This window comes from Spirosoma harenae (genome assembly GCF_054776975.1).
Map to the genome: position 1 here is coordinate 3,625 of NZ_BAAHBD010000030.1, position 54,305 is coordinate 57,929.

General features: G+C 48.0%; 69 protein-coding genes, 1 tRNA gene and 1 pseudogene (1 of these 71 running past the window's edge). 12 read left to right on the forward strand and 59 right to left on the reverse strand.

What is annotated here, in order from left to right:
• From ACYVE4_RS26645 to ACYVE4_RS26710, 14 genes are all read right to left on the reverse strand, one after another.
• The coding region (locus tag ACYVE4_RS26645) for an N-acetylmuramidase domain-containing protein (protein ID WP_461043353.1) at positions 1 to 262 on the reverse strand (262 nt) is incomplete at its 3' end.
• Positions 234 to 767 (reverse strand): hypothetical protein, encoded by a 534-nt coding sequence (locus ACYVE4_RS26650; protein ID WP_461043355.1) that lies wholly within the window; start codon positions 765 to 767, stop codon positions 234 to 236. The genes ACYVE4_RS26650 and ACYVE4_RS26645, both read right to left, overlap by 29 nt.
• 19 nt (positions 768 to 786) lie before the next feature.
• Entirely contained in the window at positions 787 to 1,734 is a 948-nt protein-coding gene (locus ACYVE4_RS26655) for a DUF6712 family protein (RefSeq protein WP_461043356.1), read from the reverse strand.
• A complete protein-coding gene (locus ACYVE4_RS26660) occupies positions 1,734 to 3,167 on the reverse strand; it encodes a hypothetical protein (RefSeq protein ID WP_461043358.1) in 1,434 nt (477 codons plus the stop codon). The genes ACYVE4_RS26655 and ACYVE4_RS26660 overlap by 1 nt, the downstream gene beginning before the upstream one ends.
• A complete protein-coding gene (locus ACYVE4_RS26665) occupies positions 3,167 to 3,397 on the reverse strand; it encodes a hypothetical protein (protein WP_461043360.1) in 231 nt (76 codons plus the stop codon). Before ACYVE4_RS26665 ends, ACYVE4_RS26660 begins: the two co-directional genes overlap by 1 nt.
• Positions 3,398 to 3,518: 121 nt before the next feature.
• Positions 3,519 to 3,728 carry a hypothetical protein gene (locus ACYVE4_RS26670; RefSeq protein WP_461043362.1) on the reverse strand — a complete coding sequence of 70 codons (210 nt, stop codon included), beginning with the start codon at positions 3,726 to 3,728 and terminating at the stop codon, positions 3,519 to 3,521.
• A gap of 323 nt (positions 3,729 to 4,051) precedes the next feature.
• Positions 4,052 to 5,806, reverse strand: a complete 1,755-nt coding sequence (locus ACYVE4_RS26675; RefSeq protein ID WP_461043363.1) for a hypothetical protein — start codon at positions 5,804 to 5,806, stop codon at positions 4,052 to 4,054.
• Complete coding sequence (locus ACYVE4_RS26680) at positions 5,790 to 6,419, reverse strand: hypothetical protein (RefSeq protein WP_461043364.1); 630 nt, start codon at positions 6,417 to 6,419, stop codon at positions 5,790 to 5,792. Before ACYVE4_RS26680 ends, ACYVE4_RS26675 begins: the two co-directional genes overlap by 17 nt.
• A complete protein-coding gene (locus ACYVE4_RS26685; protein ID WP_461043365.1) occupies positions 6,416 to 7,042 on the reverse strand; it encodes a hypothetical protein in 627 nt (208 codons plus the stop codon). The genes ACYVE4_RS26680 and ACYVE4_RS26685 overlap by 4 nt, the downstream gene beginning before the upstream one ends.
• A gap of 84 nt (positions 7,043 to 7,126) precedes the next feature.
• Complete coding sequence (locus ACYVE4_RS26690; protein WP_461043367.1) at positions 7,127 to 7,348, reverse strand: hypothetical protein; 222 nt, start codon at positions 7,346 to 7,348, stop codon at positions 7,127 to 7,129.
• Position 7,349: 1 nt separating this feature from the next.
• The gene (locus ACYVE4_RS26695) at positions 7,350 to 7,886 is read right to left on the reverse strand and encodes a hypothetical protein (RefSeq protein ID WP_461043368.1); all 537 of its coding nucleotides are present in this window, start codon (positions 7,884 to 7,886) and stop codon (positions 7,350 to 7,352) included.
• A gap of 95 nt (positions 7,887 to 7,981) precedes the next feature.
• Positions 7,982 to 8,503 (reverse strand): hypothetical protein, encoded by a 522-nt coding sequence (locus ACYVE4_RS26700; RefSeq protein WP_461043370.1) that lies wholly within the window; start codon positions 8,501 to 8,503, stop codon positions 7,982 to 7,984.
• 8 nt (positions 8,504 to 8,511) lie between these two features.
• Entirely contained in the window at positions 8,512 to 9,630 is a 1,119-nt protein-coding gene (locus tag ACYVE4_RS26705; RefSeq protein ID WP_461043372.1) for a carbohydrate-binding protein, read from the reverse strand.
• Between the two features lie 84 nt (positions 9,631 to 9,714).
• Complete coding sequence (locus tag ACYVE4_RS26710; RefSeq protein WP_461043374.1) at positions 9,715 to 11,328, reverse strand: S49 family peptidase; 1,614 nt, start codon at positions 11,326 to 11,328, stop codon at positions 9,715 to 9,717.
• A gap of 217 nt (positions 11,329 to 11,545) precedes the next feature.
• Between ACYVE4_RS26710 and ACYVE4_RS26715 the strand changes: the two genes are divergently transcribed.
• Positions 11,546 to 13,105 carry a hypothetical protein gene (locus ACYVE4_RS26715; RefSeq protein WP_461043376.1) on the forward strand — a complete coding sequence of 520 codons (1,560 nt, stop codon included), beginning with the start codon at positions 11,546 to 11,548 and terminating at the stop codon, positions 13,103 to 13,105.
• A 13-nt stretch (positions 13,106 to 13,118) separates the two neighbouring features.
• Here ACYVE4_RS26715 and ACYVE4_RS26720 read toward each other — a convergent pair whose 3' ends face one another.
• The gene (locus tag ACYVE4_RS26720; protein ID WP_461043377.1) at positions 13,119 to 13,601 is read right to left on the reverse strand and encodes a hypothetical protein; all 483 of its coding nucleotides are present in this window, start codon (positions 13,599 to 13,601) and stop codon (positions 13,119 to 13,121) included.
• Between ACYVE4_RS26720 and ACYVE4_RS26725 the strand changes: the two genes are divergently transcribed.
• The 3 genes from ACYVE4_RS26725 to ACYVE4_RS26735 all read left to right on the forward strand — a co-directional run bounded on the left by ACYVE4_RS26725 (position 13,600) and on the right by ACYVE4_RS26735 (position 15,422).
• The gene (locus tag ACYVE4_RS26725) at positions 13,600 to 13,752 is read left to right on the forward strand and encodes a hypothetical protein (RefSeq protein ID WP_461043379.1); all 153 of its coding nucleotides are present in this window, start codon (positions 13,600 to 13,602) and stop codon (positions 13,750 to 13,752) included. The genes ACYVE4_RS26720 and ACYVE4_RS26725 overlap by 2 nt on opposite strands.
• A 270-nt stretch (positions 13,753 to 14,022) precedes the next feature.
• Positions 14,023 to 14,820, forward strand: a complete 798-nt coding sequence (locus tag ACYVE4_RS26730; RefSeq protein WP_461043381.1) for a hypothetical protein — start codon at positions 14,023 to 14,025, stop codon at positions 14,818 to 14,820.
• A 92-nt stretch (positions 14,821 to 14,912) separates the two neighbouring features.
• Entirely contained in the window at positions 14,913 to 15,422 is a 510-nt protein-coding gene (locus ACYVE4_RS26735) for a T9SS type B sorting domain-containing protein (RefSeq protein WP_461043383.1), read from the forward strand.
• A 78-nt stretch (positions 15,423 to 15,500) separates the two neighbouring features.
• Here ACYVE4_RS26735 and ACYVE4_RS26740 read toward each other — a convergent pair whose 3' ends face one another.
• The 11 genes from ACYVE4_RS26740 to ACYVE4_RS26790 all read right to left on the reverse strand — a co-directional run bounded on the left by ACYVE4_RS26740 (position 15,501) and on the right by ACYVE4_RS26790 (position 22,643).
• Positions 15,501 to 16,163 carry a hypothetical protein gene (locus ACYVE4_RS26740; protein WP_461043384.1) on the reverse strand — a complete coding sequence of 221 codons (663 nt, stop codon included), beginning with the start codon at positions 16,161 to 16,163 and terminating at the stop codon, positions 15,501 to 15,503.
• 135 nt (positions 16,164 to 16,298) lie between these two features.
• Positions 16,299 to 17,267 (reverse strand): tetratricopeptide repeat protein, encoded by a 969-nt coding sequence (locus tag ACYVE4_RS26745; RefSeq protein WP_461043386.1) that lies wholly within the window; start codon positions 17,265 to 17,267, stop codon positions 16,299 to 16,301.
• On the reverse strand, positions 17,215 to 17,946 hold the full coding sequence (locus ACYVE4_RS26750; RefSeq protein WP_461043388.1) for a caspase family protein: 732 nt from the start codon (positions 17,944 to 17,946) through the stop codon (positions 17,215 to 17,217). The genes ACYVE4_RS26745 and ACYVE4_RS26750 overlap by 53 nt, the downstream gene beginning before the upstream one ends.
• A gap of 144 nt (positions 17,947 to 18,090) precedes the next feature.
• The gene (locus tag ACYVE4_RS26755; RefSeq protein WP_461043390.1) at positions 18,091 to 18,444 is read right to left on the reverse strand and encodes a LytTR family transcriptional regulator DNA-binding domain-containing protein; all 354 of its coding nucleotides are present in this window, start codon (positions 18,442 to 18,444) and stop codon (positions 18,091 to 18,093) included.
• A gap of 48 nt (positions 18,445 to 18,492) precedes the next feature.
• Complete coding sequence (locus ACYVE4_RS26760; protein WP_461043392.1) at positions 18,493 to 18,669, reverse strand: hypothetical protein; 177 nt, start codon at positions 18,667 to 18,669, stop codon at positions 18,493 to 18,495.
• 488 nt (positions 18,670 to 19,157) lie between these two features.
• Positions 19,158 to 19,874 (reverse strand): hypothetical protein, encoded by a 717-nt coding sequence (locus ACYVE4_RS26765; RefSeq protein ID WP_461043394.1) that lies wholly within the window; start codon positions 19,872 to 19,874, stop codon positions 19,158 to 19,160.
• A 2-nt stretch (positions 19,875 to 19,876) separates the two neighbouring features.
• On the reverse strand, positions 19,877 to 20,071 hold the full coding sequence (locus ACYVE4_RS26770; RefSeq protein WP_461043395.1) for a hypothetical protein: 195 nt from the start codon (positions 20,069 to 20,071) through the stop codon (positions 19,877 to 19,879).
• A 13-nt stretch (positions 20,072 to 20,084) separates the two neighbouring features.
• On the reverse strand, positions 20,085 to 20,447 hold the full coding sequence (locus ACYVE4_RS26775) for a hypothetical protein (protein WP_461043397.1): 363 nt from the start codon (positions 20,445 to 20,447) through the stop codon (positions 20,085 to 20,087).
• 2 nt (positions 20,448 to 20,449) lie between these two features.
• Positions 20,450 to 21,169, reverse strand: a complete 720-nt coding sequence (locus tag ACYVE4_RS26780; RefSeq protein ID WP_461043399.1) for a hypothetical protein — start codon at positions 21,167 to 21,169, stop codon at positions 20,450 to 20,452.
• A 986-nt stretch (positions 21,170 to 22,155) separates the two neighbouring features.
• Positions 22,156 to 22,476: a hypothetical protein gene (locus ACYVE4_RS26785; protein WP_461043401.1), complete on the reverse strand. Its 321-nt coding sequence runs from the start codon at positions 22,474 to 22,476 to the stop codon at positions 22,156 to 22,158.
• A 94-nt stretch (positions 22,477 to 22,570) separates the two neighbouring features.
• Positions 22,571 to 22,643 (reverse strand) — tRNA-OTHER (locus tag ACYVE4_RS26790).
• A 351-nt stretch (positions 22,644 to 22,994) separates the two neighbouring features.
• Here ACYVE4_RS26790 and ACYVE4_RS26795 point away from each other — a divergent pair.
• Both ACYVE4_RS26795 and ACYVE4_RS26800 read left to right on the forward strand, forming a co-directional pair.
• Positions 22,995 to 23,234: a hypothetical protein gene (locus ACYVE4_RS26795; protein ID WP_461043403.1), complete on the forward strand. Its 240-nt coding sequence runs from the start codon at positions 22,995 to 22,997 to the stop codon at positions 23,232 to 23,234.
• Positions 23,235 to 23,280: 46 nt separating this feature from the next.
• Positions 23,281 to 23,502 carry a hypothetical protein gene (locus ACYVE4_RS26800; RefSeq protein WP_461043405.1) on the forward strand — a complete coding sequence of 74 codons (222 nt, stop codon included), beginning with the start codon at positions 23,281 to 23,283 and terminating at the stop codon, positions 23,500 to 23,502.
• A 96-nt stretch (positions 23,503 to 23,598) separates the two neighbouring features.
• Here ACYVE4_RS26800 and ACYVE4_RS26805 read toward each other — a convergent pair whose 3' ends face one another.
• The 9 genes from ACYVE4_RS26805 to ACYVE4_RS26845 are packed head-to-tail and all read right to left on the reverse strand — an operon-like array spanning position 23,599 to position 26,708.
• On the reverse strand, positions 23,599 to 23,787 hold the full coding sequence (locus ACYVE4_RS26805) for a hypothetical protein (RefSeq protein WP_461043406.1): 189 nt from the start codon (positions 23,785 to 23,787) through the stop codon (positions 23,599 to 23,601).
• Between the two features lie 4 nt (positions 23,788 to 23,791).
• Positions 23,792 to 24,280, reverse strand: a complete 489-nt coding sequence (locus ACYVE4_RS26810) for a hypothetical protein (RefSeq protein WP_461043408.1) — start codon at positions 24,278 to 24,280, stop codon at positions 23,792 to 23,794.
• Between the two features lie 12 nt (positions 24,281 to 24,292).
• Positions 24,293 to 24,547 (reverse strand): hypothetical protein, encoded by a 255-nt coding sequence (locus ACYVE4_RS26815; RefSeq protein WP_461043410.1) that lies wholly within the window; start codon positions 24,545 to 24,547, stop codon positions 24,293 to 24,295.
• Between the two features lie 4 nt (positions 24,548 to 24,551).
• The gene (locus ACYVE4_RS26820) at positions 24,552 to 24,776 is read right to left on the reverse strand and encodes a hypothetical protein (RefSeq protein WP_461043412.1); all 225 of its coding nucleotides are present in this window, start codon (positions 24,774 to 24,776) and stop codon (positions 24,552 to 24,554) included.
• A 2-nt stretch (positions 24,777 to 24,778) separates the two neighbouring features.
• Positions 24,779 to 24,916: a hypothetical protein gene (locus ACYVE4_RS26825; protein ID WP_461043414.1), complete on the reverse strand. Its 138-nt coding sequence runs from the start codon at positions 24,914 to 24,916 to the stop codon at positions 24,779 to 24,781.
• Positions 24,913 to 25,410, reverse strand: coding sequence for a hypothetical protein (locus ACYVE4_RS26830; RefSeq protein WP_461043416.1), 498 nt, complete (start codon positions 25,408 to 25,410; stop codon positions 24,913 to 24,915). The genes ACYVE4_RS26825 and ACYVE4_RS26830 overlap by 4 nt, the downstream gene beginning before the upstream one ends.
• Entirely contained in the window at positions 25,410 to 25,766 is a 357-nt protein-coding gene (locus ACYVE4_RS26835; protein ID WP_461043418.1) for a hypothetical protein, read from the reverse strand. Before ACYVE4_RS26835 ends, ACYVE4_RS26830 begins: the two co-directional genes overlap by 1 nt.
• A 41-nt stretch (positions 25,767 to 25,807) precedes the next feature.
• Positions 25,808 to 26,221 (reverse strand): YodC family protein, encoded by a 414-nt coding sequence (locus ACYVE4_RS26840; RefSeq protein ID WP_461043420.1) that lies wholly within the window; start codon positions 26,219 to 26,221, stop codon positions 25,808 to 25,810.
• 4 nt (positions 26,222 to 26,225) lie between these two features.
• Positions 26,226 to 26,708, reverse strand: a complete 483-nt coding sequence (locus tag ACYVE4_RS26845) for a DUF4494 domain-containing protein (protein WP_461043422.1) — start codon at positions 26,706 to 26,708, stop codon at positions 26,226 to 26,228.
• Between the two features lie 492 nt (positions 26,709 to 27,200).
• Between ACYVE4_RS26845 and ACYVE4_RS26850 the strand changes: the two genes are divergently transcribed.
• A complete protein-coding gene (locus ACYVE4_RS26850) occupies positions 27,201 to 27,521 on the forward strand; it encodes a hypothetical protein (RefSeq protein WP_461043424.1) in 321 nt (106 codons plus the stop codon).
• A 173-nt stretch (positions 27,522 to 27,694) separates the two neighbouring features.
• Here ACYVE4_RS26850 and ACYVE4_RS26855 read toward each other — a convergent pair whose 3' ends face one another.
• Complete coding sequence (locus ACYVE4_RS26855) at positions 27,695 to 27,907, reverse strand: hypothetical protein (RefSeq protein ID WP_461043426.1); 213 nt, start codon at positions 27,905 to 27,907, stop codon at positions 27,695 to 27,697.
• 101 nt (positions 27,908 to 28,008) lie between these two features.
• Between ACYVE4_RS26855 and ACYVE4_RS26860 the strand changes: the two genes are divergently transcribed.
• Complete coding sequence (locus ACYVE4_RS26860; RefSeq protein WP_461043428.1) at positions 28,009 to 28,332, forward strand: hypothetical protein; 324 nt, start codon at positions 28,009 to 28,011, stop codon at positions 28,330 to 28,332.
• Here the strand turns inward: ACYVE4_RS26860 and ACYVE4_RS26865 are convergent.
• The gene (locus ACYVE4_RS26865) at positions 28,329 to 28,967 is read right to left on the reverse strand and encodes a hypothetical protein (protein ID WP_461043430.1); all 639 of its coding nucleotides are present in this window, start codon (positions 28,965 to 28,967) and stop codon (positions 28,329 to 28,331) included. The two genes, ACYVE4_RS26860 and ACYVE4_RS26865, sit on opposite strands and share 4 nt — an antisense overlap.
• Positions 28,968 to 29,381: 414 nt before the next feature.
• Here ACYVE4_RS26865 and ACYVE4_RS26870 point away from each other — a divergent pair, with 414 nt between their 5' ends.
• The 4 genes from ACYVE4_RS26870 to ACYVE4_RS26885 all read left to right on the forward strand — a co-directional run bounded on the left by ACYVE4_RS26870 (position 29,382) and on the right by ACYVE4_RS26885 (position 35,037).
• Entirely contained in the window at positions 29,382 to 29,846 is a 465-nt protein-coding gene (locus ACYVE4_RS26870; RefSeq protein WP_461043432.1) for a helix-turn-helix domain-containing protein, read from the forward strand.
• A 382-nt stretch (positions 29,847 to 30,228) separates the two neighbouring features.
• On the forward strand, positions 30,229 to 30,372 hold the full coding sequence (locus ACYVE4_RS26875; protein WP_461043638.1) for a hypothetical protein: 144 nt from the start codon (positions 30,229 to 30,231) through the stop codon (positions 30,370 to 30,372).
• 191 nt (positions 30,373 to 30,563) lie between these two features.
• Complete coding sequence (locus ACYVE4_RS26880; RefSeq protein ID WP_461043434.1) at positions 30,564 to 32,036, forward strand: capsule assembly Wzi family protein; 1,473 nt, start codon at positions 30,564 to 30,566, stop codon at positions 32,034 to 32,036.
• 91 nt (positions 32,037 to 32,127) lie between these two features.
• Complete coding sequence (locus ACYVE4_RS26885) at positions 32,128 to 35,037, forward strand: glycoside hydrolase family 9 protein (RefSeq protein WP_461043436.1); 2,910 nt, start codon at positions 32,128 to 32,130, stop codon at positions 35,035 to 35,037.
• 140 nt (positions 35,038 to 35,177) lie between these two features.
• Here the strand turns inward: ACYVE4_RS26885 and ACYVE4_RS26890 are convergent, their stop codons facing one another.
• From ACYVE4_RS26890 to ACYVE4_RS26995, 22 genes and pseudogenes are all read right to left on the reverse strand, one after another.
• The gene (locus ACYVE4_RS26890; protein ID WP_461043438.1) at positions 35,178 to 35,342 is read right to left on the reverse strand and encodes a hypothetical protein; all 165 of its coding nucleotides are present in this window, start codon (positions 35,340 to 35,342) and stop codon (positions 35,178 to 35,180) included.
• Positions 35,343 to 35,989: 647 nt separating this feature from the next.
• Entirely contained in the window at positions 35,990 to 36,205 is a 216-nt protein-coding gene (locus ACYVE4_RS26895; RefSeq protein WP_461043440.1) for a hypothetical protein, read from the reverse strand.
• A gap of 40 nt (positions 36,206 to 36,245) precedes the next feature.
• Positions 36,246 to 36,494 carry a hypothetical protein gene (locus ACYVE4_RS26900; protein ID WP_461043442.1) on the reverse strand — a complete coding sequence of 83 codons (249 nt, stop codon included), beginning with the start codon at positions 36,492 to 36,494 and terminating at the stop codon, positions 36,246 to 36,248.
• 818 nt (positions 36,495 to 37,312) lie between these two features.
• On the reverse strand, positions 37,313 to 37,567 hold the full coding sequence (locus tag ACYVE4_RS26905) for a hypothetical protein (protein ID WP_461043444.1): 255 nt from the start codon (positions 37,565 to 37,567) through the stop codon (positions 37,313 to 37,315).
• Positions 37,568 to 37,604: 37 nt separating this feature from the next.
• A complete protein-coding gene (locus tag ACYVE4_RS26910) occupies positions 37,605 to 37,952 on the reverse strand; it encodes a hypothetical protein (protein ID WP_461043446.1) in 348 nt (115 codons plus the stop codon).
• 143 nt (positions 37,953 to 38,095) lie between these two features.
• Entirely contained in the window at positions 38,096 to 38,563 is a 468-nt protein-coding gene (locus tag ACYVE4_RS26915) for a transposase (RefSeq protein ID WP_461043639.1), read from the reverse strand.
• Positions 38,564 to 39,199: 636 nt separating this feature from the next.
• Positions 39,200 to 39,379: a helix-turn-helix domain-containing protein gene (locus ACYVE4_RS26920; protein WP_461043448.1), complete on the reverse strand. Its 180-nt coding sequence runs from the start codon at positions 39,377 to 39,379 to the stop codon at positions 39,200 to 39,202.
• A gap of 244 nt (positions 39,380 to 39,623) precedes the next feature.
• Entirely contained in the window at positions 39,624 to 42,875 is a 3,252-nt protein-coding gene (locus tag ACYVE4_RS26925; protein ID WP_461043450.1) for a histidine kinase dimerization/phosphoacceptor domain -containing protein, read from the reverse strand.
• Positions 42,876 to 42,946: 71 nt separating this feature from the next.
• A complete protein-coding gene (locus ACYVE4_RS26930) occupies positions 42,947 to 43,426 on the reverse strand; it encodes a YybH family protein (protein WP_461043452.1) in 480 nt (159 codons plus the stop codon).
• A 48-nt stretch (positions 43,427 to 43,474) separates the two neighbouring features.
• Positions 43,475 to 43,879: a hypothetical protein gene (locus ACYVE4_RS26935; protein ID WP_461043454.1), complete on the reverse strand. Its 405-nt coding sequence runs from the start codon at positions 43,877 to 43,879 to the stop codon at positions 43,475 to 43,477.
• A 39-nt stretch (positions 43,880 to 43,918) separates the two neighbouring features.
• Positions 43,919 to 44,257: pseudogene (locus ACYVE4_RS26940) on the reverse strand (cupin domain-containing protein); the annotation flags it as partial.
• A 253-nt stretch (positions 44,258 to 44,510) separates the two neighbouring features.
• Positions 44,511 to 45,041 carry a GNAT family N-acetyltransferase gene (locus tag ACYVE4_RS26945; RefSeq protein ID WP_461043456.1) on the reverse strand — a complete coding sequence of 177 codons (531 nt, stop codon included), beginning with the start codon at positions 45,039 to 45,041 and terminating at the stop codon, positions 44,511 to 44,513.
• A gap of 182 nt (positions 45,042 to 45,223) precedes the next feature.
• Positions 45,224 to 45,973 carry a sterol desaturase family protein gene (locus tag ACYVE4_RS26950; RefSeq protein ID WP_461043458.1) on the reverse strand — a complete coding sequence of 250 codons (750 nt, stop codon included), beginning with the start codon at positions 45,971 to 45,973 and terminating at the stop codon, positions 45,224 to 45,226.
• A 274-nt stretch (positions 45,974 to 46,247) separates the two neighbouring features.
• A complete protein-coding gene (locus ACYVE4_RS26955; RefSeq protein ID WP_461043460.1) occupies positions 46,248 to 47,540 on the reverse strand; it encodes an agmatine deiminase family protein in 1,293 nt (430 codons plus the stop codon).
• A gap of 131 nt (positions 47,541 to 47,671) precedes the next feature.
• Positions 47,672 to 48,580, reverse strand: coding sequence for an amidohydrolase family protein (locus tag ACYVE4_RS26960; protein WP_461043462.1), 909 nt, complete (start codon positions 48,578 to 48,580; stop codon positions 47,672 to 47,674).
• Between the two features lie 222 nt (positions 48,581 to 48,802).
• Positions 48,803 to 49,246, reverse strand: a complete 444-nt coding sequence (locus ACYVE4_RS26965) for a YybH family protein (protein ID WP_461043464.1) — start codon at positions 49,244 to 49,246, stop codon at positions 48,803 to 48,805.
• A gap of 71 nt (positions 49,247 to 49,317) precedes the next feature.
• Complete coding sequence (locus ACYVE4_RS26970) at positions 49,318 to 50,562, reverse strand: DUF1624 domain-containing protein (RefSeq protein ID WP_461043465.1); 1,245 nt, start codon at positions 50,560 to 50,562, stop codon at positions 49,318 to 49,320.
• A 106-nt stretch (positions 50,563 to 50,668) separates the two neighbouring features.
• Positions 50,669 to 51,172, reverse strand: a complete 504-nt coding sequence (locus tag ACYVE4_RS26975; protein WP_461043467.1) for a RidA family protein — start codon at positions 51,170 to 51,172, stop codon at positions 50,669 to 50,671.
• Between the two features lie 28 nt (positions 51,173 to 51,200).
• On the reverse strand, positions 51,201 to 52,259 hold the full coding sequence (locus ACYVE4_RS26980; RefSeq protein WP_461043469.1) for a proline iminopeptidase-family hydrolase: 1,059 nt from the start codon (positions 52,257 to 52,259) through the stop codon (positions 51,201 to 51,203).
• 60 nt (positions 52,260 to 52,319) lie between these two features.
• Complete coding sequence (locus ACYVE4_RS26985; protein WP_461043471.1) at positions 52,320 to 52,859, reverse strand: nuclear transport factor 2 family protein; 540 nt, start codon at positions 52,857 to 52,859, stop codon at positions 52,320 to 52,322.
• Positions 52,860 to 52,928: 69 nt separating this feature from the next.
• Positions 52,929 to 53,870 carry an NAD-dependent epimerase/dehydratase family protein gene (locus ACYVE4_RS26990; protein ID WP_461043473.1) on the reverse strand — a complete coding sequence of 314 codons (942 nt, stop codon included), beginning with the start codon at positions 53,868 to 53,870 and terminating at the stop codon, positions 52,929 to 52,931.
• A 363-nt stretch (positions 53,871 to 54,233) separates the two neighbouring features.
• Positions 54,234 to 54,305 carry the 3' portion of a LytR/AlgR family response regulator transcription factor gene (locus ACYVE4_RS26995; RefSeq protein ID WP_461043475.1) on the reverse strand. 666 nt of this gene lie beyond the right edge of the window, so only the last 72 of its 738 coding nucleotides appear in the window; its start codon lies beyond the right edge, outside the window; it ends in the stop codon at positions 54,234 to 54,236.

The window sequence follows — 54,305 nt, forward strand, 5'->3', positions numbered from 1 at the left end:
TGGCATAATCAGAAACCGGCCCTTTATTGTACGGGCAATTCCGCATGTATTTATGCGAAATGGTTGGATGACTCTTGTCGAATCGTCCTTTGGTGTATTGCCGGAACCGGTGGCCTTCGAAGCGGATCGTAATTCGACCATCGGGGAGGTAGCCAAAGCCATTACTCTCCACGTCGCGCACGGCTTTGACGTAGGCAACGGGTATGCGCAGCAGGGCGGCCGCTGCTTCGTAATCAGCCTGGGTTAACCGGAGATGGTCCATTGTCTTTGCGTACGAGAGAAAAGGATTTTGAGAGTTTGTAGGCCACAAAGCCGCCGGCGATTAAAAACAGAAAGAGAAGAAAGAGGCCAGCCGCCACCGCGATCGCAATCCAATAGCGACGCTGGTATTTAGGATCGACGCCCCAGGTTTGGTTTTTAATTTGGGTGGCAATTCGTTGGCTGACGCTGGCCGAATCACATTCGGCGATAACCGTGGTATTGGTTGGCTCCCGAACGATGGTGACCGTGGCCCGGCCTTGCTTCACTCGCTCGATATAATGGGTGGTATCCGTGCGAAAGACGTGCGTAACGGTTTCTGCCGGCACGGTGGCGGTCACTGTTGAATAGGTCGTATCCGTATCTTCTTTCGCGTAGCGGGCTTTGGCCCGATCGTACAGGCTGGTACAGCTGGAGAATAGCAGGCTGCCGATAAACAACAGCATTAAGAAGCTGACCCCGGTCAGCCAGCTAAGCGTTTTTCGATCTTTATGGGCGAGTTCGTTCATGTGGGGTAAGTCGTTACGGTTAAAGCATGACAATAGGCCCATCGCAATCAATCAGGCCCGACCAGTCATCCTGAGCGGTGGTTAACGGTGGATTCAGTGTATCCAGCTGCTGATCAACCGTGGACCAGAACGTGGTTACCTGGTTGAGCAGGTTTTGCTTCACCCAGTCGAGCATCTCCGGAGTTGGTGGCGTGAAATACTTCACATTGCCGCCATACTGAGCGCCGTAATTGAGTTGCACATTCACGCCCTTGATTTCAATTGACAGGTTCGGAAGGGCAGCGATCACGGCTTCGTAGGCCAGACAGCGCATCAGATTGCGCAGCAGGGGCTTTTTCTGAACGGCCGTTACGCTACCAGGCAATGCATTGATTTTCCCCAGGTACGTTTGACCAAAATTGTCTTCCACGGCGCTGATGTAGGGCCGTAGTGCCCAGAACGTCAGCCAGCGATCCTGAATCTGATAGGAAGCTGAAAACTGAGCCGCACTCTTGAAAATGGCCTCACTGAGTTCCAGGTTATAAGGAGCCTCTGCCCAACCTGGAAACGTGGCTGAATTGGCCGCAATAAGTTTGATCAACTCATCGAGTTTCTGCCAGGCGGTTTCCCGAAGCGATTCGTCGAGTTTCTGGGTTTGGTAATCAAACGCGGCTCGGCGCGTTTCCGCGGCCGTGACGGTAATTCCATCATCGCCAATTTGTACCTCTGCAAAGGGCAGATACTCGGCAAACCCCAGCTTAGCCACGACGATCTGAGTCAGTCCGAACGCTTTTTTTAATGCCGCATCGTCGCTACTGCCAGCGCCGACTAGTTGATCAGTAATCGGCTGACTTAAAAAGCGGGGTAGTAGCGTCTGGGCCGTTTCGTCGAGAAGGCTCTTGAGCGCCTTAGTGATCGTGAAATTGGCCACCATGCCCGGAATAAACTGGCGAAATTCCTCGGTTGTACCGTCAAATAAAGTGGCCATTAGCTTAAGATTTTATCCGTGCCGGCACCAGTGTCCAGCGTGGTGAGAATCGTATCGTCGAAGACAAAGTCGAGTAGGGGAATGGCTGCTTTCCAGCCATTGTAGCGGGCCGCAAACTTGAGGGGCTCCAGCACCATGTTGCGGAACGGACGAACTTTCTGTTTCTTGATCAGGTCAGCTTCCCGCTTATCGGAGCCTCCTGATTTGGCTCCCAATTTGGAACCACCCGCAAAACCCGATGAGGTTGGGTCGACGTTGAAGGCGTACAGGATGTTGACGGCCGCTTCCATGTTGTCCTGGATGTACTTGCCATCGGCCAGGGGATCTGGAATGGGCGTAACGGTGATGTGGTCCTTCCAGACTTTGTTCACTTGGTCCCAGCTGACGTCAGTTACAATCGAATTGCCTGAGCGGGTGACGTCCGTCAGACTTTTGTTCATCTGCTCGAGCCAGCGCTTTTTAATCGAGCGTCGTTCTTCGGGTGTTCCCTTCGTGTATTTATCGCCGTACATATCTTTCCAGTAGTCTTTATCGACTTTCCAGTGATATTTCAGCGTCATCTGATTTTGCATCAGAAACTTTTTGAAGCGGGGTATTGCCCGGTGAACGTCCAGCCAGCCCGACTCCACAATGGAATAATGGTGTGGTAGTGAATAGTAGCGTTTCCCGGGTGTGGGGTAGCGAATGGGGTAAACAACTTTATAAAAATCAGCCTCCCTGATCCATTCGATGGCATCCGGCCGGTAGGGATCAAGCGTATTCAGTTGCAGGGTTAAATCGGGCCGGTAGCGGGGCCAGTTGGCATTGAGGTAGATGTAGGGCTGGTCGCCATTGGTCCGCATTTTACACCAGCGACATTCTTCCGCGCTCAGCGGCTCCAGGCTGGTAATGATCGATCGGTCTTTACTGATGATCAGTTCGGCCCAGCCGTTGAAGAATTCCGTCACATCGGCCGCCATTTCCTGCAGGTACAGGCCGAATTTGGGATTGGACAGAAAATCATTGATCTCGGCAATGATAGCCGGATCACCGGTTAAGGGTTTATAGATTTTGTTTCCCTTCTCGTTGATGTGCTGTTCAACCGCGATGACACCACCACCCACAACGGTATTGGCCAGATCGCCAAGTGTCGCTGGGATTAACGAATCCTGGTTGTAAAGTTCAGAAAGGCGCTGCGGAAAGTCATTCCCTTCACCCCAGGGCATAATATCCTCAATCGTAGGGCCATACTCAGTGCTATCCGGAATGGCGACGCTCGGCGTTGCGCCAGGCTGTTTACCCGAACGGGGAGCCATATCGGCGGAGGCCTGAGAAGCCCGACGGCTGGCCGGCCGGTCGTTCTCCAGGGTTACGGTGATACCCGCCTGGGCTAGAATGGCTACGGTGCTGGCATCGCCCTCGAAAATGGCCAGGTTTCCTTTGTTTTTGCGCATTAGACCACCTCCAGATTGTTGAAATACAGGATGAGGTCAAGGTGCAGGCGAATGACGTCCTTTGTGCCCAGGGGTTGAACCTTGACAAACCGTTCATTCTGCCACTTCATGGGCAGCAAAATAACCTTGCGTAAGTCGAGAATTTTGCCACCGGTGCCACGCTGACGATCCGCTGTGCAGACAATCAGGTCAAACCACTGCGGTTTACCCACTGAATTGGTTCTGCGCATTTGTTTCAGCATTTCCGGCACCTTGATCATAGGCGCGAAAGTGCAGGCCTGTCTGGCCTAGGGCCGCGACACCCTATTAGACACGGAGGAGCGGAAGCAGGCTGAAGCTGCGCTGAGGAACTTACTTATTGAACCGACGAACCGGCCCTAGTTTGGTCTTGTACCGGGTGCCGATGATATCGGCCGGGATGGCTTTCCAGTAATCGTCGGCGGGGCAGTACACTGCATCTTTTGCCTGGAGCAGATCGCCCCGACGGAGGAGCCGATAAATGGCTTTTTTGGCCGGTACCATGGACAGCATAGGCCGATTTCGCACAAAAACGGGGGTCATTTTAGGAAATACGTTTATGGGTTACGGTATCAGAATTGCAAAATTTACGTTTAATGCGCTGACTACCAAACCCACTGAATAAATGGGGTAGACGAGGACCTTTTTTGTTTTTCGCCATTTTTGACATTCAGTTTTTAGTCATTCGGCTTAGAATCAGAATTTTATTCCCGAAAAAACGCCAAAATCTTGTGCACGGGTCCAGATCGCCCCCCAAGTCACGCACTGAGCAGTTTTGCAATTGCAAAAAGAGGGACTCCGCCATATATGAAACGGCCTGCCCGATCGATCGGGCAGGCCGTTGGTAGGGTTAGTAAGTGGGGTTGTTAGCTGCCTGAGAACACCGCATCAAACGCTTCCGCGCTTTCAAATTGGTAGAACAGATGCGCTCCAACGATGAGCGTATCGACGCCATCACTCAGGTGAGTGGTCGTTCGTTGATCAATCTCACCGATCTTTTTCTCATCGGCTTTATCTTTCTCAAACCCACGTCCCCGCTTCTTGATATCGGCTCCCTGCATCGATTGGCGCAGGTAATCCGTATTCTGCCTATTGAAGCTGACGTCGAAAAACTTCTCATCACCACCCGTTAGGCAATAGCTCCATAACTCATAGCGCATCATAGGCGAAAGGGTTGGACCTAAGTAGATCATATCAACATCCCAACCGTTCTTACGAAGCACGTCAGCGAACTCATCGGCATAGCTCATCTCCATCGATGCGTTGGTCCAGATGGTGGTATGGTCATAGTAGTAACGCACCTGCTTACAGCCGTGATATTTATAGTAATCACAGAAGGCCTGGGCCGCATGGCGCACCTTCTTAGGGTACATCGTACAGAACTCTTTGAGTACGCGGTACTGTCGGCCACTGGGTTGCCCCACCAGAATACTGGTAATACTGGAGTTGTAGTCACCACCGATATCCAGGGGCTTCCAGGGATCGACGTCCGCATCTTTGCGGGAGTCTTCGAATTTAGTGCCAATGTCAAACTTATCGACATGCCCATAATCGATCGCATCGGTAAAATGGCGATCGTCGAGATCGGAATAAAACGCTTTTTCGGAGAGATAGGGCTTTTCATTCAGGATGGCTGTTCGGAAGATAAACGGCGGTAATTGCCGGCGCAGTTTGGCTATGTTTTTTAGCCCAAACCCATGCACGTTATCCAGCGTCGACGCGGCCGAATAGTAGATGGTATTCGCCCGAATTTGATCCCAAACGGCTTTCTTTTTCTCAATTTCGGCTAAAATGGCCGCGCGTTTGGCTGGTTTTTTTATCAGCAGGTCGTACAGTTGATAAATCTCAGCGCGTATGCTAATCAGCACCCGAATCCGGTCGATGCCCAGCGATTTGGTCTGATCGAGCATCAATTTCTCCTTCTCCACGATCCACATCGCCGATTTGGTGGTCGGCATGTCGGTACAGAAGAGGAGCGAGTGGAATTCGGGAATTCCCCCAAAATAGCGCTCATCACCCCGGTTGGTGGGCAAAAGCTCCGTTTCGAGCATTTTTAGGTCTAAAAACTTCGCTTCGTCCCCAATCGTCCAGTGGATCGTTTTCCCATTGGCGCTACCCGGCCGGTCCTGGGAGACCATGCTGGCCACCGTCCCATTCTTGAAATAGATGCAGTGTTCAGCCGTGGTGGGGCCGACAATGGGCTGAGGGATGTGTTTGGGCGGCTTTTCTCTAATCCAGAAGTCGCGACCGCGCTGCCAACCTAAATTCTGCTCCCAACCTTTGATGACCGGTGGCAGGGTCCGCTCCAATAATTGCAAATACGTAGCGCCTACAAAACAGCCATGGCTTTGGGGCATGATCTCAACATTGCGAGCAGACCTGGGCGAAATCAATCCTTCGGATTTACCGGTGCCACGGCCCCAGACCGCGTACTCTTCGTTGGCGCCCACCAGCATCGAGCGGATTTGGGGTTTGTTGTAATGGCGGTGAAAGACCCGGATATCATCCGATAGCCGGGTGGCATCCAGATCCACGTGAGCCAATTTGACCGCTGTATGCAGGTCCTGACTCACCAGACTCTCCAAATCCAGGTGGTCGGGTAGGTTAGGGCGTTGTGACATCGGTAAAATCGGTGAAGGGTTGTTCGGCCGCTTTTTTGTCAGCGGCTAATACCTGGTCAATCATCGCCTGCAGTTGATCTTCTGGCAGGGGCTGCACGCCAAGCTGCTCAGGATGAAACCCGATAATGTTGATGATGGTGGTGTTTTCAATGGCCTGCTGCTGTTTATCGGCACCCATGACAGCAATCAGGTTTTTGTCGGCCGCATTTTTGGCCTTCAGATCCCCTTTCTCGACGGCTTCGCGCTGGGTCTGTTTGATGCTGGCGATGAGCATGACTTTTTCGAACGCCAGTTCTGGCTGGGAAACCACGCCAAAAAACCGGCGCATGTCCTGGAGCGTGCGTCGGGCCGTTCGTTCAGACAACTCAGGATATTGCTTTTTGACCAGCTTGATCAGCTGAATGTCGGTTTTGTACTGATTTTTGGGCAGACAAATCTTGTTATAGAGCCAATCCCAACGCTTCAGCTGCTCTTCCAGGTCGGCGTGCAGCTTGATCTTTTTGGGATCATCATCTTCGCGTTCATCGTTGTACCACTTAATGATACGATCAAACTTATCGTCCCATTTCGATGGGTCGTTCTCGGAGGTTGTGGTGGCAAGGGCTTTGCTCATGGGGAGAGGTGCTGGAGCTGGTTGTCCAACTTGTGGAGTTCACTGGTGAAGCGTTGGAGCCTTTTTCCAATCTTTTTGCGACGACCCGGGGAGATGGGTTCGTCCAATTCTTTGGTGTACTTGCTGACGTAGGTACGCAGGTTATTGCGTTTACGAAGTAAATCCGTAGGATCATCGGCCTCGGGAAGGCTGGCTGCTTCGGGCAGGAAGCCGTGCTGCTCATAAAAATCCCGACGACCATAGGTCTGATCGAGACCATCTTTGATTTCTAAAATCCGGTAGGCATACGTTTTTAGTTCTTCGCTCTCGGTAATGCCGGCGTTATAGAGGTCGCGCATCCGCACTTTGATAATGGTGCGTTCGTCCTGCAATAGTCCCCCATCAGCGAGTTGTTCAACCAGGCTTTCTAGGTAAGCAGCAACACGCTCCCGTTCGGCCTGTTGTAGTTCGATTAGCTTTTTCTGAAGGGAAGTCGTCAGTAAATCCCGGTTGTAGTCATCGTCCCCGGTTTTAAACATCTTCAGATAGAAATCGCTGCCAATGAGCTGCTCATACAGCAGCACGCCGTCCCTGTAGACAGGCCGCTCCAACCAGGCAGAAAGGGCTTCGATGGGGTTGTTCATGGGAAAGGGCTAAAACAAAAGGAGCCCGGCAAAACCAGGCTCCTTTGCCAATTATTCACTTGTACATCACCAGTTGCCTGGATCTTATTTTTCAATTGGCGTGGAAGAATCAACGAGTAGCAGGTAAGGCACCTGGTCTGGAAACGTTAGCAGATACTGGGCTTCTTCATCCGTTAGCCTGGCCAGATCATACGTGCGACCTTCAAATTGGATGGGCATCGATTCAGCCGGTTCTAAGCCCACGACTTTCCAACTGGGAGCCGCTCCCAGCTGGGAAGCGGTCTCCGTGGTTTTGGGTTTAGTCATGTTAGGCAGCAGCGGTTAGCGGAACAGCAGCTGTGTACTGCATCAGATCAGGCTGGAAGGCCATCACCTCAAACTCCCAGCCTTTACCACGACCGGATGTCGTTGCGCTGTTAAAGTTTGGTGTGATGTAGGCGCAGAAGAACGCACCACCTAACTGAATCTGGGTACCATCCGAAAGCGGTACAATGACAACGAACTTGTCATTTTTACAGAGGTTAGCGAAGGCGAGGGCATCTTTCTTGGAGCCTGGATAGAAGAATTTGAACACCGGCTTGAAGCTCTTACCATCGATTTCACCGTTCGAACCGGATTCAAGCGAACTCGTATCGATGGTGCAATACATGGTCAGGAATTTCTTGCCCGACTTCATGATGTGCGCAACGGTCAGGTTGTACAGATCGTCCGAATCCGCTGGGTTGGCAGCGGGCGTAGCGAAGGTGAGGATATCGCCCCAGGGTGCGAAATAGAAAAACTGGCGGGTACCACCCATATTGGATTCGGTACCATCGGGGCCCAGTAGGTTTTTGTAAGTAGGCATTGTCCTAAAAAGGCGTTAAATGCGTGGGTTGGAATAGAAGCCTGGCCGCAATTGATTGCGGCCAGGCTTTAGCGATCGTGCTGTGATGCCTACAGTTAGGCTTTGGTTGTTACCAGGCGAAGGTTACTAATGCCCTGTTTCACAACTTCTTTGGCTAATTCCGTGTCATTCTTCAGTACATCCAGGGTAATTTCCTGGTCACGGTAGAAGAATTCACTCAGGAATTCGTAGGTCTGGGCCCCAACTTTGATCGTTGGGATCTTTTTCGAGCCAGAAGCCAGTTCCGTCAGTTGCTCTTTCAGGTCTTTATTGACCGTCAGCGCCTGTTCAACATCTTTTTCAGCGGCTTCTTTCGCTACTTTCAGTGCCGTATTCTCCGACACTAATTCTTTGTTTTTCTCCAGAGCCGTAGCCAATTGCTGGCTTACACCCGTGCTATCGGACTTGGCTTTGGTCAGTTGCTCCTTTAGCGTATCGCGCTCTTTAGTGACAACGGCCAGGCTATCCTCGAGCGACTTGATTTTTTGTTGGTCTTCGGTTAAGTCCGCCATGATGGTCGGTGATGGGGTTTGGCCTTTTGCGTGAAATCCTGTCACTTCTGTCAGGATTTCACGCAAAAGGCGGGTTAGGAATAATCAGGGAAGTGCGAGTGGGTTACGCCTGGTCGTTGACGAACAGGGCTTACCAAATCAGCGATCTGGTAAGCCAGAATCAGCTGCATTTTGGCGTAGTAGCCGTGGATGAATTTGACCAGTTCGGTCACCGACGTAAAGTCAGCCGTCAGGTCAGTACCCATTTTGAGGTTCTTGTCGATATCGACAATCAGGCGCTTGGAGCCACTCATCCAGGAAGAAGGTTGCAGCACAAACTTGCCATCGGAATTCATCACCGATTTACCGACGATGGTACCACCGGCGTTGCGGACGTCGAGGAATGAAGTGCCGGCCGTGAATTTGCTCAGGGCGTGCTGATTGTAGTTATCATACACCCCTTGTGAACAGCGGATGATACCGCCTTTCTTGCGGATGGCTTCGGGCAGACCTAAGTAGAACGCGCTTACTTTGTCGAAAGCGTTGGTGCTGTCGATCGTACCGGTAGCGATTTTGTTACGCGTTGGCAGGCCAGCATACTCTTCAGCGATGATCACACCCAAGCCTTTGGTGATGCTGGAGTTGTTCACTTTGAGCCATTTGGCTGGGTGCGAATCCGGTGTCTGGGCCGCCGTCGTCGCCACGATACACGAGTAATACGACCGGTTGGTGTAGAACATACGGTCGCCTACGTTGTAGGCTGTACCCGCGTTGTACGCCGGTACATCTTCCGAGTTTACGCCCAGGTACGCATTGTCGTTAATCTCGGCTTTCTGCTTTTTGATCTGCTCTTCCCAGAAATACTGAGCGAAACCACCGGGATAGTCTTTGGCATTCGCGCGCAGCTGCTCCGAATGATACGTTTTACGAAGTTCCTCGGGAACAACCTTCAGGATCTTCATCGCCGTGTGCGGAACGATCGTCCGCTGGGTGGCGGTACCGGCCTGGCCATCGGGTTCGGTGACGTCGACGTCGAACGGCCGCAGACCATCGTTTGCTTTGTATTTCGGCAGCTTACGAGGGGCCGTCAGGTTAGTGATTAAATCCAGATCATTGGCGATGTCCAGATCATTGAAAATCGACGTGATGATTTGCGTCGAATACTCACCCGCATAGTTATTAATCGCGGTGAGATCTTGTTGAGGGGTTGCCACGGTAGGTAAGCAGGGTTAAAGGTTGTAGTTACAGCGGGTGGCCAGCCTTTCGGCTGGCCGTGAAAGCGGTTGGGAAATCCGGGATTAGGCTTTTGGGCCTAGCTTCATTTTGGCTTTTTGGTCAGCCAATTGCTGGTCGGTTTCGCTCCAGAAGGGGTTTTTGGCCTCCGATTCCGAAGTGGCCACAGGCTCTTCTATTTTTTCGACCTTCGATGGAGTCGCACCGGGTTGTTTGCCCAGGCGAGCGATTTCTTTGTCTTTGGCAGCGATAGCGTTATTCGATGTAGTGAGCTGACCTTCAAGAGTCTGGATCTCAGCAAACTGAGACGCGCTGATCACATGGACGTTGTAGTTTTGCTCCTGGAATTCAGCGTTGATGGCGTCGAGCTGCTCTTCCGTGATGGCATCAGCAGCAACACCCGCTATGGCAGACAAAGCCGCCAGGCGGGCAAATCCAAAAATGGACTTCATGGATTGGTTAGGGTTTGGAGTTGGAGATACAGATGGTGCCTCGCTCTCCGCTAGGGCGCTGTCAGGCTGGATATCGCTCAATTCGGGAGCGGCCGTTGACGCGTCAGGCACGTCGGTTATCGTTGGCTCCTGAGTTGTGGGAGCTTGTTCTTCGGTGGAAATAAGGGGGGCAATCAGGTTCTCAGATTTGCCGGAGGTTGATGGAAAATTGACCGTTTCAACAGTCGTTACCTGCTCGACGGCATAACTTCCACCCGATGATCGGGGCGCAGCGGATTGTTTACTGGATTTTCGAGCGTTGTGGAGTTCAACCACCCGGGCCACAGCTGTCGACAGATTGCCAAATCCATCAATCAGACCTAATTCAATCGCCTGACTGGCGTAGAATAGGCTGCCTTTGAATACATCAGCGCCACCTTTTTTAACGGGTTTTAGGCGGTCACCACGACCTTGTTCAACGGCTTCCCGGAATAGGTCTGCAGCCTGGTTGAGGTCGGCTCGAAGCAGGGCTGGATTGCCGGCCAGGGCTTCCCGGAAGGGTAGGTTCTTTTCGGAGCTGCGATCGGAGTAAATAGAATGGGTCGTAATCCCCATTTGCTTTTTCCGCTCGGTGTAATCATCGAATTGGACATATACACCGATGGAGCCGACCTGGTCCGATTTCTGGGTCGCGTAGATATCATCCGAGCCACACGCTAACCAGTAGGCCGCACTGGCCATCATGCCTTCGTTAATGATCGAAACCGTTGGTTTGACTGGATTGCGAAGGGCATCGTACAGAGAAGGGGTACCCGATAGTTGGCCACCCGGGGAATCGACCAGGCAGACAATACCGATGATTTTCTCATGGGCATAGGCCTGATCTAACAGCTTGCAGTAATCCTCGGTACCAATCGAGCAGCAGTCACTTTCTTTGAAAATGGCTCCCCGGATATCGAGCACGAAAATGGAATCGTCGGGAAGTTCTGGATCGTCTAAAGCGTAGCGCCGGTCCGCCGTTGCGGTTTGGTTGGCTGAGGGGCCGTTGTCGCTGGCAGCTGCAGTAACTGCGTAGCCAACGCGGCTAAGCCGATCAGGGCTGTCGTCTTCATCGTCTTGCAGAAGTTTAGGATTGAATTCACCGGCCAGGAAGGATTGAATAAGGGGTAGGTGCGCTTCCGCGAACGTTGGCTCGATAAGCCAGACGCCCCGTTTAAAGGCCGAAATTTTCCGAAATTGCCGATTCATGGGGCGAATCAGCCCCCATTTTGGCCCATCAGCCGCGACACCCTATTAGACACGGAAGGGACAGACTAAACGCTATTTGAAATAACTTCTAATTCCTTATCTCACAGACAGATTATCGTACGCTATTTATTAGCAACTTTAAAATTCCACTTTCTTAAGAGATTCTCCCATGGCAGTTCGACGCATACTTGTCTACTTAGTTCTCATTTTTTTAACCGTGCAGTGTAAAAAATCTGAAGAACAAACGACTGTACCCCAACCTGTTGAGAGGGCTCAGGGCAACCCGGCCGATATGACGCCACCGGAGATCAATGAACTATTGGATAAATTTCCAACTGTAAATACACCCTTAGATCAGTTTCTTTTACCTAATGGGCAATCAATAACGGCATTTGAAACCGAGTACAAAAAAAAATGGAAAACGGCCGGTGGAGGCCGGTTGCAGGCCCCGGTCTTTACCCCAACTGAGGAGAAATACTACCTTATTGCCGCTATTTCCCGCGTGGCGTTTAAACTTTGCGATAAAGCTAATTTTCAGATCAAGAAAGGAGAAAAAGACAATGAACCGGCTCAAGATGGATTAGCCTACGTGTTCGGGGGGAAACGGTATGATGTCAGAAGTGCCGCTTCTCCTCCTATAGATGGCCTTCCTCCGAACGATTGTAAATCAAAAGCCTGCTCTAATTTATTGCAAGGGCTTGACTGCTCCGGCTTTATTGATAATCTGTTGAAGGAAGCGAAAGAAGTATCCGATAAAGAGATTCCGGATAAAAACTACTTTTCGTCAATTACAGGCGTAGATGCCAATACCTACGGCACGACAGAACACTGGATGACCAAAGTGCTCAATCAGAATACTAAGCTGACTAAAATTAAAATGGTTAATAAGAAGCAGTTGTCGGCAGATAAACTACAGTCTGGGGATATCTTGTCGTATAAGGGCCATATTGCTATCGTACTGGTTAACCCTCTTACTAAACGAGTCAATATATTAGGTGCCAATGGGGTTACCAATGATGATAATTGTGGGAAATTAAAAAACGGGAAGCCAGTTAGTGACCAATGCCGGACAAATTACACCGAACCTGGTCAAAAAGTCCCCTCTACCCGGGGCGTTAGGCAAGCAGAAGCCATCTCTACTGAACTTGATAATTATGGGGATAAGACCTATAAAGTCCTGCGGCTCGTAGCCGAAGGTGAAACCGAAGAGCCAGAGCAAACGATTTCCGAAGTTATTCCGAGGGGTACGCTCAATTTTGAACACTATTGTACGGCGTACTATAACCCGGTTACCAGCCCGATTCCAGGTAATTTTCAAACGGAATACCGCTTTACGGCTCATTTTGGGGATGAGTATAAATCATTTCCCTACCGGTATTTGTATTTGATTACGCCTGACGAGCAGAAGTTTTTCGTTATTCCGTTTTCCCCATCTGGTGATAATGATTTGGCAAAAATCATAACCTACGAAACCGTTAAGGCATTTAGTGCGGCCTCAATCGATGATTTTACCAGTAAAAATTTAGCATCAACCGATTTTAAGCCGCGTGAAAACCCAGGTGTTTATAAATTCAGAATCATCCTTTCTAATAAAGACATCAATCAGGGGTCTGCTCTAACGGTTAGTAAATCGCCTAAAACTATTTCGTTTCCACAGCCCATTTTTCAGTTTAAAGAGACTTTTCCCTGTACCCTTGAAACATCCACTATTCCGGTAAATGGTGGATACATTAAGGGAAAAGGGGAAACGGGGTCGTTTTCCGTGAAATTTGAATAAAAAACACGCGGCATCAACTGACCACGTAGGGAGGTGGGTTGGTCATCTGCCCCGAAAAGGCGACCACATACCCCCTACGACCACCAGCAGCTGCATTGATAGCAAACTGATAGGAAAGCTCCAGATTCTGCTCAGGTGTACCGATGCGTCGCCAGATACCCACATTGTCCTGGACTTCGATGACGAACCGATGGTGAACCATTTCTGACAAAGAGCCGCGAAGAGCCGCTGAATCGCCAGGCAAAAACAAACTGAATTTTACAGCCCACACTGGACCGTTTTCCGTATTCTGCTGCTCTTCCTGGTAATCCTTGGTGCCTTCGGTACCATAAATTGTATACCAAGCGAAACCCTCAGAAAACGTAGGGTTGCTATTAATTTGAATCGGACCGGAGGGGGCCGGTAGGGGAAAGGTGGAGAAGCCCACTACCGGCGCGCAGCGGACTTGAAACAGTCCGGCGGTGTTGTTGCCCCCAGCGAAGAGTAGGTCCGTCATGGGTACAAACAAATCGCCAGAGCGCTTTTTTAGCCGCGACACCCTATTAGACACGCAGGCTATCAACAAACTGCTCAACTACTGCATGAAGGTCGAGAAGCAGGAACCAACGCCAACGCTTGATGAGTTGATGGAAAACAAAAAAAAATAAATTGCCGACTTACCTGTTACAAATCGCCAGTTTATGAATAATACTAGTAAGAGATGCAGTTGAAACATGGTTTAACCTTCACTTGCCTGAAAGCTACGCCAAGAAATTTAGTCAGAAAGTGGAAGAAACGCAGGTTATCCCTTAACGATCAATAAAAAATCAATGAGCAAGGCGCTATATGGGTAATTTTTGATTTTCCGGTCCACGATTATGCAGATTCAATTTCCGATTGCTATCTTACTTTGTCTCACACCCTTTTGTTGAAAAGCTATGATCTACATTGCCACACCCAAATCTTTCATGCCTACCCAACCGCGCTTATCCTGGGTTTACCGGGGCCTTCTGCTCTTATTTATGTTCGGTAGTCTACTAGCCTGTAGCACAAAAAAAAGCGCCGACACGGAATCCATGGCCGCCGAAGGCCGGGAGCTTCTCAAAAAAATGGCCGATCCCACCTTAAGTAAAGACGCACGGGATGAGTTGCGAACGGACGAACTAAACCTATCGATAAAATACCCACCAGACGCTGGTGTTCCCAAGGATTCAATGGATAAAACCATAATTGTGCCCTTGCCAGACGAAGTAGGCCCTTTGCATCGAAGTAATGCGCCCTATACGACTGACAAGGGGGGAGACTATTATTATTCGAACGTTAACTATTCTTTCACTAATCCGGCTGACAATAGTTACGAAGAGCTGTATTTCGTGTTAGTGGATACTGGCAATGAATCCAAATGGAAGCGTGCCGCCAAGTGGGATACACTGGTGAGCTATGCGTCAACAAACCCACAGATGACAAAAGTTGTTGACGCCAATGGAACGACCTGGATCAAATATCTCTACAATCAAACGGGCGGAAAACACTATTCTGAATTTACCGAAGAGTTGTTTAGTACTTTGATTGATAACCGATTTGAAGCCATCATCTGTTTCAAAAGTTTTGATGTCTCAAATGACAGGCGAAAGCGCATTTACGAAGCAGGGCTAACGCCAGACATGTTCTACAAGATATTCGATAAAGAGGCTATTAAGCGCTTATCAACTTTGACTATCAAGGAAGAGCAGTAACGGCAATCACCGTCCTGTTATTTGCTAAACCCCATCCATGCTGCCCTGAAGAGCAATAAAAGGCATTATTCACATCTTGTTACAAACCATTTATGAAACGTATTCTAGCGATACTATCCCTAGTGACCCTGCTGATTCACTGCAAGCAGGATGATACTCCAGCCACACCAGCCGTTGATCCTGTCAATTGTACCAATTCAGGTGGGAGTCAAACCAATTCAGACGGGAGTGGCGTTTTTGTTCCCGGCCTGTTTACGCCGAATAAAGACGGCATCAATGATGTGTATGGCCCGATCGGCACCTCGATCAGCAGCCTGTCCACAACCATCTACCAGGGGGATGTAATTGTTTTTCAATCCAACGCTTTGGATGCAAAATGGGATGGCTCAGTTAATGGGAAAGAGGCCCAGGAAGGCAGATACCGAGTTTTGTTATCAGGTAGCTTCGCCCAGAATCGCCCCCTTTCGTATCAAACGTATGTGAATTTGATCCGCGAATGTAAGGGCAAAACGCTACTGGACTGCACGACAGGTGATCAGTTTACCAGTAGGGGATTTATCACAGGCAGTGTTTCCAGCGATCCCTCAGTACGTTGCCCATAAAGTTGATTAAGAAGGGCAAAATAGTACATTAGTCCTGATCGGGAGTGCTCGGTTGGGGCTTTTTCATTAGGTTTATTGTTAAGCCGCAATGGGGCAGGGGACAAACTGAAACTGGGATACAACGACTCTAGAATAGTTTGACCCTGATTTCCCCCTTCGGTGCCTGAGATACATTTGCTTCAGGGAATCTTCGGAGAGTTCACCTGGTGCGAAATCGTACTGATCGCAGAAGGCTTTAATGCGCACCATGGGGGCCACGTCGGGCCTGGCTTCACAGAAGTCGACAACGTCGCTGAAAATGAGGTAATCGATCAGCCGGGAAAATTGCTCGAGTTCGTTGTAGTTGAGCAGGTATTGGTGGCGGGAGTGATGAAATTCGGCGATGCCAACCCCGATTTGCGCGGTGAATTTAGGGTCGTAATACACCCGTTTGCTGACGGGCCGATCGGCTTGCTGATTATGCTTTCCAGGCCGGTAGGCATAATTGGAGAAGAGTTGCTTTTTTTCCGTCTGGGCCATCGTCCAAATGATTAGACCAGGACCGAAGGCGGTCGGATGGGCGTACATAGGATGCGCCTGACCGGACGAATCAGTTAATTTGTGCCGGATGAACTTCTGTACCCGGGGGAGTACAGGGAGCTCAAAGAGCACGGGTTCCAGGAAGATCATACAAATTACGGTAGTAGCTTTGAGCAAAAGCTGTAGCGAAAATACGCGAAACGTTTGCGTATTTTTATCCATGATTCCTCACTTTGCGCAAATACTTGACCGTAAAAAAAGGATACCAAAACAAAAACGGTAGGCCGTTTAGGTGACCTACCGTTTACGAAAGATTTACGTCTATTGGAGAGAAGACGCAGTTGCTGATTTAAATTTCTACTTATTCGTTTCTCCTAATAAGAGCATGGAAAAAATTGAGAGGTTGGCCGGGTTTGAAAACCCGGCATAGGGTTTTACTTTATCTAATAGACGGAGCGTTTCCGCTAATTTATCAGCTTTTAAAAAGGACCAGGTTGGACTTAGGTGCCGAGCCTGGGTAAAATCCTTAGTTGACTCCTGGCGTCGTTTCAAAATCCAATTCGCTTTTCCCCGCTCATAAAAAAAGAATGCCTTGGTTGAATCAAGAGCAATCGCATTGTCTAATGCACCAACGGCTTCAAGAGGACTCCCCAAAAAGGATAATGTTAATCCAAGGAGAAAGTATTGCAACGCATACGTTTCCTTATATTCCATGTGACTTTCTGGTAAACGTGCTTTGGCTTTTAGTAGTATGGCTAGGGCTAACAGGTAATTTGTCGTTAGTTGGGTTGTATCAACTTTCGCCGAATTTAGGGTTAGATCCTCTTTGAGATACCGAAGTAAAATGGGCTGTAGTTTGCCCATTTGCGTATAATACTCATCCTCAATTTCTAACAATTGGTTAAGGCCCAACGTATCAGTTTTCGCCTTATTGAGTAAGGTATCGGGTTGTTCAGCTGGCTTCTCCAACTTAACTGAAATTGACTTGGGAGTGTCCAGTGGTTTACTCCTATTCGATCCCCGTCTCAACGGGTTTAAGGATTGTTTAGGTGCTTCAGAGTTAGCCTTTGGCTGAGCATTACCTTTACCCTGATCTGAATTTTGGGTAGTAACTGACTTAATAGGTGGTTTTAAAAAACTAACAATGGTCTGCTGATTGGAGCCGTCGATCCTTGGAGTTTGGCTGGCTGGACGGACTGCCATTGGGACGTTCAATTTTAAATACGCATCCAGCTCATACGCCCGAATCGTATCGTCATGGATGGCCAGTAACTTATCCGCATCGCCTTTCAGCCCTTTGAGTAGGTAATAGGAAAAAACCCCCATGACCTCCATCCAATCTACTATCTTCCAAAGAAAGCTCTTTGGCATCGCAGGAAAGAAACGTAATTTCTGTAATGTTTTTAGGCCAGCCTTCCCATACCCGGTAACGCCCCTGAATCTCGTCCCCTGCCAAAACATACTCACCGGATCGGCATGCGTCAGCGATCAGCCAAACTTCTATCTCTCTTTTTTCACTCAATATTGTTGAAATAACCTTGCTTAACCAGTCGATACTGACAGCCGTCTGGGGATAATTATTAGTTTGTGCATCGTGGGTTAACAAAAAGCCCGTCCTAGATTCGATTTCCTTGTCGCCATGGCCCGCAAAAAAAACGATGAAACGATCCCCATTCTGAGCTTTAGTACTAAATTTTTTAATGTACCTCTCAATCGTAAATTTTGTCGCCAGTGTATCTTGAAAAATTGTGTCAACAAGCTCTCCACCTTTATACAGGGGGGATTTAAGGAATTGCCTAAATCCCTCCGCGTCCCGGTGAGCAAACTGTAAGGATGGTATAGTATCATACCGGGAGATGCCAATACTGATAGCATAAGTAAACTTGGGAGAATGCACTACTTGAGATACGTGACCGCCCCGGCTTCCAGCTTCAGCGGACTGCGCAACTCCGTTAAAAACAAGACAATTCGCCCAAAGAAAAGCCAATAAAAAATAATGGTTCATTGAATGTGGAAGAAGAACTAACAAGCAGATTGATTATCTGACGGACTACAGGTCAGCCTGTTAGTGTAAAGATAAACTGGGCCTCGGCAGAAATCCTAAGCATTACGGGCTTTTATTGGACTGTACCGGGCGAGCGTGACAAGGCTAATCAAGGGTTCGTTTGGTTCGGTGATCCAGAAATCCCCATTGGACTTGTAACCACCGCCTTCGGGCTACTGGCAACGATACTCCCGTTGAGAGTACCATTGCATTAGGCAGGCGCTCTAGGTGCTTCACGTGAACCAGGTTAACCAGTTGTCCCCGGTGCGTTCGTACTAGCTCCGGGAGCCGGCTGGCCATGCCGGCGATGGGAATGGCCACTTTCAGGCTGGTGCCATTCTGGAAATGAATAAGACTGTAAGGCCCCTGGCCTTCCACCCAGACAATGTCCGCCAGTGGGACGAGTCTACGAGGTCGGTGGCAAATGATGCGCAACAACTGAGAAATGGATTTGACCATGGTTCAAGAAAAGTGTTGAGAGAGTGGGATAAAAAAAAACAATGACAGTTAGTCTTGGAGCGACTCCAGCGAAAGCAGCAGCGCCGACGTTTCGTAACTGATACTCCGCAGTCGGTCCTGCTCGGCGGAATCAGACGATTCGTAGATTGTTTTCACTAAATAATTCGCAAACAGATCCAATTGATCGATCAGGTCCGGGATATCGGTTTTGTTGAATTCAGGCATACTTGTAGTTTTTTTTAGTAACGTAAAAAAGGAGCACAGAAAGCGGTTGGAATTCCCAGTAAAAACCAAACAGGTAATCATGCGTGGGAAGCATGTCCCGGAACACGGCTGGACGAATTTGAAAATACGGCATACACGGTGTGGTATTGACTATCACTATGGAGTTTTTGCGGACAGGACGCGAAAGCGTTCTTGTTCTGAAATCATGTCTTCAAACTTGTTATAACATTCAAAACAGACTCGCAAAACCTCCCCCTTGTAGTTTATTTCGTCGAGTTCCTTGAAGCAGTGACAGGTAGGACATTGTTCGATAACAATGTCATCCCAATCATCATTCGCGTAGGGGTCCTGATCCGGATCATAGTTAGGCGAGTCCTCTTCGCACCCGCAGCCCCGGCAATTATCGGGTGTTTCTGAATCTACTGAGTCGTCGATATCGCCTGAGCAGAAACAGTCGCCACCGCAGGAAATGCATTCGTGGGCCATGGTTATTCCGTCAAACTAGGGGAAGATTCAGTTGGCTCTAAAAATAGCGGCATAACGTAACCTTTGGCCCACTCGTAATGATCCACCAGCACGACTTCATAAGCTTTTCGAAGAATCCATTTCTCAGATTCGTATATATCCGAACGCGTCTTTTCAGGATAAAACGTAACCCGTACCAGGTTTTCATCCGGTAATATCTCAACCGTACGGTCAATAAACTTGCGCCCTTTGGGCACTTCCAATTGACCAGCTAGACTCATAGCGATTTGGCGTCTGCGGATCTGGCTTCCTCCGCGCGGCAAGTGGCAATCAATGACTTTCGAATCATTCTTATAATCCCAGGTTGTTTTTGGGACTATCTCCGAATCGGTTGGGAAGAACCGGGTCAGGCTTAGGAGCAACTTTTCAGTATCAGAATTTGAATGAACCCGAATACTCGATACAGTTCTTGATGCCCAGTAGGAAGCCAGCAGCACGGAGTCCCTTATCTCACCTTTTTCAAGTGCTGATAGTACTTGCCAGCGTTCCCAGCCTTTTTGCTTACCATACTCATCAATAGCTCGATAGAGATTCATACTCAGCTGATCAAGCCCAGCTTCGTATCGGCGACGGCTTTGGTAAGTCAGCCGATCGCGAGCATATTCGTTTTTAATGGCATAATCCGGATAGGGATGGGCAAGCGCGGTTTCGTACGCCTGGTAGGTTAATTCGTTTGGCATGGCTATTCGTAAATTAGAAAGTGAAGAACTGAAAGTACAACTTTAACAAACTGGATAAACAGATAACCAGATATCCCAAAGGCGACAGTCCAGGGACCCGGTACGAAGGGTTTGGCCGCTTGCCAGATCCGAACGCGCAGCGAGCGTTTGGGCGCTGATTGCGTGGGCACAATGCGAATAGTTTTAGATGTTACCATTTTTGATGAACGGTTAAACAGTAGATGGGAAAAACTCTGTGAGAAGCGCCTGATCCGTGGGGGATCGATAGTTGACGATGGCCTGATCGAGTTTATCGAGTAGTGCCTGCTGATGGCTATTGAGCAGTACGCTCAGCATATCCTGGTAAAGGGAGAGTGCAACCACAAGGGGGAGCCGAAGGGAGAAGGCTTTGTCGGCTCGTCGCTGCCGCCAGGCTAGATACCGGGCCGGTGTCCACTTGACCAGGTAATTGATCAGGATCAGTTTGCTCACCAGCTGGTGCTGGAGCGGCACTTCTGCCTGGTACTGGGTGGCCATGCGTACGTAGTGGATCAGCACGCGAAACTCCGATGGGTAAAGTTTAAGTTGAAGCATAGTCAGCGGTTCACTTTAAACTTATTGTTCATCTGATCAATGGCATTCACTGCAGCCCCGGCTCCTTCAGCTGTAGTCGATGTACTTGCGGCATGTGAGAGATCCGCTGCGAGATTGGCGACTTCGAAGAGTTCGGGCTGAAAATCAGCGTGCCGGTGGAACCAGCCGAACATACACTGCTCGGAATACTTGGGTGATTTTTCCCGGCAGAAGTCTTTAAGTTGCTGGAGCGATTTAAACTGGTAAATGCTGTGATCGAGCTCTTTCATGTACACCGGCTGGCGAACGTTCTTGCGCCGATCCTCAATGGGTGGCATTGTTCCTGATTTCAAATATTCCGCGTAATACTGGCCAATGAAATCGGTAATGGTGGGCGTGTCTTTAAGCCAGCTGTGAGCGCCAAAACTGCGCGGATAAAGCTCCAGGAGTTTGGTGTGTAAATGCTTCGGTAGGGCTCGGTTCTGCTCGTAGACGATGATCACGTCACACTTGCTCATATAAGGCAACAGCGGGTTGATCAACTTCTTATAGAGCAGCTCTACTTTGTTGGTATTCTCGAAACCCATGCCTTTTGAATAGCCGTCCATCATCGGGACTTTGTTACCGGCGCGGCCAGCGGTCAAATACAGCTCCCAGCGAAAGGTGCTGTTCATCGGATCGGCTTCAAATTTTGGGGTTCTCGTATTGGGCTTGCGGGGAATGTATCCAGAGTTGGCGGTCATGGTTTTTAAAATTTTTTTGGCGCTGGGCTGCTACAGAGGCAGGGGTGGCCAGGGTGAGGTTTTGGGGACTTGGGGTGGGGGGAGTCGTTCAAAAATTTTCGAGCGCCCTAACTTGTTAACACGTTAACCTGTTAACGAAAGTTGACAACTTTAGAGACTTTGGACTAACCCGATTAACTTTTGATATAGCTCTACCCTAACCGAACAACTGCGGAATTGGGCCCAAAAAAAAGGCAGATCGGAAAGAGCATAGTTTTCCTGGTCAACACCCGAAAATCATTTTTTTCAGGGGTATAGCAGGTACGGGATGCACGTAGCATTTCGACCGGCACGGTTTGCAACCCATGCCAGGCATCCTGTTGGCCGTATGATGGCTACACAGCTATGGAGGGGTATAGAAGTACCGGGCGAAGTCGTTTCGCATGATCATTAGTTGATTAAATAATCACAGCGGATGAGCGCTGCTGGAGGTACAGGGCGGGGATCGAACCCGCGACAAACAGGTTTAGAGTCTGCTGCTCTACCACTGAGCTACCCGACCTGATTTGGCTTTTAAGAACTCTGGAGACATAGCCTCCAGAGTTCTCCCATTCCTAACCCTCAATATTTACCAATACCGGACCATCCGGTAGCTGTGGGAGCCAGACTCGAACTGGCAAGGTCATATCGAAATTTCTAAGCGTTTGACCGTCGATCACACTGTCACTAGCGCAGCTTTAAAGCCAGTGAACCAGGTTTCAGCAACAGAGCGTTTACCTTTCCGCCATCCCACAGTGTTGATCGTCTGCTTCCGATCTGTCAGGTTTGGTCATCAACTTTCCTTTGCCGCAGTGTCTTCGTTTTTGGTCACTTGCACCCTGGACCGATTATCCGCGTTTTTAGCTACCGTGTCACCGAGCAGCTGACAAATTCCGTAGTAGGTTGAGGGTGAAGGGACACCAGTGGCAGCGCCACTGGCATCGCCCGATTATTTCTAAACCCTTAACCTAGTCTTCTGTGTCCTCATTACTAGCTTCAAAGCGCGTAAAGGCTTCATCCCATTTTGCATTATGACGATCATTCATGTCGGCCATTTGGCTCCACATTTTATCTTCTGCACTCAAACCCAGCGTATTCAGAATATCACGTGCAGGAATAAATATTTTGATTACTTCCCAAAGCTGTTTGACCTCTTCAGGACTTAGTTCAGGGCCAAATGGTGTGCTCCAGACCTGATTAGTAATCAGATATTTATTCCGGATTTCTTCATGGATTGCGTAAAGTTTCATCTTTAGCGCATACATGTCTTTTCGCTGCTCGTAGGTCATAATCCTGGTTGGTTATTCAACTGCTTTTAGATAGGGACACTGGCCGCAAAGCCACCAGTGTCACCCGAACGTTTCATATAAAAACCCAAACCTATGGCTGTGGGAGCGGGAGTCGAACCCGCCTGATAGAGTCTTCCCTACCCAGCCCCCAACTAAGCTGTCCCACATCCACCAGTCTTTCCTGATTGTCACCCTATCGCTTTCCGTCTTTCCTGCACTGGTCGGGTTGGCCAGCACCTCCTTCCCGTTTTTAGGGGCCATCACTTCTCCTTCTGGATGATCAGTCCATACTGATGACTTACGGAATGCCAGAACTTTGTTTAACCAGGCCAACGCTTTTGCTGCATAAAGCTTCCACAAACGCCCCAGAATTGGGCGTATTGAGCTTTTTATTGGACCCAGTAAAGAATGTTTACGCATTTGATGATTCGTTAACACAATGCTTTATTTTCCTAAGTATCTTGGCTAAAAGCAGAGGCTTCGGTCCTGGTTTTCCTTCCTCGTAAACTTGTAATCTTATGCGTCTTTCACCTGAATTGCTGGGCATTCTGCTGTTCCCAGTAGCCGCTTACGGCTTGTATTGGCTGTACCGAAAATTTTCATTTAGCCGCAAATGCCCCGCCTGTGGCGATACCTCGCCCGAGCGAATTCCGCGCCCAGCTTTCGTGCGCAACCTGCTCGGCTTTCTGCCCCTGCAACACCTGCGGTGTCTGGTGTGCCGCCACCGGTTTTATTACCTGGGTAAAAAAACGGCCTAGGTCGGTTTGCCTTGACTGGTTTATTTTCTGTCCAACGTTCTCAATCATGGTGCATAAACTGCTTCACGCGCTGTTTCCCCTGCTGTGTGCGACGTCGCTTTTTTGGCTGGTCGCTCACTTTTGGATGATGTTCACGGGTAACTATCTGTACTGCTTCGTAGCGTTTATTTTACTGCTACTGACAAATCTGGCTCTATTGCTGGTTAATCACGCCCTGATGGGGGATGATGTGAAAAAACCGGCTGACGATTCGCCTGGTATGCCTTGATGTTGTTAAGCTGGCCAGCGGAAACGTTCGCTGGCCAGACTTTCCTTCTTATCCACACCATTCACCCAGCACCCATATGAGCCAGGTGAGGTTTCTTTAGCCAAACAAACGGGTTTGCTGGGCCTCTGGGGCCGGTGCTACGCCTATTTGTTTGAGCATATTATCGACACGCTTTTCGGCAGCCATGGACTGCTGCAGTAGCGGTTTTGATTTTTCTTTGAAATATTTGGTTTGGAGCTTACGCATCTCCTCGACAGCCTCGGCAAATTCCTTAAGTTCAATCATCAGTTTAGAAGGTCTTAATCATACGCCAGTACATCGAACTTGCATCCATAGGCGCGCACAATCCCAGTTGATCAGACGATTCGCTACCGAATCCCAACTCATTTTTCTGTATACTTGCGCCACGATGTACTCTGTACATTTTTATAGATGAAATTTTACAGCCCGCTCGCAATTGTAAGCGGGCTGTTTTGCGTCCAAACAAGTCGAAAGTCAGGGATTTATAGAGTCGGCCATAGGCCTTCTTTGCCTGATTATCAGCTCTGTCATAAGCGAAGTGACACCTGGGACACAGCGCCTTCAACTCTTCATCCCTTGTCTGCTGAGGATCACGGTTGAGGTGAGCCGTCTGCAGCTTGACAATCTTACCTGTTTTCGGATGCGGTTCGCCATGAACCGCTCCGCATTCTTCGCATCGCCCCTCCGCCCGGTCGAACCGAATCCGTTTGCTGGTTTCAGTCCAGTCGGGCGGGTAGGCTTTGCGATCTATCGGCATTACTCTTATGGGTTAAGTCTGCAAACGCTTCCGCTTCGGCTCCTTGAAATGAGCTTCGGCCCGCTTTAAAAATTCAGTCGCATCCGATTCAGTAAACCGCTTGACTTTGGTCTTGACCTGGTCTACGGGTTCGGGTTTCTCAAGCTCGTTGTAATAGCGCTTATCATCCAGATGCACAGCCAGTGAAAACCGGGGCTGTTTTTCTAGCTTGACATGAGCCACTAAAATCTGAAGTCCTTGGACAATTAAAATCCGAAATTCCTCCATCGCGTTAGTCCTTTAAAGGGGTCATGCCATCGGCTCCGTGACGGCGATTTAAAACATCCATTACTTTTACCTGCAGCTTTTGATATTGAATCAGTCGGGCCGTAGGGCCTTCCATATCTTCCTGCAAATCCCGGATATGAAAATCCAGTACTCGGTTCAGCAACTGAAGGTCCTCCGTTACTGTGTCGTCGGGCACTTGTCCCGAGTCGACCATTTGCTGTACAGTCATAGCTAACCCGATTTAGGTTTAGGATCTCGGTTGGGTCGAATCGAACCGGTTAGTAACCGGACAGTCAGAAGTAGCAGAATCGAGAAGAATCCCGGAAAAATCCAGTCAGCGTGTAGCAGGACAAATTCAGGCCAGTTCATGCCGGTAGCGGTTGACGTTTAGCGTGATTGAGCAGATTGGCGATTAAGCATTCATACGCCTGGAATTGCATCCGGGCATCGGCCTCCTTCGCCCACAACCGATACCGGGCCACGTAGCGCGCAATGAGTTTGCGCTCTTCGTGGGTGTAGGTGATCCAATCCCCCTCCTGAATAGGCTGTTTGCTGTCCGAATGGCGCGTGATCAGCCGCTCGATGCGAAAAAGATCCATCGTCTTAAACCGGATCGGTGACCAACGCCGGGTATTGGCATCGATGTCGATTTCGAGTTGACGCCGAAGCACCGCCAGGCACGCCAGGGGCAACTGAACCACGAACTGGCACGTCTCCAGATCGATGGGCGTAACGGCCCGGCTAAACAGAAGCAGATCCAGTTGAAGCGGTTCCAACTGACGAAGTAACTCATCGGATGGAGCCAAAATCGAGCTAGGCGACACAGGCCGGGGTTTGCGGTATGAAAAAAGTCGAAGACGCATCAGTTGATTAGGGTTACAGGGTGAACGGATACAGCCTCGACTTTTACGAAAATCTTGGTACTCACGTAAGCACCCGAACGTTTGGAGTTCACCTCCACAACCTCAACCTCTTGCTGCGTACAGAGACTATTGAGCTTCTGCTTCTTGCTGATCAGCTCAACGATGTATTTTCGCTGGGTGCCACCATGGGTGGTTCCATCGGAAATGACATTGATACGGGCCTCGGGACCGCAATCGGTTTTCAGGCGCTCGACAAATCGCTCCAGCGGTTGGGGGATCGGCCCCGCTGTAGTTTGGAGTGTGGTCAGGGCATGCTCCAGACTCGGTGGATAATGCCGGATTGAACGTGCTTTCATTTAGCGTACATATTTATAGATGAAAAATTGGGTAATGCGTCTTAAAAAGTCCCATTGATCGATACCCCAAAAACGGGTGTATCGACCCACCCTTCCGACGTTAAGACCCGGAAGGTGATCCCTAGATCTTTGGCCTGTTGAGTGAGCGGAAGAAATTCTCCTATTTTATCGGCTAGACGAATCGAAAGGGCTTTTTTAGCTTCTTTAGCCGCGCTAGCTACCACTGCCACCTCAGCCTCAGAGAACGTAGCTGGTTGGGCCGCCTGGTTCGTTGTGGCATCGCTTTTAACCTGACGTAGACAATCAGGAGGTAAATGGATCGTATGTATTTGGTGATCCATCTGTGAATACCAGTAGCAGGTTGCCAAGCTAGTCGTGTGAGCCGCAACAGTCATGTCCGGCCCACCGGAATTCAGCTTGACGATATCGCCTGGGGAAAACGTGTGATTTGCCATATCGCTAGGCAGTTACAGAAGGTTGTGAATCAGCTTTGTACGGAAAAATGTCCAGAATCTTCGTCGTGTTGACATCGGTGATCTCAAACGGATCGAGCGCCGTTTTCAGCGATTGTTCCACCCGCTCATACGCCTGCTTGGGATTCTCGGCATTGGCCAGCATTGTGCTGGGCGTTTTCTTCTGTTTGCCCGTTTTTTCATCGTCCGTCACGAAAACAGCCTTCACTTTATACCAGGCATCCCCGCCGTCTTCGTGATGAAACACATCAGCTAATTTGATGGGAGTGATGCCAGTGATAACAAAGTCGGGCGTATTAGCCGCGATTTTTTCATACAGCCTTGTTTCGGCATCCGTGTAGCTAACCGCATCGACCAGATACGCTTCTGTGACGGTTTGTTGCTTGATAAACTCCTCGTTTCGCGTACCAACCGTCGACTCGTCGATGGGCTGCTGGTAGCGAATTTTTCCGATGAACCAATTGGGCATATAAAAGGCGGTTAAAGGCGGTTACGATTTAAAAAGGCAGCGACTTTTTGCTCGACCCAAAGCTTGCTTTTTGAATACAGGATGATCACGAGGATCATGCCCACCAGGGGTAGCATATCACTGGGCCTCACTGGATGCGGGTAGGGGTTAGCGTCCTGAATGCTGGTGGCGGTGGTTGAAAACGGTTGGTCAGGCATCTATAGAAGGAGTTAATTGACCGGCACCATATGATCATAATGCTTCCGGACAATCCGGTTAGCCGGTCGGATTCAGCGAATAATTCGTCAAGCGTTTTCATCAGAGTAAGGGATTAGGGTAATGCCCGTTCGTTGTAGTCGCACCCACGCGGAGTAGTCACTTAGGTAAATTATTTATAATAAGTCCAAACCAAAACGGGGTCAGAACGGTCTTTACCTTGAGTCGTTACAATCAGGGTTGCTACTGGTTTTTCGGCTCGTATCCATTCTATAAAGCTTTCAGAATATTCCCGCAATGATTGACTACATCCAAGTAGGTCAAGTCAATTTGACCTACCAGCGGCTGATCAGCCGATGGTCACCTGTGCTTACCCACGACATTATCGAGTTAGCCCGGGCCGAAGCCAATGACCAACCCTCTGAGTTTGCCCTTGTCCTGGACCGGGTCCGGCTGAATTTGATCCGGCTCATTGACACCTTGGGCCCTGGTCGCACCTCCGGCCAGCGGATAGCTCTGCTGCTAACCAGAGCCAGAGAAGCGGCCTCGTACGCGTCGATTGAGCAGTTGATCGCTAAAATCGATGCCCTGGACCAGGCGGAAGACCGGCTCGACTAACCCAGTTGACCGGCTAGGGCGGATCATCGGGTAACCCTACCGGGAAGACCTCACCCCGGGCTGAACGGGACGGCCCTATCAATCTGTAATCCGATAGACTTACAACGTTTATAGCTGACCGTAAGCCGCCAGGCGGCCGAAGGGACCGTTTCCGCTGGAGTACCGGGCGCTGCTTAATCGTCGAGCGTAGCATAGGGGAGGGGGTTTTGGGATAAACGCAGCTGGCGAACCCGCTCCCGCTGATACTCCAGAATCGATTCCCGCAGGGCCGGATCATCATGAAACAGCGACACCTGACGCAGATCACTATCCAGAAAGGTGATCCCCAGGATTTGGCTCGATTCGAGCTGCTCCAGCAGGGTTTGGGCTTGGGCAAGGGTTTCCATAGTAGGCTTGGTTCTCAGGGTTTTGTAAGTATGGGGGAAAGGTTACTTTGCAGATGACAAGTCAATCATTTTACCTTTTAACCCCCCAATGTTTTATTGTTATGGCAATCGACTATGCTCAATCGGGCTATTACAACACAACGTATCGAGTTTTGCTCGAGCGTTATATGCAGAGCCCTACTTACGATATCGACAATCTCGCCAGAGCCGAGCAGCAGGGTAACAAGGTTGAGGTTACGCGGCTCCTGGGGATCATCCGGGAGAATCTCCTCAACTACCTGGACGACTACGAGTCGATAAAACAGTCTGGGGACAACCATGCCTCCTTACGATCAAGGGCCATGCAAATGGCCAGCTATGCAGAAGCCTGCCAACTCGTGAAAGACATCGACGATTTGGAGCGGCTGGAGGAATTATTAGGCTAACCACTTTCCGATTTGGGGGATTGCCAGCGGGGCCGTCCCCCAGTTTTATAAGCTTCAAAATCCTCTATGATGGCCGTCCTCAGCGTCTCCGGATAGAGCAGCATAAACTCACCGGCATCCTTGGCAAAGTGAAGGCAAGTCTCCATGATCTGGAGCCGGACTGCCTGACTAGGGTTCGGAATGAAATCCCCCCGCGAATGGGCGTGCTTGAGGTAGCCCGTATACAGGGATTCCTTGCCTACGTTTCGTCCCGTTCGATACAAGCCCCACAAATAGTCGTATAGCTTCCCATACTGCACAATGAAATCAGCCGCATCGACGGCAAACTTTTGGGCTGCTTTCATCAGCATTAACTGGAAAGGCTCCGGTAGGAATCGACTGGGTAATTCCGTGATCGCATCCGCTCGGGACTGAATCAGCTCAAACAGCGAAAACTCATAGTAATTGTAATTGCTACGCACTTCCCGCTTTTCGGCATCCCAGTACATATAACATAACTTATCAACCGTATTCGATACATAATGAACTGTCAAGGGGGCACTGCCCGAGCGGAGCCGCACCACGTCGCCTACCTGGAAAACAACTCCTTGGATAGGAGTGGAGGTCACTTCTGGGGCTGGGGTAATCGCTTCCATACGCTTTACGATTGATTGACAGGGGTTCGACCAAACAAGGGTGCCGTTTCCGGCATATGCTTTAAAAAAATATCAATGAGCGGACCTTTCGCCATTTTCAGGTTGTAGCCGGATTTGCTGGCCACTGTCTGCCAGTGCCGGTAAAGACCTTCCGCATTTAAATCCTTAGCAATCTATTCATGCACCTTAGGATGAGCCATTTTGTACTCAAGCCACAGGGCATTTTTGCCGGGAAGTAGATTTTGAGCCTCTGCCATAGCTGTTTTTCACGATTTGTCCCTAGAAGAGTTGTTTTTGTAAACTCTAGTGCGCTTTTTTGCGCTGAAAACATAAAATTGTGCTGGACGCAATTATTTGTGATGCAATAATAGGTAGTCTAGGATAAAATTTCCAAAACTTTAAGATAATTTTTTTATGGAGCAGCAAACCGCCACCGCCTATTCCGAGCGGTTCGAGCAGATAAAAGCGCGATTTAGGCTTAAAAACAGGGATTTATCTAGAATGGCTGGCGTTTCAGACGGGGCTATTAATAAGATAATTTCAGGTACTACTGAAAGCCCAGACGTAAGGACTCTTATCGCAATCGGTAAAGAACTTAACTTAAGTGCTAACTGGTTGCTGTTTGGGGAAGGGGAAATGATAATAAGCGATAATAGTGTAAACTCTGGTCAAATTATTGACCAAAAGCTTCAAGTACGAGACCAATATATTAAAGACCTGCAACAGGAAAGAGATTATTGGAAAGCAATTGCTTTAGGGGGAAAGCTTAAGGGTGTATCCAATAAGGGCCGAATTGTTCCGAAAACAAACAGTCAAAATGATATTATTCCATCAACTTCAGGTCTGATGCAAAAAGAAGCTCAACTGGCTGTGGCCTAATTTTTTTAGGTATTGAGGACAATTTGGGGTACACCTACCGTTTAAATCAGCGGATGGGCTCAATTAACAAACAAATCGTGCTTACTTGTAAATCCCTACGAATGCACTTGATTATCAGCCACTTATATGTAAATATGAGTGGCTTTTTGTTGATGTTGCAATACAACTTGCAATTCATTTGCTTGGGTTAGTATAGAAAGCCGGGAGCATATGAGCCGATATAAGCACCTTTTACTCTTATTTTTCCTGGGAATCGCTCTTTCTAATTGTAAACAGCCGTCTGTTCCTGCATCTAGCGATACTACACCCACTCGCGATGATAAATGGCGCTGGGTAATCCCGATGGAGCCAAAGCATCCGATCCAGTTCTAACGCATACCTTATTGCACGGCCAACGTATTCGCTTTCTTACAACAATTCGACCGGCATAGCCAACTGGTGTAGCTGGCATCTGTCAGCAGCCTGGAAGGGATCGGCATCGTGTTACACAGGCAACTTTATTCCTGACCAAAGTTTGATTTATTAAAGCCTGTTAAGCAGAATTTCCACAAAGTAGCCCCATGTTAGCTGGCCTCCCCTGGTATTTTGTCTGGATTGACATTTTGGGGCTAGAATTTGCGACTTCGATTTTCCAGTTCCGCTTGGAAATTTAGTTATCGGGGCATTGATCAGCCTGCCAAGACTGTTTGTTTCTTAATTTTACCAACAATTAAACATATGAACTACATCTGCCTTTTAGTTGCATTACTTTTCCTGGTCTGGCGTTCACTCTATGCGCAATCAACCCAACAGCATCAGTTTTTCGCCGAAGCAGGAGGGCTTGTTGCATCAACGGCGAGAACACCATTTTGGCTTCGGGCCAATCAATACGGGATTGTGCCCTATTCATCCCCCATTGCTACTATGCGAATAGGAGCTAAAGGAACTGTTATCCTATCAGACACAGCGAATGCCAATTTGTCCAGAGCCTGGGTGTTTAGTTATGGCGCAGAAACGGTTGGAAATGCGGGTAAAGTGAATCAGCTACTAGCTCCCGAATATTACGTTAAACTGACCCATCGACAAATTCAACTATCTATTGGCCGCCAGCGTGAAGCCATTGGGTTGGTTGATACTACACTTACATCAGGCTCTTACACTTGGTCAGGCAATGCTTTACCAATCCCTAAAATTCTGTTAGGAACGAAAGGGTTTGCGCCCTTGGGGCGTCGACAGTGGTTGGCCGTTAACGCCTTTATGGCGCATGGTTGGTTCGCCAACACACCCTATATTCAACGATCTTTCCTACATCAGAAATCGATTATCATCCGAATCGGTAAACCGACAGCCACCGTGCGAGGTTATGCAGGTATCAATCATTTTGTACAATGGGGTGGCCATTCGGATTCATTAGATTATCACTATGCTGTCAATGGAGACCTTCCTAGCCAACTGCGTGATTTCCCCAATGTACTTTTTGCTATTCGGACTAATGGGCTCGATAATCCACGCATTACTTCTTTCGACTATACCAATCTTTATGGGAATCACTTGGGTAGCATTGATTTGGGACTTGAAGTTAGACTCCCTCATGCCAATCTGTTACTCTATCATCAACACAGTTTCGATGATGCCTCGGGCGTTCTAATGCGTAATATTCCCGATGGATTGACTGGTCTTCGATTGCGTCGACAAACGCCCGGCTCTTCTGGCTTTCGTGTGAACAATATTCTAGTCGAATTTCTATCGACAATGAACCAAAGTGGCCCCATTTTAGCTCCCTGGATTGGCTTGCAAGGATATGATAATTATTTTAATAATGGACAGTACCTGGAAGGCTGGGCTTATCAAAACCATATTATCGGTACACCTTTTATTACTCGCAAACAAGATGTTCAGCCAACGTATCAGACTACGTCTGTTTGGCTGAACAACAATACTCGTGTTCAAATGGCATACGTGGGGATGCAGGCTACGATCAATAGACAAATCAATTTATTAACAAAAGTGTCCTATAGTCGAAACCATGGAGAATATAATTCACCATTCTTGGGAGTACCAGACCAATGGTCCTTATTAACTCAATTGAGTACGTCGTTTTCCTGGATTGGGGGTGTAACGCTTACGGCTTCAATGGCTGCGGATTTTGGTCAGCTTTATGCAAATTCAATAGGTGGTTATGTAGGGCTTCGAAAAGTTGTCTGGCATTAATTGGGTCTGGAAATAGTCTATGATGCCGTACGGAGCCTGTTAAGCGAGGAATTAATTAATACGTTAATTAACACATTAAACTCAACGAAACGTGGTGACGAATGCGAAGATTATCTTTTCGTTCTTAAGCGTAATGCTGGCTTATACAGCTTGGTCACAAAGTCCTGTCAATGGTACTGGGAGTATTACATCAGGTGGGCGTACACGCACTTTTTCCTACCATTTACCTAGTAATTTCCCAGAGGCCAATCTTGCTCTTCTCGTGGCTTATCACGGCGATGGCAACGGTAATTCGGGGGCCATATTTCAGATGTATTCTGGCCTGGATGCTGTTGCGACGAATGCGAATTTTATTGTTGTCTATCCCGATGCCGTTTCTATCGGCAGTAAAGTTCACTTTAATTATTATGCAGATAATGCGCCTGGTTTTGGCACAATAGGCGATCCTGATGGGCCAGGTGAAGTTATCGCCGATGCCCCAGACGATATACTGTTTACGTCTGATCTAATTGACTATTTTGTCGAGACGTACCGTATCGATCGAAGTCGGGTGTACGCTACGGGACACTCTGGCGGTGGGGTTATGTGTTATTATGCCAGTGTAGCCCTACCCAATAAAATTGCTGCTTTTGCGCCAGTTGCGACCAGTCTGTGGGGTAACAAAGATTTTCTGAATAACTACTTTACGCCCCAGCACTATGTTCCAGTACCCATTCTACATGTCCATAGTGCTGGTGATCTGGCGGTTGCAGCTCCAATTGCTGCTTATCCAGCCCCTTCATCAAATGCCTGGCCGCTGTCGATGTATGCCCAATTGAACTGCAATAATTTAGGAACGTATTCAGCCAGCTCTTATAACAATGAAGTAGACTCGATCACCTTTTGTGCTACTGGCAAAAAGGTGATCCTATTCCTGACCAAAGATGCTGTTCACGATTGGACGTTAAAGTTCAATCTCCCGCAAACGATCTGGAATTTCGTTAAGAATTACCAATTAAGGTTAAGCTCTGACGCCAGCTCTCAAATCGATAATCATATCAAGATCGATCAGTTTGGGTATTTGCCACGGGCCACAAAAATTGCCATCATCAGCAATCCTCAAACTGGTTATAATGCGAATGACTCGTTTACGCCATCCGATACGTATCAGGTTCGTAAAGCGACCAACGATGCAGTTGTATTTACAGGAACACCTACTCCCTGGAACGCTGGCGCTACGCATACTCAATCGGGTGATAAAGTGTGGTGGTTCGATTTTTCAACTGTTCAGGCATCAGGGACGTACTATATCTATGATGTAATCCAGAATAAGCGTTCATATGATTTTGAGATCAGCAATACCGTTTACCAGAATGCTCTGAAACAGGCGACTCGGGTGTTTTTTTACCAGCGAAGCGGATTGGCTAAACAACCACCCTATGCGCAAAGCCCCTGGACCGACGGGGCCGCCTTTCTGGGAACTCAGCAGGATACCGATTGCCGTTTGGTCAGCAATACATCCGAAGATAGCTCGAAGGATTTGCGGGGGGGATGGTTTGATGCGGGCGATTACAACAAGTACGTCCCCTTTACCTATGGCCCATTAGTCGATATGCTTCTGGCCTATCAAGAAAACCCAGCCGTCTGGACTGACGATTTCAACATTCCAGAATCGGGCAATGGCGTACCAGATTTACTCGACGAAGTTAAATGGGAGCTTGACTGGCTTTTGCGTATGCAGCAATCCAATGGTTCATTGCTGCATAAGGTTTCGGTAACGGACTTCAGTGCTACCTCGCCCCCTAGCGCAGATACACATACGCGTCGGTACGGAGCGGCCAGTACCGACGCCACCGCAACGGGCGCTGCTGTATTTGCCCTAGCCGCTATTCAGTTTAAATCGCTGAGTGATCCAACCATGCAAGACTATGGAAGGACACTTCAGACGGCAGCTGTTAATGCGTTCAACTGGGCAAACAGTAATCCGTCGGTATTATTTAGTAATGCAGGTTTTCAAAGCGTAGCCGCTACCTATGCTGACAACGACCGACTGAGCCGTCGTGTAGCCGCAGCGGCTTTTCTTTATGTACTCACTGGCGAAAATGTTTACAGGACCTTTTTCGATGATCATTATAATGATATTCATCTGATGCAGTGGGGCTTTGCCTATCCATTTGAGGCCACATATCAGGACGCATTGCTATATTACACGCGTGCTTCGGGAGCCACAACGAGTGTCAAGAATGCGATCTTATCGACCTATGCTAACAGTCTGAAAACCGCCAATTCAGATAATCTGCCATCCTATCTGAATCAGTCAGATGCGTATCGGGCCTTTCTAAAGAACGACAACTATACCTGGGGCAGTAATGAAACCAAGTCTCACCAGGGGGCCATGTTTTTCACCATGAATGTCTATACTCAGGATGCTGTTAATAAGACGAATTATCGGGATGCGGGAATGGGCTTCCTTCACTACCTGCATGGAGTAAATCCAACCGCTTATTGCTATCTGACTAATATGAGCGTTTACGGTAGCGAATTTTCGGTCCCGACGATGTATCATTCGTGGTTTGGCGACGGAACGGTCTTCGATCAAAATCCCCCACCGGGCTATTTAATGGGTGGTGCTAATCCAACGTATGCTCCTGATGCGGCCTACTCTGGCCCTATAATCAGTCCTCCTCAGAATCAGCCAATACAAAAATCGTATAAAGCCTGGAACACAAGTTATCCCGAGAACTCCTGGCAGATCAACGAACCTGCTATTTATTCGCAGGGCGCTTACCTTCGGCTTCTGTCGCAGTCCTTGTGCTATACAGATATAGTAACGAGTATCAAATCCGGCAATTGGAATGATCCTACTACCTGGGCCTGTGGTCGCGTTCCAACGGTGACCGACCAGGCAGTGATCCAGCGAGGTCACATTATTACGATCGATGTGCCAGTTAGAGCGAAAACGTTGGGACTAAGAGGTAAAATTACATTCCGGAATGGCGCAAGGCTTAAGTTGGGGAATTAAAAGCTCTACTGATTAACTAAACCAATCCATTTTAACTTTGCGAAATTGCTCTGATCAACAATCTCAATTATCACGTTTTCAGGATAATACTGAATGGTCGGTGACGATACATTCGATAGTAAAACCAGAATTAACATAAATCATACATTCTCCTCCTTACTCATAGGCTGAGAGAAACCCCGAAAATAGAACTGCCCCATATCGGCCACTAGCCGCCCAGTGATGCCCTTATAATCGTAGGTATCCGACCGATCTGGAATCGCTGTAAAGCCCAGATAGAAGAGAAGTGCAGGTGTGATTGCCATAGCCGAAGATAGGCAAGAAAAAAAGAATGTTTTTTACCTGCACTTCCATTAAAGATATTATCACTGCCGGTCGTATTGTTATAGCCTGCCTGATAACCAATTATCACATTCTCAGAGCCATCTGTGTTTAATTTTCCAGCCTCTGTGCCTAGGAATGCATTTCGTTTACCCTACCCAAGGACGCTACCGGCATTAAACCTCACGACTGCATAATATCCTGCGTCAATAAGTTCGCTTCACCTGCACCAGGTCCAACTAAGGTATTATAAAAGCCTGGAGTCACAGAATCAGGCGTAGTTACCACATAGTTAATTGGCTGCCTTTTACATAAACTAAAGTGCCTAGTACTAAAACAAGGCCAACAGTCAAGAGAATAGAATAAATGTATTTCATGGCGATAACGAATAACTTATAAGTTTGCCCAGCTTGCAAAATAAATGCCACTTGAATCAATTAAAAGTATTCACAACGGCCTGACTTTTGTCAAGGCCGTTATTGGTCAATTCATCCTTCTCACATGGTTGTGATGCTCAGCCGAGAAAACGACTGCCTGAATCGATTCTTGAAGCTTGTGTAATTAAGACCATCAAGAATAAAGCCCGTAAATGGGTAAAGAATCCTCATGCTGATTATTCGTATGCAAAGCATTAGCGAACGGAGGTATCAACCGACTTTTTTACATCATCCCCCATTAGAGCTTGATTGACCAGCAGTAACAACAGATTGGTCAATAGTAGTAACCCAAATGCGAGTAGGCAGTATAGATAGCTACCAACGAACATGAACCAGAAGTGAGCCAGTAGCCAAAAAAGTGCCAGTAGGCATAGCAAGGGAAACAGGAAATGAAGTACCTTTTGTACCATAAGTATGTTGAGTTGAACAGGAAATCAATGACGCTGTTACTTATGCATTTTGTAGGTTCTCTTTTCCCAGGTTGTAAAATTTGTTTCGGCAGACGACGCACCAGTAGTGTTGCAAAGGGAGAAAACCCAGCAGTAACCGAATAGCCGTCGGTCGGGGTATACGGTCAGGATGCTTATCCCCACAAGCGGGACAGGTTCGATTAAACGTTAATTTTCGATACAGCCAGAAGAGGCCAAACGCGATGAGCGGAAATAACAGGAATCCCTGCAATTCAATGGGAAGAAACATGATCGTACAAGTTAAGAGGACGGTGGAGGGGGCTAGGCATGCCCCCGTACCTCAACAAGTTAAGGAAGAACATGTATTAACATATTAACGAATTGCGAAAAAGGTAAACATTCTTTACTCGGTCCAAATGAATCCGGGATAAGGCCAATCGTTTAATCTTTTTTAAAATATATACGCTAAATGTTAAACAAATTAAGCTCTAAGATGAAGGTTGCCTGAAGCGTCTGACGCTAGTAATTACGCCCTAATCTTAGCCGGGTTTACCTATCTTCAGTTATGGCAAAATCACATTACCCCAAAGCGTTTATTGGTAAGTGAGGCTCATTGTATGTGCTTAGAAATGAAGGATTAGCTATTGGGGGCCTGAACCCAAGTATACACAAAGAACCTCTGTTGAGGATTATTACAGCAAACGGGCTGGTCTGAGCATGTCGATGCTGACGAGGCAAAGGCTGATTTCGAGAGAGAAGTGCTGAAAGTGAGTATGTGGTAATGCACAATAGGTGAATTAAAAAAACAGCCAGCCCGATACGAGCCAGCTGTTCATCCTACAAAGCGAATTAGATATTTAATTCAACTTGCGCCCATGGTTGTGATGCTCGGCGGAGAAAGCAACACCGTACCCTATTACTGCCCTTCAGCTATCTGGCTATTATATGAGTAATCTGACTGATATATTCGACAGCCTTACCCGTTTATTATTCTCAAAACGGGTAAGGCTGTCGAATATATCGCGATCCGAAAAAACTTATAACGCTTACATCATCGAGCATGACGATTTGCCTTTCCCTCTATTAGCCAGTCGTCAATATCCTCCTTTAAATACCAGCGATCAATTTCTTTCTTAAAGGGGATAAGCCAAGCAGTCGGTAATATCGTAACGTTTCTCCGGCACGGTTTAAATAAGTCTGCGCCTGCTGCTCGGCATAAAGCGTTGCTCTGTCAAGGGCTATCTGCAATTCGCTTTCCCTACTCTCCTGCTTTTTCATCTGTGCAGTAGCGTCGTTAAGCGCTTTCACTACGTCGCTTAGCAATTCACTTTCAATGGCGATAAGTAGTTTTGACTTATCCATCGGTTATAATCAGTTAACAACTAACAGTCTCCCGATTTTAACCTTTCCGGGTATGCCGAGCCACTTTTTCACTCGCTAACCAATCATCAATATCCCCCTTTCGATACCAGACACCGCCCCGTTTTTTCTTGTAATAAGCAAGGCCGAGCCGACGATAGTATAGCAAGGTTTCTTCCTTGATTCCACCTAAGTACTCGCAGGCTTGCCGAATGCCAAACAGTTTATCCTGCTCCATCTGCTTGCGCTCTTGACGTAGTGCATTGATTTCCTGTTGGCAGGTATTCAGAGCCTGAATTAATTCTTCGGCCAAATCCTGGTCAATAACGAACGCCTTTCCCATAGGTGACTCGTCCTGAAAAGTATTGACCATTTGTTGATTATCCATCTTTTTATTGACCAGTAATTTAACCCCTATTTTTATCATCTGCCGTAGTGATCACCTGCTTTTGGGGGTAATAATTTCCCCATCTCCTCTTTAGCTGTTTTTCCCCGTTGTACGCCTGATCCGGAACTAGCATATCACAGCCGCTACGGCGGACCGTTCATGTGTGGCCGTTTGTAGTTATAAAGAAAGACGGATTGCTCGAGAACCAGCTCGGCCTGGGCTAACGAGCAATCCGATCGATGAGCCAGATACTCATTCTTTAATATGCCATTGATCTGTTCGGCAATGGGGTTCTCCAGCGGGTCACCCGTCTCAGTCATGCTAATCTGGACATGATAGTTGTCCAACAACCCAATATAAATAGCGCTGCAATACTGAAGGTCTCGATCCGAATGATGAATCAAGGCTTTGGCCGTTCGCTTCTTTATCTTCTTGAGGGCCATTTCTAGAGCTGCTTTGCAATAAACAGCGCCCAGTGTTGGGGCTACATTGTAGCCCCCCATTATGCGTTTGGAATAGGCATCGGTTACCAGCGAAATATAAAAGCATCCGCCCTGCGTAAACCAATACGTGATGTCCGATACCGCACCGGCGGCCCGGCCAAACTTGATTAGGCCTTTCTACGGCTAAATCCTTGATCAGGTTTGGATATTTACGAAACGGATGCCCCGAAAAGGTCGTCTTTATTTTTCGTCGACGCCGTCTAATCAGCATCTTATGCCTAGCTAACAACTCGAAAAAAGCATCCCGCCCCAGTTTTATTCCGCACCGGCGGCCCAGCCCTTTCCAAGAACTCATCCTGCAACAAATAGTAGAGTTTTCGCCCACCAATCCTGGGATGTTGGCGACGAATGGGCCTAACCAGCCGCAACACAGTTAAGTCATCGTCTACCTCTCGGTCATCTTGCCGTTGCCAATATTGATAGTAAGCCTGCCGGGTAAACCCAATCGGACCGCCGAAGCGGCACATCCTCTAGCCGCCGAATCGAAATGTTGGGATGATTCGTCAGCATGAACCGGATGGCTTGGTAACGGACCGGGCCACGGCGGCTTTTTTTCGATATCCACCCCCAACTCATGCTTGGCTATTCGAACTAAAGTAGAATAGTAAAGTGCCTTGAATCGGACCGCCGATGCGGTTGGCCTCCTCTAATTGCTCTTCTAAAGCTAGGACCTTAGCGCGTAATTTATCTTCCTGGGATTTTGTCTTTGACTTCGGGGGGCTGGTTGGTTTTGGTGAAGGGGGGCTACTCGAAATCAATTGGGGCCATATGCTTGTTGGCCTCGGCTTCCTCTTCAATTTTCCTTATCCAGTGCATCACCGTCTTACGATTAACTTTTAGACGTTCCGCAGCTTGGTCGATGTTGAGCTGACCGAGTAGAATTTGGGCGACAATTTGGCGCATGACACCTTCGGGCTGTTTCATGCGCAGTTTAACAAGCCTGTCCATAAATAGCCAATTTATGGACAATATTTTCCAGGACAAGTCAGTCAAGCAATTTGACCAAGTAAGTGACCCTTTTAGTAGTCGAGAACGGCCAGAAGGAGGAGTCGAAAAGAGACGGTATTCAACAGGTTCGTTACTTAACAAAAACGACCCCTATCGAAAGCCGGAACTTGGTTGCCAGATAAGAAAATGGTCGAATGCAGGGGTCTGATTTTGACTGGACTTAGGTAATGGCTGGCCGCTTGAAGCGGAGTTTGACGAGTGTGCCGTCCTGATTCTCGTAGGTCAGAATACCTTCAAGCTGGCGGGCAAGCAGGTCCACTAATTGGGTGCCGAAGCCCGACCCATTGACCGTTTCCACGGGGGGCTTGCCGGTACCATTGTCGGCCACTTGTAGCAGTAATGAATCGTCGCCCACCCGCGTCAGACTGATGCGAATGATGCCGCTATCCTTATCGATAAAGGCATATTTGAGCGAGTTCGTGATTAACTCATTCGTTAGTAGTCCTACGGAAATCGCTGTGTCGATATCTAATACCAGTTCAGGCATCGAACAATCGATGGTGATGCGGCCTACGGCATCGAATGAATGGAGGATACTTTCACCCAGATTCATGAAATAGTCTCGCATTTCAATAACCCCCAATTGTTTGCCCTGATACAGTTTCTGGTGAATGATGCCCATACTCTGTACCCGGTTCTGACTGGCCTGGATCGCTTCCAATACGTTAGGGTCGGTAACTTTCGCTGACTGCAAGGCCAGCAACCCCGACACCACGGCCAGATTATTCTTGACCCGGTGATGAATCTCTTTCAGCAGGAGTTCGTTCTGGGCGTTTTTCTGAGCAATCTCGTCGCGCTGTTGCTTTATGACGACGGCTTCCTGCAGGGCCAGTTCACGGGCTTGTTCACGCAGCCGGACCTTCAATAAGTACCAAAAGCCGAGTAGCAGCAGCAGCGCATAAGCCGCATAGGCCCAAAGGCTTTGCCACCAGGGTGGGCTGATGTGTAGGCGGAGGGGAGCCAGATTGGTCCAAATTCCGTCGCTATTGCGGGCTTTCAGGTGGAACAGGTACGTTCCCGGCTTCATCTGGGCAAAATCAACGGTGTTTTTGGGGCCAATGCTTATCCATTGTGGCTCGTCATTCGGTCCGGTCAGGGAATAGGCATAGGCACGACTGCTGGTGTTGCGGTAATCCAAAAGCGCAAATTTTAGCTCCAGGGTGTTTTCCTGGTGCGACAATGTCAGTTCATTGGCTCGCCAGCGATCCAGAGGCAGGGGTCGCATGGTTTGCGTTCCGTCGGTGTCGAAGCAGGAAACGCCCACCAACCGCAGCGGTGATGAAGCTTTAGGAATGGTATGGATGGTATCGGTTGGCCCAAATCGCCGTAAGTTGTTCTGGCAGCCGAAATAAATCTCGCCGGTAGTCGCCAGTGCGGTAATGGGCGTCGAGTAAACTGAGTTGCCGACAAACTGCGGAAACGTGGTTACGCGTTCCGTAAGAGGGTCGATACAGGATACCACCTGATGCTGGTTGAACCAGATTTTGCCGGTTCTGTCGAGGGTAGCGTGGGCAAAATAATCGTCCGTGAACCCGTTTGCGGCACCATATTTTTTGAATCGCCCCGTTTTGACCGACAGCTTTTGTAAGGGAGCCGCATACCCACTCGTTATCCATACATCACCCTGTTTATCAATCAGGGGCGCAAAGGTATAGTTGCTGGCCAGTCCGTAGGGGTCGCCTTGCCGGAGTACAAACCGCTGCACTTGCCGGGTTCGTTTGTTTACCCGACTAAGCCCATGAGCGGCTCCGCAGACCCACACGGTGTTCTGGGCATCGACCGCAATTTTCTGGAGCGTATTTGAGAGTAAACTGTTGGCATTGGTGGGATCATTTTTCCACTGTTCATAGCTACTCACCAGCCCCGTCTCGACTGATAAGCCGCCCTTCGGAATGCGGAAGAGCCCCTGCCCCCAGGTCGAAATCCAGAGGTCGCCATCCCGGTCAATAACCGAAGCGATGGCATTTGGGATCGTATTACGTCCAGTCTTATCTAAACGGACGGGTGTTAAACGAGCCGTCTTTTTGTTGTAAACGAACAGGCCAGCCTCCGCGCCTACAAGGAGGTAGTGATCGGGGCCGGTCCCGGTCAAACCTGGCAGCGTGAGGGTGAAATAGGTGAGAGGTTGTTTCAGTACAATCTTCATTTCATTCCGGGCCGGATTATAGCGAATCAGGCCTAGATCGGTACTGATCCAAAGGAAGCCTTCCGCGTCGGGCATGAGGGATTCCGTTACGGGTCGGGCTGGAACCCCACCGGCGGTGTTAGTAAATTTTGGCAGTGGAATGTTGGGGTGGCGTTCCTGACGGGGGTCGAAAAAAAGCGGATTTTTGTCGCTCGCCCGCTCCAGCCAGATTAACCCCTGTCTATCTTCGTACAGCGTTACCAGCTCTCTGAGTTGTTCCCCATTGCTGATAGCTACGGGTGTACATTGCTCCACAATGGTCCGGTCGGCTGAAATGCGGAAGATGTCGTTATCGCAGCAAAGCCAAAGCCGCCCCGCCCGATCTTCCAGAATCACTCTTGGAAACGAAATGGGTTTGCCATCGGTTGTTCGACCATCGAACCACTTGATTTGCCCTGTTTTAGGGTTAAAAACCCGCAGCCCGGTTTGGTCCGGAACCCCCATCCAGATCAGGCCCCGACGATCTTTGCAGAGGCCGTTAATTGTATTGAGACCATCGGTAGCGTTGATGACGGGCACCCCGGATTTAGTTACCGTCGGAAAGCACTGCCAACGGTTACGGGTTCGGTCAAACTGCTCGAACCCGGCCGTTGTGCAAACGTAAATATAGCCCGGCCTGGACTGGCCCGGCCTGGACTGGCTCGGCGATTCAATCAGAATGGGCGACAGCGGGTTGCCCTGCAATTGCCCTGACTCACCGGGTTTAGGCAAAAAACGGACAGTACTACCTGTTTTGGGGTCGAATCGATTCATGCCATAATCGCTGCCGATCCAGAGATAACCGGATTCATCACATTGAAGAAACCGAAGCTTATCCGACGATAAACTGGTATTGTTGGTTGGCAGGTGGCGAAAATGGGCTACGTTGCCCGTTCGCTGATTGTAGGCATTCAGGCCCCCGTCGCGGGTGGTTATCCAGAACGTACCTCGCTCATCCTGAATCATATCCGCCACCCGCGCCGAGGAGAGGGAGTTCAAATTCGCCGGATCAGAGCGTACCGTTACGATCTCATGGCCGTCGTACCGGCTCAGACCACTGCCGGTGACGAACCAGAGAAAATCGTCGCGGTCAGTAAAGAATCGATTAATGGTTGTTTGATTTCGGTTGCGGCCCAGCGTCTCTTTGGGGGGTTCGTCGAAGTAAAGCACCGTGGATTGTGCCTGCCCGTCTGGTGCGGACAGGCACAATAGCAGGAGAAGCCACCTAAAAACAACGTATTTACCCATATTGGGACAACCGGAATGCTGTAGTTCACAAGATACGAAAATAGGTTTTCGGAGCCAGCGAAGGTGATTTGTCAAGGGACAGGTGGTGCATCGGCATTCCACATACCCATCATGGAGACCCATTTCCCGTCTGTATTGCGTTTGAGCAACTCGGTGTACCGGCCCTTATCGACCACAACTTTCCCATCGGGCGTTTTTACGTCCATCCGGAACTGACCCGTTTCCCACCCCAGATTCCCTTCACTACCCGTAGCAATCGTTTTGACGGATACATTAGTGGCGCCCGCGTCAATAGCCCCCTTCCAGTAGTTGAGAATGGCCTCCCGACCCGTAACGGCAGGCTCATTGGGCGGATACAATGTAGCCTCGTCCGTATAGCAGTTCGCAGCCGCCACTGCATCTTTAGCATTGATCGCAGCGGCAAAATCTCGGTTCATCTGGGACAGGTCTTCGGCCGTAGCGGGCGTTGACGGTGCCGGTGAATGACAACCGGCGGCAAACAGGAGAAGGGCCGGAACAATGGACAGGATACGTAGGGAGGAAGTGAGCATTAGGATTCAGGTAAATGAATTGGTTCTCATTAGTTTGGCTTAGGCGATTTAGGGCACCTTCACTAAGCGACGGTAGAGTTCAACGGCTTTTATTTTCTCGTACACTAGACCCAATTTTTTGTCTGCTTCCTGAAACGATTTGTCGTCGTGGATTTTCTGGTACACGTTGGCATTGGGCCAATTGCCCTCGAAGTAGTAGCGGTATTTGTCGGCTCCTTTTCCCTCTACTTTGTAGAGTGTGTATCCGGCGTTACTGTACCCCAGGCGTTTAATGACCGTGTTCAACTCGCCAATCACCGCCGACAGTTGGGCCTCCGTTACACCGGCTGGCATATCGAACAGGTGGATACTTTTGAGTTGAGTCGTTGCCGTTTGTTGAGCCTGTGCAGATGACGACATACTGAGGCTAACCAGCAGCCAAAGAGCAGAGAGGGAAATCAGGAGTTGTTTCATGGATTTGATTGTTTGGTTTGACTGTTTTAAGATCGGTTTTTATTTAGTGAGTTTAGGGCCGACAATTTCCATGTCATGTTCCTTAAATTGCTGCTCAAGAGTTTTTCCGTCCGTATAGGCTGGATTTTTTCTATTGTAGAAAAACTCTTCCATTTTACCCGCAGGTTGGTAGGTGAGAATCATTTGGTGAGGACCTTCTCCAATTGTAAGAAAACAATGAGGAATATTTCTTGGTGCAAACGCAGTGTCGCCTTTTTTAAGATTAAATACCTCATCCCCAATTTTTACAAGGTAATTTCCTTTTGTGATAAAGAACACTTCATCTTGATTCGGATGAATATGTAAAGGTGGGCCAGCATCTACGGGGTCATTCTCTTCTACAACATATAAACTATTGTTAGTGTCTTTACCTGAAACTTACACTTCATATTTTTTTCCTTCCCAAAAATCGTATCCTCATTCCATCGGTCTTTATCAGCTTCTACTTTAAATCCTCCTTTTCGTAATCTGAGTTTCTCCTGGGCATTTGTAAGAAAAGGCGTGATCGTTGCAATCGGTACTATCGAAAGAAACAACTGAATTAATTTTCGCCTTTGCATTTTGAGTCGATTTTTATTTTTTAAATAGATAACTAGTTGTCAGTTAAATCCAATTCCATAAACAGCAGATAGTCTTTAAATTCTGCGGGGATTTCCATTTCTGGATACGCGTCAATGTCACGGAATCCAACACTTCTGTATAAGGAATGAGCGGCTTCCATAAACTTGGGACTATCGAGCCGAACTTTTTTATAACCGACTTTTTTCGCTTCAAGTAGAAGTTCTTCGAGGATCGCTCGTCCAGTCCCAATTCGTCTGCTAGCTGGATCAACAAACATTCGTTTTATCTCACCGATATCGGAGTTGATACGTTTTAGGCTTCCAAGTCCACATAGTTTACCGTCATAACCAGCCAGGATTAGCTGTCCGTAAGGCGGTTGAAACTTGCTAATCTGTTGGATGTCCTGTTCAACAGCTTCTGTTGGATTATGGGGATGGACGCCATAGAGTTCCTGCATGTTGTCGTTCCCCCAAACTAAATAATCGAACCATAATTTTTTAACGGCTTCCAGGTCGTCAGGAATGACAACCGTTCTTGTTTTTACTTTTTCACTCTTGTTCATTTCCTGACTAGGTTTTGGTTGTTTACTTTCTGTAGTAGCCTTGCAGCTAACGGTTTGGGTATTGCCGAAGGTGTGGCATTCATTGAACGTCCAGCCCGGAACCGCAGCCCAATAGCGAACTGCTGCTGATGCTTACAACGTCAAGCCATACTTGCACAAAACCCCATGTTGGTGGCAGCTTTTCATTTCTTTACGTCTATAAATGGACTTTTGAGTAAAAACCAAAACTTTTGTCTATCAGCCTTGTCAAACTCTGAAAGTCCATACTTTATTTCGCTAACTGGTATTGTCTTAAAGGTTTTAAATAACTTATCCCAGAAGATAAACATTAATCCATAATTAGAATCTGTATATTCCTGTTGCTGGTGATGATGTATTTTATGAAAGTTTGGGGAAACAATTATTTTTCCAAAAGTTTTGTCAAACCATTTTGGCATGATAAAATTAGTGTGATGTAAAACTAATAATGGCATATACAAGATGAGCCAAAAAATTAAAATAGAGCCGTCAAGGCCAAATATCAAGGCTGCAACGACACTTGCAAAATTGTCTAACAAAGCGTCAAGCGGGTGAAATCGATAAGTTGTGGAACTGTCCATAACTGTGTCGCTGTGATGTACTCTGTGTAGTCGCCAAAATAGTTCCCATGTGTGGTTAAGTCGGTGTGCCCAATAGTTAACAAGGTCAATACAAAGAACACCAAAAATTACTTTTAGGTAATATGGGGATTGGATACTATTAAAAAGTCCGAACTTATTTGCGTCTGCCCAATTTAAAGCTTTAATAACCAAGGTCGCCAGTCCAAAGTTTAGTAATGCATATCCAAATTGAAGCAAGATGCTGTTTAGTAAATGCGGAGCCCTTTTAAAAAATGATGCAACACTTGAAAAAAATTGTTCTACGGAAAATAGACAAGCCAATATCACTGCCATGAAAATGTCAGGGTTAATAGTAGTTATATTGTCAAAAATTCCCCCCATTTCGATTTAGTTAGAAGGTCGTCACAAGTTTCTGCAATGGTTTGGGTATTGCTGGAGGTGTGGAATTCAAGGAACAAATGTTAAATTTCGTGCAAATGTTGATTGAAATACTAATGCTTAAATTTATCACTTCTGCCTCAATTTCGCCAATATCTTGTTAGTGGTAGTTGCTCTTGTACAATTACTGTTAGTTATCAAAAGTTAAAACCTGCCCACCAAGAATATTTTATTTTTTACTTGGTTGCTGCTGTGTCGAGCAGTGAATACCTCCACCGTCCCAATTTTGAGGCATAGCATTTATAAACACAATTTTTCTATTCGGAAACTGAGTTTTAAAAATTTTACGAACTCGCTCTTCTTTTTCTTTTGAGGAACCTACCACAACATAACTTGATACAAGTACAAGTCCATTTGTTACCAAGTAATTCATATAACTTGAAGCAGGTACTCGAAGTAACGTATCTCCAACGGAAGGAGCTTCTGAACTATAAAATCGATTTGCAGGAATATTAAGAGAAGGTTCTTTGGAATATCCCTTTGTAGCTATGATTTTTTTTGTCGTTAAATCAGGTAGTGGGACTTTTATAATAGTAAATGGTTTGCCGTCTTGATCTGTCGAAATTTTTAATAGTTGATAGCTTTCATTAAGCCGTTCATAATTCATTTTATTAATTGGATTTAAGTCTTTTTCGGATTCATCTACCCATGCCAACAAAATTGTATTTGCATTTGAAAATCGAACAAATTCATCAGAATGTTGCACACCCCCTCCAACATAATTGCCCATTATGCGTCTATAAAAACCATTTGGGTCTTCTGCAAGTCCTTGTTTGAGCCAGATAACCTTTGATGCTCCCAAAACTTTTTTGAGCTCACTTTCCATGAACTCTTTAGTTAGGTTAGGGTTTCTATTTTTCATAGCTGACTCACAAATAATAAGTGTTCCCTTTCCATTTACTTCTATATTTCCACCTTCGGTAACTACAATTGTTCTAAAAATTTTGGCATTTTCTGCTATTGCCATTAAGCTATCAACTGTTCCTGATTTAGTCATAGAAGGCAACCTTTTGTTTAAGTAGTTATTTACACTGTCTTGATTGTTATTATATTTTTCTTTTAAAAATTGAGGAAATCCATAATGATTCCAGCCAAAATCAGCTACACCTAATTGCCCTTTATTATTTACCAAAAATGCTGCACCGTTATCTCTAATCCAATATCGGTCACCTGGTATTAAATAGAATTTTATATTTGTTGTATCTACTTTTTGCTGAGTTAAATATCTCTTTGCCGTTTGCATTAAACTGTCATTATCGAAAGCAATTTTTACTGTTACGTGCGGTGTAAGTGTTTTTATCATGTCAATAACTACTGGGTAAAAGCCAAGTGTACTATCTGCTTCCCAACCAAGCCAAACCGCATCCTGCTGTTCCCACTCTGCAGGCATATAAAATTTGTCGTCTTTTCGATTACAAGACAATATTGACATAATGCCAATTATGCAAAGTAACTGTCTCATTTTAGTTGCCTGTTTTAATCGCTTTAGTTTTCAAATTATCTGTGGTGTGTGTCGGTCTGAAATTGCCACAGGTGGGGGTTTTTAGCGCAAAACGGGGCCGCCCGGGCGTTTCAATAGTTTGTCAGGCACAGTTATTTTTTTAGCTTTAAAAACTTAGCTGCATTATTATACAGTATATCTTCCTTGTCCTGCTTAGTGAGAAATGTCAGGCTATTTAAAAACTTAATTGACTTTTCGATGGCATGCGGCCACGTCATTTGGTCTGAACCAAACATAACTTTGTGTAAATAGCCTGAATCCTTAGCTGCCTTTAAAAACAATCTGGCATAACGCTGATCCATTGGCTCCACCCATAACAATACACCCAAATCTGAATAAAGTTGAGGATAATAGGCCATCAGCCTGAGTGCGTTTTCATAATAGCTTTCGCCTGAGTGCATGAGATAAATTCTGAGTTTAGGATAGTTCACCAACACATCTTCTATCAAAAAAGGATCGCTTATAGCAAGTCGTGCCTTAGGTGCCCATGAATAGGTGCCACCAGGGTCACCACCTGCACTGTGTACGGCTACGGGTATGTCATATTTTTCACAAATGCGTAAATAAGGTTGCCAACTGGAGTCATTCAGAGTTTTGCCTACGTAATAAGGTGCTAGTTCGCCAAATATTTCAATTTTTTTCTCCTTGACCATTTGTTCAAACTTAACACTGTCCATGCCATAATCGTCTGCCGAATACATCAGGATTCCTTTGATAACAATGTTGTTACTGTCTCTTTTGCTCCAATTTTCTACACTTTCAGGATTACCGCTTACGACAGCCTTAACAATTCTATTTTTTTTAAAGGCAGCAAACGTTTCTTTTAGATGTTTATCTGCATTTAGCGAACCTTTATTTCCATAAAAATCGGTAGCCTGTTCCCGTTTACCAAAGTCACTGCTTGTGTAAGAATGAATGTGCATATCAATGACTTTCGGTTGGGATTTTCCGTACAAAAACGATAGAAATAAAATCGTAAATAGTATTGCAGTTTTTGTCATGATTCCGCTTTTTAATTGTACCCAAAGGTTACGGCTTGTTACTGTACTGGTTTTCTGGTTCCGTCTGCCCAAACTGCTGCTGAACAGCGAACAAAAAGATGAGAACTTATTCGCCAGCATAGTAGCAAACCGCCTGTTGTGGGTTCGTACTTCTATTTGGTAGGCACAGGTTCGTCAGCACTCCACATTCCGTAAAGTGAAATCCATTTTCCCGAAAGGCTATCAAGCTATAAAAATTTCAGTATATTTCCCTTTTTCCAGCAAGGTGTCTCCTTTAGATCCTTTGAAATGTATGGCAAAAGTGCCAATTTCATATCCAAGTTTACCGTCACTTTTTGCATCAATTGTTTTTGTCGTTGCATCAATCACACCTGCATCAATAAAAGCTTGCCAATATTTTTGAATATTTTCTCGTCCTTTTACTATTGGTTCGTTTGGAGGAAGTAAAGATGCGTTTTCATCATAAAGCATCGCGGCTGCTTTTGCGTCGTGAGCCGTCAATGCTTTTCCAAAATCTCGGTTCATTTGTCCAAGTTCTTCGACAGTCGCAGATTGAGAAATTTCTGTTTTTTGGGAGTCTGCGGTTGTCTGTTTACAGCTGTTCACTGAAGTTGATAGCAACATTGTCACTCCTGCCAATGCAAAAGAGGTCATTGATTTTTTCATTGTGTTGATTTTTTTATTGCCTACTCTGGTCTGTTTTCTGCTTTACCGTTGTTTTATCCCGAATTAGTTGATCATAGATAGCTCAGCCACCACTGCTCTTTATGCGTTGTCTTGTAGGCATCATACCAGCGACATAGGGGATACAACGATGCGACAACGGCTATCCAGATAAGGTAAACCACCCCAAGATTGTAGCCTCCATTGCCGGGTAGCACAAACCGCATCGGTATAGTTTGCAGCGATCTGTCGGCCTCCGCCATGGTATGGCCAGCGGCAAAAAACACTAACATGCGCAGGGTATGCTGGACATAAAAATGGATTGTGTAATAAAAGAAGGCCGTTCGTCCGTAGGTGCGCAGCACGCCCGTAACGCGATTGTGTACGTTCTCCAGCAGCGCCAGTCCCAGCAGGCCCGGCCCTACCGTAATGCACATGTACAGCAGCGATGGGGGGTATTTATGCACCTTCAGGAACGAGAACAACGTTGTGAGGCCGTCTTTCTGGACGCTCCAGGGGAAGGGGTCGCCGTATCCATTCAGCAAACGCAGCCCCACAAATAACCCAATGGCTCCGGCACCGAGATAAACCAGTCCCTGTTGACGCTTCCAGGCTGCAACCGTAGGCTCAAACAACCGGCCCAGGCAGTAGCCCAGCATCATTAGTCCCAGCCAGGGAAGAAACGGGTACAGTACCACAATGACCCGACCAGGCGCGTAGTCAAACACACGGTGACTGCCACCATGAAACAGCGCCCACCAAAAACCCGATGTAAATCCTGGTGCCTGTTCTACCGCATCCAGCAGATTATGGCCTAAAACGATCGCTAAACCAATGCCCAGTATGGCCCGGAACGGCAGCCACGTCAGCCCGGCCATGAACACCATGCTGATGCCCAGCGACCAGAAAACGACCAGCGTGATGGGATTAAACAGGGTAAACGTATCAGCCGGCGCAATCAGGAGTACCTCGGCTACAATGAGCCATAGACCCCGTTTCAGCAGGAACAGACTCAACTCGCTACGCGATTTCCGTAAACCCTGCAGGTAGATGGACGTACCAGATAGCAAGGCAAACGTAGGGGCGCAGAAGTGGGTAATCCAGCGGGTGACGAACAGGACCGGCGTGGTGGTATCCAGATTGAGCGGGTCGTCGGTATAGGCTTGAGCGTGGAAGAAATCGCGGGTATGGTCCAGTGCCATAATGACCATAATCAGGCCCCGCAGTACGTCGATGGACTCGATGCGGCTTTTGATGAATGAAGGCGCTGGATTGAGCGAGCCTGCGGTTGCCGATTTATGGGTGAGCGGAAAAGTCATGTCGATAGCGGCTAACACTCGTTTATGTGTTCGGGATAGTTTGGATAACCTCAGGCAGGAATCTGTCAAAAACGATGAGCCTCATCATCGAGTCCGCTTACCTGAATTAGCGCACTTTATAGGCTTCTAACTCAATCTCAATTAGCTGGCCGGGCAGCGCTAACTCCTTTACGCCAAACCACGACCCGGTCGGAAACTGCTTTTTGTAGATCGTATTTCGGTAAGCCGACTGGTTCACAAATTCGGGCATGTTCGTGGTTAGAATATTCTCCACCACAACGTCGTCCCAGGTGTAGCCATAGTGCTTCAGAATTTTGTCCAGATCGGCGTAGCAGTTTTTCATTTGTTGTCCCAGATCACCTTTCGCCGTCAGGTTTCCTTTCTCGTCCATACTGACCGCGCCCGATATTTTCAGTTCATTGCCAATCCGAACGGCATGGGAATAGCCATACGCTTTTTCGAGTTCGGGCCGTAACAGAAAATACTCCGGTGCATCGGATTGAGCGGTTGGTTTCTCATCCGCTTTTTGGGGAGCGGTATTGCAGCCGACGGCAAACAGGATCAGGGCAGCAAAAGCGGCCAGCTTCATGGTGAATTGGTTGGTTTTCATTGGGATTTAGTTGGTTAATGTAACGGGATCAATTCCCTTTTTTCAGGAAGGAAGTCAGCCCGGTGAAATACGTTTGCTGATCGTCATACATTGAGAAATGGCTACCGTTGGGGCATAGTAGAAACGTGCCGTTTTTCACTTGCCCGGCCATCCACTCCATGTGTTTGGGGTCCATCGTGTCGTAGGTAGCTCCGATAACCAACGTCGGCACGGTAATTTTGGGCAGGTCTTTGCTACGATCCCAGTTTTTCAGATTGGCATTGCCCGCCATGCCAAACTCGCTTGGCCCCTGCATGGTCACGTACTGCTCCTGATTGAGTTTGGCAAACCCCCGGTTCAGCGGTTCTGGCCATTGTGCCGTTGGCATACGGCAGATGTGCTTTTCGTAATAATTGGGCAGCAACAGTTCCATATAGTGCGGGTCGGCGAAGTCGCCTTTGGCTTCGAGTGCTTTGATCTCGGCCAGCACCTTTGGGTCCATTTGTTTAGCCAGTACCTCGTTGGCATAGCGGCTGTAGGCGGGCGCACTGCTCATCATGTCTGAGATAATTAATCCCCTGAGGTTTTGCCCGTATTTGAGTGCGTACTCTATGCCCAGAATGCCGCCCCACGAGTGGCCGTAGACGTAGAAATTGTCTTTATTTAGCCCTAGAGCGACCCGAACCTGCTCCAGTTCGTCGACAAAACGGGGCAGCACCCACAAGCTCTTGTCGGTTGGGCGGTCGCTGTTACCCGCGCCGAGTTGGTCGTAATAAATGAACTCGATGCCTTCTTTAGGCAGAAAACTCTCGAACACCTCGTAGGCCTCATGACCTGCACCGGGACCGCCGTGCAGAATCAAAACCTTGACCGTTGGGTTGTTGCCAATCCGCTTCGTCCACACGTTGAATGTGCCTTTCGGGGTCTTGATCGGGATTATTTTTACGCCCCCGGTTTGTATACCTGTATCGGCGGGGGCAAAGTAGGTTTGTAGTTCATTAGCCTTGTCGGCGTTTGGTTTTGGGTCACAGCCTGCAACGGTCAGGCCAATGAGCAAACCAGCAAAAGCGGCCGGTAAGAGCGAAGAAAGAAATTGACTGATTTTCATGGGTCTATCGAATAGAAAAAAGGCTGCGAGGCTACAAGGTTTATAGGCGCTCAGTCTTTACTACTTGACGGCTACCGGTGGCGATGCAGACTCCTGGTAAAACGTCGCTTTCCACGCGCCGTTGATTTTGGTGAAGAGCATCGTTCCGGCTACGTGCTCAAACTTTAATTTCTGGCCGGTTTTAAGCGTTGCATTCTGTTCCATCGAGAACGTATACAGCACCAGCGAGTCAGTCAAAACCCGAATCGCTTCCTTTGCTGGCACGACACTCAACGTCTTCATCTGGCTAAACCCATCTGCGTTCAATTTTTTGAGTGCGTTATAATCCCCGAATGTGCCATCGGGATTGACGGCCTGAAAATCAGGCGTATTTTCAAAGTAGGTCATGCACGTTTCAATGTCTAGTTTTTCGACCTGCTGGAAGAATTCTTTCACCAGGGAAGAAATTTCCTGTTCAATCGCTTGCTTGTGTTCAGGTGTCATTGCCGACACGTCGGTCATTTTTGTATCAGTATCCTTTGCGGGTTTATTGCAACCGGCGGCAAACAGGAGCAGAGCGGCAAAAATGGCCAGGATGAGCGAAGTAGGTTGGGTTTTCATTGGGGTTTGTGAAGATTTTGGTTTAGAGAAAAAGGTCTGTTTTAGTTAGTTGACGGGCATATATCTGGATCAAGCGTCGGCCCACTCGTTGAGCGGCACGTGGGCGGGTTGAAACTGCATGCCCAGCTCCTGAGAAGCTAACGCATAACTATACACGTTTCGGGCAGCGTTGACCGGAGCTTTGCCGTTCAGCATGAGCGTCATGTCTGATAGTTTATAGCTTTCGCTGTTGAGCAGGTAGTTCCTGCCGTGCAGCCCGGCGGTGGTTGCGGCCCGGAAAATCCCCTCGGCCACGTCGGAAACCGACACAATGGCCATCTCCACGTCGTTGTCAAACATCATCTGCACGAACGGATTGGGAGCAATTTTATGCTTGATAAGGTATTGCAGGCCCACCGACGTCGAATCCTCACGGGCCGACATCGGTTTACCCATCACGCCCGTGGGCGACACGCTCACGATCTCGAAACCGGGTTGAGGGTGCGTGGCCACGAATGTTCGCACGGCCTGGTCGGCGTAGTACTTGGCCTGCGCATAGGGAATGGATTCGGGGTCCAGGTACGGCTCGTCTGCTTCGGTATAGAGGTGGTCGGCAGGGTAGTGGGGCACAGGCATCGGGTAAGCGGTGTTGAGCGCACCTACTGAGGCCACAAACACCACCTTCTGTACCGAAGGCGTTTGGCTGACCACCTTCAGGAAGTTCTCGGTTCCGCGGACAGTCGGCTCGAACACCTCCTCCTGCGGATTCTCGGCGGCTAATTGAAAGGGAGTGCCGCTATGAACCACAATGTTGCAATCCCGTAAAAACTCGCGAAGGGCCACTTCGTTGGTTATGTCCACTTCCCTGACGGTCAGATTTTCAGCGTTGAAAAGCTGATGCAGATGCTGGTATTTTTCGGGTTTGGCAAGGTCCGTAGTGGATACCTTCACGGTATAGCCCTCATTCAGAAATTTTTGAGTGACGTAACTGCCAATAAAACCGGCTCCTCCAATGATGCCTACTGTTTGCATAAAGTTTTGGGTTAAGCCGTCGGGCAACAAACCCCGACGGGAATTGACTAGATGTGGTTATAGAAGACAGGAAATAATCTGAGCCTGCAGTATGGCAGTGGGCAGTAGCCAGATGATGCAAAAAATCACCTGAGCCCGTGCAATAGTGAAATGGAGCGGCATGGTTGAGGAAGCAGATTGAGGATGTTTAGAAATGAGCAGCCCAATCGATTCGGAAAAGCGATTTGGCCGACAACGCATCTAAACTATCGCCAGCGTATTCCCCAGCCAAGTTCACCCGGACGAGCGCATCCTTTTACTGTCCGAAAGGGGGTATTTTTTTACCGGATGTGTGAACGATAATGCCGGTTTTGCCCGGCGGCCTCAAATGGTCTGGATTCGTTTCAGCAATGCCTCGCGCAGGTTGTGACTGAGTGGAATCGTTTTTCCCTTAAT

Coding starts and splice junctions, on each gene's coding strand:
- ACYVE4_RS26980 (WP_461043469.1), bottom strand. CDS start 52,259: ATGAAAATCAGTCAATTTCTTTCTTCGCTCTTACCGGCCGCTTTTGCT.
- ACYVE4_RS26780 (WP_461043399.1), bottom strand. CDS start 21,169: ATGACCGCCAACTCTGGATACATTCCCCGCAAGCCCAATACGAGAACC.
- ACYVE4_RS26890 (WP_461043438.1), bottom strand. CDS start 35,342: ATGGCAATCACACCTGCACTTCTCTTCTATCTGGGCTTTACAGCGATT.
- ACYVE4_RS26770 (WP_461043395.1), bottom strand. CDS start 20,071: ATGGTAACATCTAAAACTATTCGCATTGTGCCCACGCAATCAGCGCCC.
- ACYVE4_RS26930 (WP_461043452.1), bottom strand. CDS start 43,426: ATGCTCACTTCCTCCCTACGTATCCTGTCCATTGTTCCGGCCCTTCTC.
- ACYVE4_RS26660 (WP_461043358.1), bottom strand. CDS start 3,167: ATGCGCAAAAACAAAGGAAACCTGGCCATTTTCGAGGGCGATGCCAGC.
- ACYVE4_RS26680 (WP_461043364.1), bottom strand. CDS start 6,419: ATGAGCAAAGCCCTTGCCACCACAACCTCCGAGAACGACCCATCGAAA.
- ACYVE4_RS26730 (WP_461043381.1), top strand. CDS start 14,023: ATGATCTACATTGCCACACCCAAATCTTTCATGCCTACCCAACCGCGC.
- ACYVE4_RS26745 (WP_461043386.1), bottom strand. CDS start 17,267: ATGGGGGTTTTTTCCTATTACCTACTCAAAGGGCTGAAAGGCGATGCG.
- ACYVE4_RS26850 (WP_461043424.1), top strand. CDS start 27,201: ATGATTGACTACATCCAAGTAGGTCAAGTCAATTTGACCTACCAGCGG.
- ACYVE4_RS26965 (WP_461043464.1), bottom strand. CDS start 49,246: ATGAAAAAATCAATGACCTCTTTTGCATTGGCAGGAGTGACAATGTTG.
- ACYVE4_RS26945 (WP_461043456.1), bottom strand. CDS start 45,041: ATGAACAAGAGTGAAAAAGTAAAAACAAGAACGGTTGTCATTCCTGAC.
- ACYVE4_RS26910 (WP_461043446.1), bottom strand. CDS start 37,952: ATGGATAATCAACAAATGGTCAATACTTTTCAGGACGAGTCACCTATG.
- ACYVE4_RS26675 (WP_461043363.1), bottom strand. CDS start 5,806: ATGTCACAACGCCCTAACCTACCCGACCACCTGGATTTGGAGAGTCTG.
- ACYVE4_RS26735 (WP_461043383.1), top strand. CDS start 14,913: ATGAAACGTATTCTAGCGATACTATCCCTAGTGACCCTGCTGATTCAC.
- ACYVE4_RS26950 (WP_461043458.1), bottom strand. CDS start 45,973: ATGGCAGTGATATTGGCTTGTCTATTTTCCGTAGAACAATTTTTTTCA.
- ACYVE4_RS26900 (WP_461043442.1), bottom strand. CDS start 36,494: ATGTTTCTTCCCATTGAATTGCAGGGATTCCTGTTATTTCCGCTCATC.
- ACYVE4_RS26840 (WP_461043420.1), bottom strand. CDS start 26,221: ATGGCAAATCACACGTTTTCCCCAGGCGATATCGTCAAGCTGAATTCC.
- ACYVE4_RS26755 (WP_461043390.1), bottom strand. CDS start 18,444: ATGGTCAAATCCATTTCTCAGTTGTTGCGCATCATTTGCCACCGACCT.
- ACYVE4_RS26710 (WP_461043374.1), bottom strand. CDS start 11,328: ATGAATCGGCAATTTCGGAAAATTTCGGCCTTTAAACGGGGCGTCTGG.
- ACYVE4_RS26655 (WP_461043356.1), bottom strand. CDS start 1,734: ATGGCCACTTTATTTGACGGTACAACCGAGGAATTTCGCCAGTTTATT.
- ACYVE4_RS26865 (WP_461043430.1), bottom strand. CDS start 28,967: ATGGAAGCGATTACCCCAGCCCCAGAAGTGACCTCCACTCCTATCCAA.
- ACYVE4_RS26760 (WP_461043392.1), bottom strand. CDS start 18,669: ATGCCTGAATTCAACAAAACCGATATCCCGGACCTGATCGATCAATTG.
- ACYVE4_RS26830 (WP_461043416.1), bottom strand. CDS start 25,410: ATGCGTCTTCGACTTTTTTCATACCGCAAACCCCGGCCTGTGTCGCCT.
- ACYVE4_RS26860 (WP_461043428.1), top strand. CDS start 28,009: ATGGCAATCGACTATGCTCAATCGGGCTATTACAACACAACGTATCGA.
- ACYVE4_RS26690 (WP_461043367.1), bottom strand. CDS start 7,348: ATGACTAAACCCAAAACCACGGAGACCGCTTCCCAGCTGGGAGCGGCT.
- ACYVE4_RS26880 (WP_461043434.1), top strand. CDS start 30,564: ATGAACTACATCTGCCTTTTAGTTGCATTACTTTTCCTGGTCTGGCGT.
- ACYVE4_RS26960 (WP_461043462.1), bottom strand. CDS start 48,580: ATGACAAAAACTGCAATACTATTTACGATTTTATTTCTATCGTTTTTG.
- ACYVE4_RS26810 (WP_461043408.1), bottom strand. CDS start 24,280: ATGCCGATAGATCGCAAAGCCTACCCGCCCGACTGGACTGAAACCAGC.
- ACYVE4_RS26855 (WP_461043426.1), bottom strand. CDS start 27,907: ATGGAAACCCTTGCCCAAGCCCAAACCCTGCTGGAGCAGCTCGAATCG.
- ACYVE4_RS26815 (WP_461043410.1), bottom strand. CDS start 24,547: ATGGAGGAATTTCGGATTTTAATTGTCCAAGGACTTCAGATTTTAGTG.
- ACYVE4_RS26895 (WP_461043440.1), bottom strand. CDS start 36,205: ATGGTACAAAAGGTACTTCATTTCCTGTTTCCCTTGCTATGCCTACTG.
- ACYVE4_RS26775 (WP_461043397.1), bottom strand. CDS start 20,447: ATGCTTCAACTTAAACTTTACCCATCGGAGTTTCGCGTGCTGATCCAC.
- ACYVE4_RS26970 (WP_461043465.1), bottom strand. CDS start 50,562: ATGACTTTTCCGCTCACCCATAAATCGGCAACCGCAGGCTCGCTCAAT.
- ACYVE4_RS26665 (WP_461043360.1), bottom strand. CDS start 3,397: ATGCGCAGAACCAATTCAGTGGGTAAACCGCAGTGGTTTGACCTGATT.
- ACYVE4_RS26975 (WP_461043467.1), bottom strand. CDS start 51,172: ATGAAAACCAACCAATTCACCATGAAGCTGGCCGCTTTTGCTGCCCTG.
- ACYVE4_RS26765 (WP_461043394.1), bottom strand. CDS start 19,874: ATGCCAAACGAATTAACCTACCAGGCGTACGAAACCGCGCTTGCCCAT.
- ACYVE4_RS26845 (WP_461043422.1), bottom strand. CDS start 26,708: ATGCCCAATTGGTTCATCGGAAAAATTCGCTACCAGCAGCCCATCGAC.
- ACYVE4_RS26820 (WP_461043412.1), bottom strand. CDS start 24,776: ATGACTGTACAGCAAATGGTCGACTCGGGACAAGTGCCCGACGACACA.
- ACYVE4_RS26785 (WP_461043401.1), bottom strand. CDS start 22,476: ATGACCTACGAGCAGCGAAAAGACATGTATGCGCTAAAGATGAAACTT.
- ACYVE4_RS26825 (WP_461043414.1), bottom strand. CDS start 24,916: ATGAACTGGCCTGAATTTGTCCTGCTACACGCTGACTGGATTTTTCCG.
- ACYVE4_RS26985 (WP_461043471.1), bottom strand. CDS start 52,859: ATGAAAACCCAACCTACTTCGCTCATCCTGGCCATTTTTGCCGCTCTG.
- ACYVE4_RS26725 (WP_461043379.1), top strand. CDS start 13,600: ATGGGTACAAACAAATCGCCAGAGCGCTTTTTTAGCCGCGACACCCTA.
- ACYVE4_RS26870 (WP_461043432.1), top strand. CDS start 29,382: ATGGAGCAGCAAACCGCCACCGCCTATTCCGAGCGGTTCGAGCAGATA.
- ACYVE4_RS26670 (WP_461043362.1), bottom strand. CDS start 3,728: ATGACCCCCGTTTTTGTGCGAAATCGGCCTATGCTGTCCATGGTACCG.
- ACYVE4_RS26795 (WP_461043403.1), top strand. CDS start 22,995: ATGCGTCTTTCACCTGAATTGCTGGGCATTCTGCTGTTCCCAGTAGCC.
- ACYVE4_RS26685 (WP_461043365.1), bottom strand. CDS start 7,042: ATGAACAACCCCATCGAAGCCCTTTCTGCCTGGTTGGAGCGGCCTGTC.
- ACYVE4_RS26750 (WP_461043388.1), bottom strand. CDS start 17,946: ATGAACCATTATTTTTTATTGGCTTTTCTTTGGGCGAATTGTCTTGTT.
- ACYVE4_RS26800 (WP_461043405.1), top strand. CDS start 23,281: ATGGTGCATAAACTGCTTCACGCGCTGTTTCCCCTGCTGTGTGCGACG.
- ACYVE4_RS26955 (WP_461043460.1), bottom strand. CDS start 47,540: ATGAGACAGTTACTTTGCATAATTGGCATTATGTCAATATTGTCTTGT.
- ACYVE4_RS26650 (WP_461043355.1), bottom strand. CDS start 767: ATGAACGAACTCGCCCATAAAGATCGAAAAACGCTTAGCTGGCTGACC.
- ACYVE4_RS26835 (WP_461043418.1), bottom strand. CDS start 25,766: ATGAAAGCACGTTCAATCCGGCATTATCCACCGAGTCTGGAGCATGCC.
- ACYVE4_RS26920 (WP_461043448.1), bottom strand. CDS start 39,379: ATGAAACAGCCCGAAGGTGTCATGCGCCAAATTGTCGCCCAAATTCTA.
- ACYVE4_RS26990 (WP_461043473.1), bottom strand. CDS start 53,870: ATGCAAACAGTAGGCATCATTGGAGGAGCCGGTTTTATTGGCAGTTAC.
- ACYVE4_RS26720 (WP_461043377.1), bottom strand. CDS start 13,601: ATGACGGACCTACTCTTCGCTGGGGGCAACAACACCGCCGGACTGTTT.
- ACYVE4_RS26695 (WP_461043368.1), bottom strand. CDS start 7,886: ATGCCTACTTACAAAAACCTACTGGGCCCCGATGGTACCGAATCCAAT.
- ACYVE4_RS26805 (WP_461043406.1), bottom strand. CDS start 23,787: ATGATTGAACTTAAGGAATTTGCCGAGGCTGTCGAGGAGATGCGTAAG.
- ACYVE4_RS26925 (WP_461043450.1), bottom strand. CDS start 42,875: ATGGGTAAATACGTTGTTTTTAGGTGGCTTCTCCTGCTATTGTGCCTG.
- ACYVE4_RS26905 (WP_461043444.1), bottom strand. CDS start 37,567: ATGGATAAGTCAAAACTACTTATCGCCATTGAAAGTGAATTGCTAAGC.
- ACYVE4_RS26740 (WP_461043384.1), bottom strand. CDS start 16,163: ATGGATAAAAATACGCAAACGTTTCGCGTATTTTCGCTACAGCTTTTG.
- ACYVE4_RS26935 (WP_461043454.1), bottom strand. CDS start 43,879: ATGAAACAACTCCTGATTTCCCTCTCTGCTCTTTGGCTGCTGGTTAGC.